Origin of the sequence: Agrobacterium sp. NPDC090283, assembly GCF_044769685.1 — a bacterium.
Taxonomy (GTDB): Bacteria; Pseudomonadota; Alphaproteobacteria; order Rhizobiales; family Rhizobiaceae; genus Agrobacterium.
This window is the reverse complement of the sequence record NZ_JBIVYG010000029.1, coordinates 1-46738: the sequence shown is the minus strand read 5'-3', so window position 1 is coordinate 46738 and position 46738 is coordinate 1. Positions and strand designations below refer to the sequence as shown.

General features: G+C 59.9%; 35 protein-coding genes. 21 read left to right on the top strand and 14 right to left on the bottom strand.

Annotated elements, in window-relative coordinates:
• Positions 1-289: 289 nt before the first annotated feature.
• The 9 genes from ACIQUH_RS26495 to ACIQUH_RS26455 all read left to right on the top strand — a co-directional run bounded on the left by ACIQUH_RS26495 (position 290) and on the right by ACIQUH_RS26455 (position 9534).
• Positions 290-1318 carry a LacI family DNA-binding transcriptional regulator gene (locus ACIQUH_RS26495; protein WP_400820877.1) on the top strand — a complete coding sequence of 343 codons (1029 nt, stop codon included), beginning with the start codon at positions 290-292 and terminating at the stop codon, positions 1316-1318.
• A gap of 280 nt (positions 1319-1598) precedes the next feature.
• Positions 1599-2540: a sugar ABC transporter substrate-binding protein gene (locus ACIQUH_RS26490; protein WP_400820875.1), complete on the top strand. Its 942-nt coding sequence runs from the start codon at positions 1599-1601 to the stop codon at positions 2538-2540.
• Between the two features lie 151 nt (positions 2541-2691).
• Complete coding sequence (locus ACIQUH_RS26485; protein WP_400820885.1) at positions 2692-3600, top strand: substrate-binding domain-containing protein; 909 nt, start codon at positions 2692-2694, stop codon at positions 3598-3600.
• A 46-nt stretch (positions 3601-3646) separates the two neighbouring features.
• Positions 3647-4543, top strand: coding sequence for a sugar phosphate isomerase/epimerase family protein (locus tag ACIQUH_RS26480; RefSeq protein WP_400820872.1), 897 nt, complete (start codon positions 3647-3649; stop codon positions 4541-4543).
• Positions 4544-4553: 10 nt separating this feature from the next.
• A complete protein-coding gene (locus ACIQUH_RS26475; protein ID WP_400820870.1) occupies positions 4554-5564 on the top strand; it encodes a Gfo/Idh/MocA family protein in 1011 nt (336 codons plus the stop codon).
• 8 nt (positions 5565-5572) lie between these two features.
• Positions 5573-6358, top strand: coding sequence for a TIM barrel protein (locus tag ACIQUH_RS26470; protein ID WP_400820868.1), 786 nt, complete (start codon positions 5573-5575; stop codon positions 6356-6358).
• A 720-nt stretch (positions 6359-7078) separates the two neighbouring features.
• On the top strand, positions 7079-7732 hold the full coding sequence (locus ACIQUH_RS26465; RefSeq protein WP_400820866.1) for a DUF1629 domain-containing protein: 654 nt from the start codon (positions 7079-7081) through the stop codon (positions 7730-7732).
• A 264-nt stretch (positions 7733-7996) separates the two neighbouring features.
• Complete coding sequence (locus ACIQUH_RS26460) at positions 7997-8293, top strand: hypothetical protein (RefSeq protein WP_400820864.1); 297 nt, start codon at positions 7997-7999, stop codon at positions 8291-8293.
• Positions 8294-8487: 194 nt separating this feature from the next.
• The gene (locus ACIQUH_RS26455) at positions 8488-9534 is read left to right on the top strand and encodes a LacI family DNA-binding transcriptional regulator (protein WP_400820861.1); all 1047 of its coding nucleotides are present in this window, start codon (positions 8488-8490) and stop codon (positions 9532-9534) included.
• A 238-nt stretch (positions 9535-9772) separates the two neighbouring features.
• Here ACIQUH_RS26455 and ACIQUH_RS26450 read toward each other — a convergent pair whose 3' ends face one another.
• The 6 genes from ACIQUH_RS26450 to ACIQUH_RS26425 are packed head-to-tail and all read right to left on the bottom strand — an operon-like array spanning position 9773 to position 17907.
• A complete protein-coding gene (locus tag ACIQUH_RS26450; RefSeq protein ID WP_400820858.1) occupies positions 9773-10822 on the bottom strand; it encodes a carbohydrate ABC transporter permease in 1050 nt (349 codons plus the stop codon).
• A 2-nt stretch (positions 10823-10824) separates the two neighbouring features.
• Complete coding sequence (locus ACIQUH_RS26445; protein ID WP_034498130.1) at positions 10825-11820, bottom strand: carbohydrate ABC transporter permease; 996 nt, start codon at positions 11818-11820, stop codon at positions 10825-10827.
• Between the two features lies 1 nt (position 11821).
• Positions 11822-12928, bottom strand: coding sequence for an ABC transporter ATP-binding protein (locus tag ACIQUH_RS26440; protein ID WP_400820856.1), 1107 nt, complete (start codon positions 12926-12928; stop codon positions 11822-11824).
• A complete protein-coding gene (locus tag ACIQUH_RS26435; RefSeq protein ID WP_400820853.1) occupies positions 12928-14280 on the bottom strand; it encodes a glycoside hydrolase family 28 protein in 1353 nt (450 codons plus the stop codon). Before ACIQUH_RS26435 ends, ACIQUH_RS26440 begins: the two co-directional genes overlap by 1 nt.
• Positions 14277-15371 (bottom strand): glycoside hydrolase family 88 protein, encoded by a 1095-nt coding sequence (locus ACIQUH_RS26430; protein WP_400820851.1) that lies wholly within the window; start codon positions 15369-15371, stop codon positions 14277-14279. The genes ACIQUH_RS26435 and ACIQUH_RS26430 overlap by 4 nt, the downstream gene beginning before the upstream one ends.
• Before the next feature lie 13 nt (positions 15372-15384).
• A complete protein-coding gene (locus tag ACIQUH_RS26425; protein ID WP_400820848.1) occupies positions 15385-17907 on the bottom strand; it encodes a hypothetical protein in 2523 nt (840 codons plus the stop codon).
• A gap of 194 nt (positions 17908-18101) precedes the next feature.
• Between ACIQUH_RS26425 and ACIQUH_RS26420 the strand changes: the two genes are divergently transcribed.
• The gene (locus ACIQUH_RS26420; RefSeq protein ID WP_400820846.1) at positions 18102-19382 is read left to right on the top strand and encodes an ABC transporter substrate-binding protein; all 1281 of its coding nucleotides are present in this window, start codon (positions 18102-18104) and stop codon (positions 19380-19382) included.
• A gap of 252 nt (positions 19383-19634) precedes the next feature.
• A complete protein-coding gene (locus tag ACIQUH_RS26415; protein WP_400820844.1) occupies positions 19635-21617 on the top strand; it encodes a phosphatase PAP2 family protein in 1983 nt (660 codons plus the stop codon).
• Between the two features lie 57 nt (positions 21618-21674).
• Here ACIQUH_RS26415 and ACIQUH_RS26410 read toward each other — a convergent pair whose 3' ends face one another.
• The 5 genes from ACIQUH_RS26410 to ACIQUH_RS26390 all read right to left on the bottom strand — a co-directional run bounded on the left by ACIQUH_RS26410 (position 21675) and on the right by ACIQUH_RS26390 (position 28342).
• On the bottom strand, positions 21675-22898 hold the full coding sequence (locus ACIQUH_RS26410) for an MFS transporter (RefSeq protein WP_400820841.1): 1224 nt from the start codon (positions 22896-22898) through the stop codon (positions 21675-21677).
• A complete protein-coding gene (locus tag ACIQUH_RS26405; protein WP_400820839.1) occupies positions 22898-25327 on the bottom strand; it encodes a TonB-dependent siderophore receptor in 2430 nt (809 codons plus the stop codon). Before ACIQUH_RS26405 ends, ACIQUH_RS26410 begins: the two co-directional genes overlap by 1 nt.
• 110 nt (positions 25328-25437) lie before the next feature.
• Positions 25438-26406, bottom strand: a complete 969-nt coding sequence (locus tag ACIQUH_RS26400; RefSeq protein ID WP_400820837.1) for a FecR family protein — start codon at positions 26404-26406, stop codon at positions 25438-25440.
• Positions 26407-26489: 83 nt separating this feature from the next.
• Positions 26490-26996: an RNA polymerase sigma factor gene (locus tag ACIQUH_RS26395; protein WP_269343182.1), complete on the bottom strand. Its 507-nt coding sequence runs from the start codon at positions 26994-26996 to the stop codon at positions 26490-26492.
• A 197-nt stretch (positions 26997-27193) separates the two neighbouring features.
• Positions 27194-28342, bottom strand: coding sequence for an ROK family protein (locus ACIQUH_RS26390; protein ID WP_400820834.1), 1149 nt, complete (start codon positions 28340-28342; stop codon positions 27194-27196).
• Between the two features lie 145 nt (positions 28343-28487).
• Between ACIQUH_RS26390 and ACIQUH_RS26385 the strand changes: the two genes are divergently transcribed.
• The 6 genes from ACIQUH_RS26385 to ACIQUH_RS26360 all read left to right on the top strand — a co-directional run bounded on the left by ACIQUH_RS26385 (position 28488) and on the right by ACIQUH_RS26360 (position 34284).
• A complete protein-coding gene (locus ACIQUH_RS26385; protein WP_400820832.1) occupies positions 28488-29717 on the top strand; it encodes an extracellular solute-binding protein in 1230 nt (409 codons plus the stop codon).
• Positions 29718-29801: 84 nt separating this feature from the next.
• Positions 29802-30842 (top strand): ABC transporter ATP-binding protein, encoded by a 1041-nt coding sequence (locus tag ACIQUH_RS26380; RefSeq protein ID WP_400820829.1) that lies wholly within the window; start codon positions 29802-29804, stop codon positions 30840-30842.
• Entirely contained in the window at positions 30842-31696 is an 855-nt protein-coding gene (locus ACIQUH_RS26375) for an ABC transporter permease (protein WP_400820883.1), read from the top strand. Before ACIQUH_RS26380 ends, ACIQUH_RS26375 begins: the two co-directional genes overlap by 1 nt.
• Positions 31693-32559: an ABC transporter permease gene (locus ACIQUH_RS26370; protein ID WP_400820826.1), complete on the top strand. Its 867-nt coding sequence runs from the start codon at positions 31693-31695 to the stop codon at positions 32557-32559. Before ACIQUH_RS26375 ends, ACIQUH_RS26370 begins: the two co-directional genes overlap by 4 nt.
• A 46-nt stretch (positions 32560-32605) precedes the next feature.
• On the top strand, positions 32606-33502 hold the full coding sequence (locus ACIQUH_RS26365) for a glycerophosphodiester phosphodiesterase family protein (RefSeq protein ID WP_400820823.1): 897 nt from the start codon (positions 32606-32608) through the stop codon (positions 33500-33502).
• On the top strand, positions 33499-34284 hold the full coding sequence (locus tag ACIQUH_RS26360; RefSeq protein WP_400820880.1) for an inositol monophosphatase family protein: 786 nt from the start codon (positions 33499-33501) through the stop codon (positions 34282-34284). Before ACIQUH_RS26365 ends, ACIQUH_RS26360 begins: the two co-directional genes overlap by 4 nt.
• A 76-nt stretch (positions 34285-34360) precedes the next feature.
• On the opposite strand, the gene ACIQUH_RS26355 is transcribed toward ACIQUH_RS26360, so the two are convergent.
• From ACIQUH_RS26355 to ACIQUH_RS26345, 3 genes are all read right to left on the bottom strand, one after another.
• Entirely contained in the window at positions 34361-34936 is a 576-nt protein-coding gene (locus ACIQUH_RS26355) for a flavin reductase family protein (RefSeq protein ID WP_400820820.1), read from the bottom strand.
• Positions 34937-34947: 11 nt separating this feature from the next.
• Entirely contained in the window at positions 34948-35283 is a 336-nt protein-coding gene (fdxA, locus tag ACIQUH_RS26350; protein ID WP_400820817.1) for a ferredoxin FdxA, read from the bottom strand.
• 105 nt (positions 35284-35388) lie between these two features.
• Complete coding sequence (locus tag ACIQUH_RS26345) at positions 35389-35988, bottom strand: superoxide dismutase (protein ID WP_400820814.1); 600 nt, start codon at positions 35986-35988, stop codon at positions 35389-35391.
• A gap of 655 nt (positions 35989-36643) precedes the next feature.
• On the opposite strand from ACIQUH_RS26345, the gene ACIQUH_RS26340 reads away from it, so the two are divergent.
• From ACIQUH_RS26340 to ACIQUH_RS26325, 4 genes are read left to right on the top strand one after another with little or no spacing between them, the layout of a single operon-like run.
• Positions 36644-38554: a ShlB/FhaC/HecB family hemolysin secretion/activation protein gene (locus ACIQUH_RS26340; protein ID WP_400820812.1), complete on the top strand. Its 1911-nt coding sequence runs from the start codon at positions 36644-36646 to the stop codon at positions 38552-38554.
• Between the two features lie 18 nt (positions 38555-38572).
• Positions 38573-39025, top strand: coding sequence for a hypothetical protein (locus ACIQUH_RS26335; RefSeq protein WP_400820809.1), 453 nt, complete (start codon positions 38573-38575; stop codon positions 39023-39025).
• 36 nt (positions 39026-39061) lie between these two features.
• Entirely contained in the window at positions 39062-46204 is a 7143-nt protein-coding gene (locus tag ACIQUH_RS26330; protein ID WP_400820807.1) for a hemagglutinin repeat-containing protein, read from the top strand.
• Positions 46201-46614: a hypothetical protein gene (locus ACIQUH_RS26325; protein ID WP_400820805.1), complete on the top strand. Its 414-nt coding sequence runs from the start codon at positions 46201-46203 to the stop codon at positions 46612-46614. Before ACIQUH_RS26330 ends, ACIQUH_RS26325 begins: the two co-directional genes overlap by 4 nt.
• The last annotated feature ends 124 nt before the right edge of the window (positions 46615-46738 follow it).

Here is a 46738-nt window from a genome sequence, read left to right as displayed (position 1 = left end):
GGCGGAGGCCAAAGCCAGCAAACGGTCTCAATCGACCAGGACCCCGACGGCCTTCCGCCCGCAACTCTTATAACACAAGTGCAATACACAGGATCTCTGTGACAAGCACAGAGATGAGGGGAGGAGGCGTGGCGGACTAGTCGTAGCGGCTAGTCGTGGTGGATGGTAAGGCGGGTGCCACATAGAGGGCGCTCCCCCACCATATCCCTTCACCCATGTTGGATTCCATCATCATCCGTGACATGTTTTGCGAGATATGACAGGAATCTTTCCGCCTGCGGGAGCCAACATGAAGCGTCCGACCATCACCGATGTCGCAAAAGCCGCCGGCGTCAGCGTCGCCACCGTCGACCGGGTGCTGAACGGCCGCCTGCCGGTGCGGGAGGAGACCGCGCGGCGGGTGTTCGAGGCGGCGGAGAAGATCGGTTTCCATGCCACCAACGTCATTCGTCAGCGCATGCTGGCCGATCTGCCGTCCTATAATCTCGGCATCATCCTGCGCAAGGAACGGCACGCCTTTTACCAGACCTTTGCCGACGAGCTGGAGCTTGCGGCGCGCAACGTCAGGGATCGTCATCTCAATCTGCGCATCGAATTCGCCCAGTCGGGCGAGCCGAGCGAGCTTGCGGCGCTCCTGACGGGCATGAAGGGCCGTGTCCAGGCCGTGGCGGCCACCGGTCCGGACCATCATGATGTCACCGCCGCGGTGGAGGCGCTGAAGGCCAGGGGCATTCCCACATTTTCACTGCTTTCGGATTTCGCGCAGGGGGTGCGGGAAGCCTATCTCGGCGCCAACAACATGAAAGTGGGGCGCACGGCGGCCTGGATGATTTCGCGGCTGGCGCGCGGCAGGGGCAAGGTGCTTCTGCTGCTCGGTGGCCACCGTTTTCACGGTCATTCGCTGCGCGAAACCGGCTTTCGCAGCTATATGCGGGAATATGCGCCGGAATTCGAGGTGATGGACGCGCTGATCACGCTCGAAACGCGGCGGCTGACCTATGAGCTTGTCATGGACACCATCGCCAAGCACAGGGATCTGGTCGGGATCTATTGCATCGGCGGCGGCATGGAAGGCGTGATCGAGGCCCTGCAACAGGAAAACCGGCAGGAGACCATCGTCTGCCTTGTTAATGAACTGACGCCCGAATCCCGCCAGGCGCTGCTGGAAAAGCGTATCAGCGGCATATTCCAGACGCCGCTCCGTGAATTATGCACCGATCTCATTACAACAATGGTTCACACCATCGAACACGGCATGGCGGAAACGCCGGGACAACGATTTGTGCCCGCCCATCTGTGGGTTCCTGAAAGCCTTTGATGGTTTGATAGATTCTATCACAAATTCCGCGTCTCTTTCTATCAGCCTTGATGGTTTCGGTTGCCACTGACCCGTTGACGCCGGGTGCGGACTGGGAAATCTTGCCTGCGTGTGGAGCGGGCAGGAGGCCGGTCCACGACAATAACGATGTTTCAGGATTGCCGCACGCCGCAGATCTTCATCTTCGGCGACAGCCATTCTTTTGCCGGTACGCGACTGCGGCATGATGTGTCGAGGGTTGCGAGACCGGTTCTTTTCAAGGGTTTTGGAGGAGAACGACATGAAAAGACATTTTGCAATTGCAGCGCTCGCTACCATGCTGGCAACGAGCGCGTCGGCTGAGACCGTCGGGGTTTCGATGGCGCTGTTCGACGATAATTTCCTGACGGTGCTGCGCAACGGCATGATCGATTATTCCAAGGGCATGAGCGGCGTTTCGCTGCAGATCGAGGATGCGCAGAACGATGTCGGCAAGCAGCTGAGCCAGGTACAGAATTTCGTCGCTGCCGGTGTCGACGCCATCATCGTCAATCCGGTGGATACGGACGCGACCGTGGCGCTTTCGCAGGCCGCTGCCGCCGCCGGCATTCCGCTTGTCTATGTCAACCGCCAGCCGGTCAATCTCGACAGCCTGCCGGAAAAACAGGCCTTTGTCGCCTCCGATGAAAAACAGTCCGGCACCCTGCAGACGCAGGAAGTCTGCCGGCTGTTGAAGGCGGCGGGCAAGACGGATGCCAAGGCGGTGGTGATGATGGGCGAGCTTTCCAACCAGGCGGCCCGCATGCGCACGCAGGATATCAAGGATGTGGTCGCCACGCCGGACTGCAGCTTCATCAAGCTTGTCGAGGAACAATCCGCCAACTGGTCGCGCACACAAGGCTCGGACCTGATGACCAACTGGCTTTCGGCCGGGGTGCAGTTCGACGCCGTCATTTCCAACAATGACGAGATGGCCATCGGCGCCATCCAGTCGTTGAAGGCGGCAGGCCGGTCGATGGACAGCGTCATCATCGCCGGCATCGACGCCACGCAGGACGCGCTGGCCGCCATGGCGGCGGGCGATCTGGATGTGAGCGTTTTCCAGAACGCCGCAGGCCAGGGCAAGGGTGCGCTGGATGCGGCGCTGAAACTCGCCAAGGGCGATGCGGTGGACAAGAAGGTCTTCGTGCCATTCGAACTGGTGACGCCTGACAACCTCAAGAACTATCAGGCCAGGAACTGAGCCATGGCCATGCCAAGGCGGCTTTTCCGCTCCCGGGGAGTGCCGCCGGGCAGGCCGAACGCGCCGGAGCCGGCAGGATGGCCGGCTCCGGCGACACGGAATGATGAACCAGCGGCGATTTCCGCGGGAGGAAACCTTGAAAAAACTATTGATGGCAACGGCACTCTGCATTTTCGCGACACCGGCCCTTGCCGAGACGCGCATCGCGGTCTCGATGACGTCTTTCGACAATCCGTTTCTGACGATCCTGCTCAACGGCATCAGGGCCGAGGCCGGGCGCGATAAAAACATCGAGCTTCTGGTTGAGGATGCCCAGCTTGATCCGTCGAAGCAGCTCAATCAGGTGCAGAATTTCATCGCCAATGGTGTCGATGCGATCATCGTCAATGCCGTGGATGGCGACGCCACTGCCGCAATCACCAAGGCCGCATCAGCCGCCAAAATTCCGCTGGTTTATGTCAATCATCCGCCGGCGGAACTGGAATCCGGCCTGCCTGACGGAACGGCCTTTGTCGGTTCCAACGAACTCGATTCCGGCACCATGGAAGCTGAAGCCGCCTGCAAGCTGATGGGCGGCAAGGGCAAGGCCGTCATCCTGATGGGGCCATTGGAAAACCACGCGGCGCTGGTGCGCACCAAGGATGTCGAAACGGTGTTTTCCAAACCGGACTGCAAGATCGACATCCTCGAAAAGCAGACGGCGAACTGGAGCCGGACGCAGGCGCAGGACCTCGTTTCATCCTGGCTGACGGCGGGCATCCAGTTCGATGCCGTCATCGCCAATAATGATGAAATGGCGATCGGCGCCGCGCAGGCGCTCAAGGCAGCGGGCGTTTCCATGAAGGATGTCGTCATCGCCGGCATCGACGCCACGCCTGATGGGCTTGCCGCCATGCAGGCCGGCGATCTCGATATCACCGTCTACCAGAACGCGACGAAGCAGGGCGAAGTCTCCGTGCAGACGGCGGTGAAGGCCGCTGCCGGGCAGAGTGCTGAAAAGACGCTCTGGGTGCCTTTCGAACTCGTTACCCCCGAAAACATGTCCGCCTACGCGAAATAGAAGGGGCTTCGGCCCCGGCCCGTTTATCACTCCACTGGAAACAGCCATGAAACATACGCTCGATCCCCACATGTTCCGGCACCTATCCCTCGCCGAAACCTGCCGCAAGGTCGCAGACCTTGGTTATGACTATGTCGAACTTTCGCCGCGCCCGGATTTCCTTTCCTGGTGGACACGGCCGAAGGTCTATCCCGAACGGGTCGCCGAATTCAAAAAGGCGCTGAAGGACCATGGTGTCGGCCTTGCCACGCTGCAGCCCATGTATCGCTGGGCAAGCCCCTATCCGGACGAATGGGAGGTGGCGATCGACAACTGGAAACGCGCCATCGAGATTGCCGTCGAGATGGAATGCCCGATGTTCGTTTCGGAATTCGGCCGCGGCGGCTCGCCGGATCGTAGCCTTAACGACCGCTCCGGCCTGCATCGCCCGGAAACCTGCGAGGCGCAGTTCTTCCGCGCCATGGATATTCTGGTGCCGATCCTCGAGCGGGAAGGGCTGGTGCTGTCGCTGGAGGCGCATCCCGAAGACTGGATCGAGGAGATCGCGCCGGCCATCGACATCATCAAAACCATCAATTCCAAGGCGGTGAAGGCCTCCTTCATCGCACCGCATACGTTCTTTTACGGGCCGGACATGGTGGCGAACCTGCGTGCGACCGAGGGCCATCTGGTGCATGTGCGCCTTGCCGATACCTATGACCACAACAAGTCGTCGCAGCTGCGTTACATCGTCAATCCGCCCGGCTCGAAGGTCAGGGTGCATCAGCACACCGATTTCGGCCAGGGCGAGATCGACTGGGAGATTTTCTTTGCGACGCTTGCCGACATGAAATTCGATGGCGTGCTGTCGAACTGCGTCTTTGCCTGGGAGGATCGCGTCGATGAAAGCGCGCGGTTCATGCTCAGCGAAACCCGGCGATACGTCGCCAAATACTGGAAATGAGGTATTTCAGATGACTGTGAGAATTGGTGTCGTCGGCACCGGCGCAATCGGGCGTGATCACGCCCGCCGTATCAACAAGGTTCTGGGCGGCGCCAAGATCGTTGCGCTGAGCGACGTCAACCGCGCCTCGGCCGAGGCGGTCAAAAACGACATCGCCCCGGATGCCGTCGTGTTCGCCACCGGCGAAGAGCTGATCGCATCGCCTGACGTGGATGCCGTGCTTGTCACCTCATGGGGCGCGACGCATGAGCAATATGTGCTGGCGGCCATTGCCGCCGGCAAACCGTGTTTTTGCGAAAAACCGCTGGCGACAACGGCCGAAGGCGCAAGACGCATCGTCGACGCCGAAGTGGCGCATGGCAAACGGCTGGTTCAGGTGGGCTTCATGCGCCGTTATGATGCCGGTTACGTGGCGCTGAAACAGGCCGTGGATAACAGGATCGGCGCGCCGATCATGGTGCATGCCGCCCACCGCAACCCTGCGGTTCCCGAGCAATATGTCACCCCGATGGCGATCCATGACACGATGATCCATGAGATCGACGTGCTGCGCTGGCTGCTTGATGATGACTATGTTTCGGCCCGCGTCCTCTTTCCCCGCTCCGCCGCCCGCAGCCATGGCAAGCTGAAGGACCCGCAGATCGTCATTCTGGAAACCGCCAAGGGCACGATCATCGACGTCGAAATCTTCGTCAATTGCCATTATGGCTACGATATCCAGTGCCAGGTGGTGGGGGAAGACGGCATTGCCAGCCTGCCGGAGCCGATGTCGGTGCAGACGCGCCTTGGCGCCAAGCTGCAGAACGACATTCTGACCGACTGGAAAGACCGCTTCATCGCCAGCTACGATGTGGAATTGCAGGATTTCATCCATGCGGCGGCGAAGGGCACGGCGTCCGGACCGAATTCCTGGGACGGCTACATGGCCGCCATCACCTCCGACGCCTGCGTCGCCGCGCAGGAAACGCAAGGAGCTGCGGTCGCCATCGAACTGCCGGCCCGTCCCGCCCTTTATCAGTGAGGTCTTTCATGCGTTTTGCCATCAACCACATCACCGCGCCGAAGCTTTCCCTTGAGGCGTTCTTCGCAACCGCCCGTGAACTCGGCCTCACCGAAGTCGAAATCCGCAATGATCTGCCTGATATCGTCGGCACGGTGGATCCGGCCGCGGTAAAGGCGGCAGCCGAAAAGGCCGGCGTGACGATCATCTCGATCAATGCGCTTTACCCCTTCAACGTCTGGTCGGGCGACCTGCCTTTGCGGGCTGTCGCCATGGCCGATTATGCCGCGGCAAGCGGTGCCAAGGCGTTGGTCATGTGCCCGCTCAATGACGGCACTTCGGTGTCTTTTGACGATCTCGTCACGGCGCTGAAGGCCATGAAACCGATCCTCGAGGAACGCGGCCTGACAGGCCTCGTCGAGCCGCTCGGCTTCCCGGTCTCCTCGCTGCGCACCAAGGCCGAGGCCGTGAGGGCAATCGATGCCGCCGGCGGCGGTGATGTCTATAAGCTGGTGCATGACACCTTCCACCATCACCTCGCGGGCGAGACCGAATTCTTCCCCGAGCGCACCGGCCTCGTGCATATTTCCGGCGTCACCGACCCCGCCGTCTCCGTAGCCGACATGCTGGACGCCCACCGCGTTCTCGTGGATGGCGGCGACCGGCTGGAAAATATCGCCCAGATCAGGGCGCTGGAGGCGGCAGGTTACAAGGGGCCTTACAGCTTCGAGCCCTTTGCAACCGAGGTGCACGAATTGAAGGACCCGGCCGCTGCCGTGAAGAGCAGCATCGACCATATCTCCCAGGCGCTCTGACCGCCTTGCCGCCCGTGGTTCGCCGCGGGCGGCGTTTCATTATGCAGTTTAAACCGATGCCGATAGAGACCACTCAGAACGGTGAAGCTCTTCTTTTTCACTCCTTCGGGGACCGTTGCAAAATTATTGTGTTCGCGAATGTTGCCGCACCGTCTCAGATTCATCTACGGAACACTACAGAACCGAAGCGCAAACGACTCGGCAAAACTAGAATTATGTCACTCCCCCCCAGATAGTGGAGAGAAGCTTAGTTGCCGAAAAACGGCTATCGAGCATCTCGCTGCGGCAATTGTTTTTATAGCAGCGGCGATGCCGTTTGCCCTTTTCATACCATTATTGCTAGGAAGTTCTCCGATATTTTCGATGAATAGAATTAAAATTTTTGTTTTACATTTTCATAATGCTTACTATTAATTCCATTTTTATATTATAATAATTAGAGAATTATATTAATTTTATTATTTGTTTTGCTATTTGTTATTGACAGGCTGAGTGAATTCATATTGATGTTCGGTGCAACTTAAAAAAAATGATTTTTACGGAATTACCGCGCGACTACGAATAGTCTGATAATTGCCAAACTGAAGACTATCGTCAGCGAAGGCCGATGGGGCGCGTCGGCTCATGCGCCATGTGGTGTTGTCCATCGAGTGATTTTGTTGGACCAAGTCAAGTCGGGCGACGTAGAATATTTTGTGAAATTTAATTTCGGAGTTGACTGTGGACGACGTTAAAGCCGCTCCCGTTCCCCACCGCCATGGTGGCGACAGAAAGTTCTACGTATTTGGCCCCGACATCACAGGCGGTGGTCCAGGCCATGGTCTCGTTTTTGTCAACGAAGAGAAACTGTTGACTCCGCCTCGTATGATCGTTCGCCCTGAAGGGGGCGGCTTTCCTGAATTGAAAGAAAAACCGCACATTGCCTATAATAAAAAGCAGGGTAAGCCACCCCGCGATCTGGAGGGGACGCTGAGCGGTTATTGGTTCATTTCCGAGCGGCTGAAGCAAATATTTGAAACTGTTGATCCAGAGGGATTTGCCTTCGCTGAATGCGATTACACACTAGATGATGGATCAGCAGGGCCGACACATTTTCTATGCGATGTTATCAGATGCATTGATGCGCTGGACGAAGAAGCCTCCGATGTTCGCGTTAAATATTATCCGGATCATCAGACCGGCGAAGATGTGAAGCTTTACAGCGTCGCAGGCGGCGCTAGCCTGCGCTTTAATGAAGAAATTATTGGTAACGCGCATGTTTTTGTTCAGCCCAAGCTTGCGACAAAGCCTATTTGTGATGCGGTACTCTATAGTGCGTGCAAGTCCTCTAATGTTTTGAAAGGGCTCTGGTTTAGAGACGCCTTGAAGCTCTAGAATATAAATTCTCATTTCAGAAATCTGATTTAAGTTGGAGCAAGAGCACGTCCACTTTACTCGGGATCATATCCGCGTGATATGAAGTAGTTGGCGCATTCTTGCGGTTCGAACATCGTGAGGACTTGGCCTACCGCATCCCTGCTCTGATCCACGAAAACTGAATCGTTTTTTATTGGAGTTTTTCGCGCTAGATTCCCGGCTGGGAACAGGAGCGGAAGCAATGAAACATCGAACTTTTCCGACGCGCAGAAGGCGTTCATTTTGAAGCATATCTCCGCGGATGCCATTTCGGAACCCGATGCTCAGAATCTCGAGTCAACGATTGCTCAAACTACCCAATCCATTGTCCCTACGGGTAATGCACAAAGAGTACAAAATCTTGTTTTTCCTATTACCGTCGCTCTCCGGGATAGTGCGATGCAAATCAATGGCCGACTTGTGCCGGTTACGCCTGGCATGAGCGTAACTGTAGAAATCAAGACAGGACAACGGCGAATTCTGGAGTATCTGTTCTCGCCGCTAGCGGAGGTGATATCCGAAGCGATGAGAGAAAGATGATTTCGAAATCTGCTTAATCCAATATGTGGCCGGTCACAAAAAACCAAGAGAAATCAATTCCGCATTTACGGATGATGCTGTAGTCTTCCGCAGACTAGAGAACAGCAAACAGGCACGGGTATTCTTCAGATCGACTGCGTGAGGCAGGCTTTCTGCCCGCACCGTCCGAAGAAGAGTGGTTGAATTTCCCCTTTATGAAAATAGACAGGAAAACGACGCTTAAGGACGTGGCGCGGGAGGCGAATGTTTCGCTGAGCACGGCTTCGCACGCCATCAACGGCACCGCGCCCTTGACCACGCAGGTTCGCGAACGGGTGCTGGAGGCGGCCCGCACGCTCGGTTATCTCGAGAACCGCCGGCAGAAGGCGACCATCGCCACGCTGCGCGTCGTGCTTCTGGCCATGACCAACGATGCGGCACCGCAGAGCGACCTCAACATGGTCAGCTGGACGATGCTGAACGGTTTTCGACGCGAATGCGAGCGGCGCGGCATTCGCATCGTTCCTTATGTCAGCGCCACGAGCCGGCTCGATCCTGCCGCGGTGGCGGCGGCGGCGGACGCCGACAATGTCGATGGGATCGTGGTTCTCAATGATGACAGGCCGCAACTGGTTGCGGCGCTGTCTGCGCTTGGCCGGCCGGTGGTGCTGATCAACGGCGAAGACCCGGCCATGATCGTCGATACGGTGACGGCGGAAAACCGTTTTGGCGCGCGGCTCGGCATCGAGCATCTGCTGTCGCTCGGGCATCGCAATATCCTGCATGTTACCTGGAAGGGGCGCACGACGATCCGCCGCCGTTACGATGGTTATAGCGATGCGTATCTCGCGGCAGGCCTCAGTGTTCCCGCCGATATGGTCATCGAGGTGGAAAGTTACGAGCCCGAATGGGGCGAGGCCGCGATCCGCAGCCTGCTGGCCGAAGAAAAGCCTCTCCGAAACGCCACCGCCATTTTCTGCGCCGCCGACAATCTGGCGCTTGGCTGTCTGAAGGCCCTGACGGAGGCCGGTATCCGGGTGCCGGACGATGTTTCGGTGCTGGGGTTTGACGATATCATGCCGGCGGCCTTCAGTGCACCGCCGCTCAGCACCATCCAGTTGCCCGCCGACAGGCTGGGTGCTGCGGCGCTTGCGCTGCTGGAGCAGCGGCTTGTGGCGGCTGATCCGACTCGCCCCGCCCATCGGCTGGAACTCGGCTGTCGGCTGGTGTTAAGGGGCAGCATCGCGCAGCCGCCGAGGTAGGGTCCTCGGCCGCCTCTGCTGGTAGCCATATGTCTTTGGGGCGGTCGTTTTTCTTTCCGTCATTCCGGCCTTGAGCCGGAATCCAGCCAGCCCAAGTCTTGGGCTGAAGGGACTCTTCTCGACGCGCAGACGCGCGTCGGCTGGATACCGGCTCAAGGCCGGTATGACGGAGGGATGGGCCCGCGCCATCCGAATTGCCAACGGGGCTGCGGTTTCATCGCAAACCGCAATGCTCCCCTCACTTCATCCCCGTCCCCGCAATCCCTGTCGTGATGTAACGCTGCAGGAACAGGAACACGACGGTGACGGGCGCCAGGCTGAGGAAGGTCATGGCAAGGATATAGTGCCATTGCACCGAGAACTCGCCCTGGAAGGCGTTCAGGCCCACCTGCAGCGTGAAGTTTTCGCGGCTGCTGAGAACGATCAGCGGCCAGAGGAAGTCGTTCCAGCGCCAGAGCACCGAGAAGATGGCGAGAACCGCGAGCGCCGGCGCCGTCAGCGGCAGGATGATGCGCCAGAAGATGCGGAATTCGCTGGCCGCATCCACACGGGCCGCCTCGATCAGCTCGTCGGGGATGGTCAGCATATATTGCCTGAGTAGGAACACGCCGGTTGGCGTGGCCACGGTGGGGATGATGACGCCCCAGAGATTGTCGACGAGGCCGACGCCGACGATGACCAGATAGGCCGGTACCATGACGACGGTGAGCGGGATCATCAGGGTGGAGATGATCAGCACGAAGATCGCCTTTTCGCCGCGGAAGCGGTATTTGGAGAGGGCAAAGGCGGCCATGGCATTGACGATCAGCGTCAGGACCGTCGCGACGAAGGTGACGAAGACCGAATTCTTGAGGAAGGTCAGGAAGCTGAAGCGGGTCAGCGGATCGGTAAAATTCTCCGTCGCGATGGTCAGTTTCTGGACAGGTGTTATTTCCCGCGTGTCGACGCTGACGGGTGGGCCGGGATTGGCCGGATCGACCATCTGGGCTTTCAGGCCGATGCGGCGGACCATGGCCATTTCGCGCTCCGTGCCGTCGATGGGGGCTTTCCACAGGCTGAGCGGTTTGTCGTAACCCTGCACTTCCACCTGCACGGCGGCGCGCGGCAGAAGGCTCGGCGGAAAGCGGGTGATTTCGGCTTCCGGTTTCAGCGATGACATGGCGGCCCAGACGACCGGGATGAGGACGGCGAGCGTGCCGCCGATGAGCCAGACCCAGGAGAGGATATCGGTGAGGCCGATCCGGCCGGGGCGGCGGGTGCGCGTGAGGAAGGAGACGGCGTTGGACATGGTCAGGACTCCATCTTTTTGCCGAGGCGCAGCTGCACGAGGGTGAGTGCGAGAAGCACAAGGCCCATGAGAACCGATGCGGCGGATGCAAGGCCGAACAGCCTCAGATCGCTGCCGAAGGCCATCTGGTAGATATATTGCACGACGAATGTATTGGCCGTGCCCGGTCCGCCGCCATTGGTCAGAACCCATGCTTCATCAAAGATCTGTACCGAGCGGATCATCAGGAGGATGAGCACGACAAGCAGGTTGGGGCCGAGAAGCGGCAGGGTGATGCGCAATAGCGTGCGCCGGGGTGAGGCGGCATCGATAGCGGCGGCTTCATAAAGGTCCTTCGGGATGGCCTGAAGGCCGGCCAGCAGGATCAGCGTATAAAAGCCCATATGGAACCAGACTGAGACCACCACCACGAAGAATCGCGACCAGCCGACATCCAGCAGGAAGATTTCCGGCGGTACGCCCAGCATCTGGAAAAAGGCGTTGAGCAGGCCATTGCGGTCCAGAAACCATTTCCAGATGAGGCCGATGACGACGGGCGACAGCAGCACCGGATAAAAAAACATGGCGCGGAAAAAACCGCGCGCGGCAATCGCCCGGTTGAGGATGAGGGCGGTGATGAGCGCGACCAGCAGCGTGGCGATGACGTTGAAACCGACGAACCACAGCGTGTTCCAGATCGCCGTCCAGAACAGCGATTCCCGGCAGCTTCCGGGGTCCATGTAGCTCTGGCAATCCAGCAGCTTGCCGAAATTTTCCAGCCCGACGAAGGGGCGATCGGTGATCAGGAGTTCGGTGCCGCCGGTGAAGGCGTAACCGACGGCAATGGCAATCGGCAGGAAGGTGAAGATGCCGAAAAGAACGAGGTTCGGCATCAGGAAAATATAGGGCATGCGCCTTTTGCCGATCAGCCGCTCGATGAAGTTGAGCGGCACTTCGGCAATCGCCATCACGGCATCGAGCGCACGGTCGGACAGTCTCGCAAGCGTCGGATTGGCCATGCTAACCTCTCCCTTCGCTCTCAAGGCGCGGCAGCGCCAGTTCGGTTACGGGATCGAAGACATGCACCTTTTCCCGCGCCGGCATGATCTTCAGCACCGAGCCGGAGGCGGGCGCGAAGTGGCCCGCCTGATGCACGATGATCTGCTCCTTCTCGCCCTCAAGATTGCCATAGAGATAGGTCTCGGTGCCGAGGCTTTCGTGATATTGCACCTCGAAGGGCAGGCCGGCATTGTCGGTGATGGTGAAATGCGAAGGGCGGATGCCCGCCAGAACCGCCTGTCCGGGGCTGACGGTTGCCGGATCGACGAGGCAGGGCAGGGACACGCCATAACCGGCGTCGATGGCGATGCTGCCGTCGCTGCCCTTGGTGATGGTGCCTTTCAACATGTTCATGCGCGGCGAACCGAGGAAACCGGCAACGAAGAGGTTGCGCGGATTGTCAAAAAGCTGGAGCGGGGTGCCCACCTGCTCGATGCATCCGGCCCGCAGCACCACGATCTTGTCGGCCATGGTCATGGCCTCCACCTGATCGTGGGTGACATAGATCATCGTCGTCTTGATATCGCGATGCAGGCGGGTGATTTCGGCGCGGGTCTGCACGCGCAGCGCCGCATCGAGGTTGGAGAGCGGCTCGTCGAACAGGAAGATGTCAGGCTCGCGCACGATGGCGCGGCCGATGGCGACGCGCTGGCGCTGACCGCCGGAAAGCTGCTTCGGCTTGCGGTCGAGATAGGGCTCGATGGCCAGCATGCGCGCCGCCTCGTTGATGCGGCTTTCGATTTCCGCCCGCTTGAAACGGAGATTTTCGAGGCCGAAGGCAAGGTTCTTGCGCACGCTCATATGCGGATAAAGCGCATAGGACTGGAACACCATGGCGATCTTGCGCTCGGCCGGCGACAGCGCGCTGACATCGCGCCCTCCGATGGCAATGGTGCCTGAGGTGACATCCTCAAGGCCGGCGATGATGCGCAGCAGCGTCGATTTTCCGCAGCCCGAGGGGCCGACGAAAACGACGAATTCGCCGTCTTCAATATCGAGGTCGATGTCATGCAGCACATGAACGGCGCCGAATGCCTTGTTGAGGTTTTCGAGTTTCAGACTTCCCATTACCTGCTCCCTTCGGGCAAGTTCGTCGTCGCGACGATCTCTTGGCTGTTCCAGCCCCCGGGCAAGGGCATCATTCTTTTAATGGCGACATCGCGCGCCGAAAATCCCTCTACGCCGGCAAGATAGACGGCGGGCATTCCGCCGGGATAGTCCTCCATTCCGACGATCCTGCCCTGCGCATCCTGCGTCCAGGCATTGGCGCGGCCGGCGGCGTGGGGGCTTGGCGCAATATCGGCATTGGTTGGGCGCAGATCATATTGCAGGCCGGTGCCGAGCTTGCCGGGCTGCTGCGACAGCGTGATACGCTCCAGCCGGACATTATGAATACCGGCCTTCGAGGTGGCGACGAGGTTGATCGCCCCTTCCATCGAACCGCTTAAGTCTTCCACGACCAGATTGTCGACGCTGCCGGCCCGGCGTTCGGGGCGACGATCGACGACGGTGACGGTGACAGCCTCACCCGAGCCCCAGAAGCCGCCCGGCGTTTCGTGGCATTCGGTCTCTATCCTCGAAAACCGGATGTTGCGCATCGCGCCGCCATCACGGGAGAACAGGCCGACGCCGCGATTGGACTGGACGATTTTGCAATCCTCGAACACGACATTGGTGAAATCGCCGAAGGATTCCGTGCCGAGCTTCAGGGCGCAGCTCATGCTGGAAACGGTGCAGCGGCGAACGGTGATATCGGCGCAGGCGCCGACCGCCTTGCCGTCCGGCCCGGCGCTGGTCTTCAGGCAGATGCCGTCATCGGCGGTCGAGATGGAGCAATCCTCGATCAAGGCGCGCCGGCAGGCATCCAGCACGATGCCATCGGTATTGGGCAGGCGGCGGTCGTTTTCGATGCGGAGATTGCGGAAGTGAAGGTCTTCGCAATCGACCATATGCAGCGTCCACATGGGTGAGCCGCTGACGTGGAGGTTTTCGAGGCGCACCCTGCGGCAGGCCTCCAGCACCATGACGCGCGGGCGTTTTTTCGCCGGGACATAGGTGCCCATGGCCTTGTCGTCGCCGACGATGAAGTTTTCACCGCCGGCCTCGATGCGGCCGGGGCCGGTGACGGCGATGTCACGCGCGCCCCTGGCGATGATCATGCCACGGTTGGAATCTTCGGCGATGACCGAAACCGTCGTATCGGCATAGGCTCCGTAATCGGAAACGGGCGCAAGCACCGCATTTTCGGCAAGGTGCAGTTCCACGCCGCTTTTAAGATGAAGCCCACCGCTGACATGGCGTCCGGCTGCGAGTGATACACATCCGCCGCCTGCGTCCGATACCGTATCGATTGCCTGCTGGATATCGGCAGTGGCATCGCGCCCCACGGCGGCAATGGTGATATTGGTTTGAGCACTCATGATACCTGCGGCCTTTTCAGAAATACGTCGATCAGGAGCAGCATCGTCAGCGCCTGCCCGTAAGGCGTGGGCAGATTGGGAATGCGGCGGTAAAATTCGAGATCATGGCCCATCGGCGTGCCGTCGGAGACGCCGTGGACAACACCTTCGTCATCGATATTGCCGAGCACCGCTTTCAGCGCACGCTCCGCATGCGGCCTGTTCTCTTCTCCGAGAATACCGGCTTCGATGCCGCGCAGAATGCCATAGGCGATGCCTGCCGTTGCCGATGTTTCCACCGGCGAGGTCGGGTCGTCGAGAAGCGTGTGGAACATGCCGTCCTCGCGCTGATATTGCCTCAGCGACCGCACCTGGCTTGAAAGCACATTGGCGAGGAAACGTTTGTCCTTTTCGCCAAGCGTCGGCACCAGTTCGAAGAGTTCGGGAATGGCAACCGTGATCCAGGAATTGCCGCGCGCCCAGAAGGCATCCGCGAAATTGTGGCGGCCCTTGAAGGTCCAGCCGTGATACCAGAGCCCGGTGACGGGATCCGACAGATAACGCGTATGCACCATGAACTGGTAGACCGCTTCATCGATCCAGTCCTGACGTTTGCAGACGACACCGGCGCGGGCAAGGAACAGACATGCCATGAACAGCGTGTCGTCCCATAATTCGCCTTCGTTCAGCCGCTCCTTGACGACGTGCTGGAAGCCGCCATCTTCGGTTTTCGGCAATTGATGCACCAGCCAGTCGGCCCAGTCTTCCACCAGGGCCCGGAAATCCGGCCGGTCGACATGTTCGGTGAGGATGACGAGCGGCAGCATCGGGGCGGAACTGTTGATCTGGCGCGGCGGCAGGCCACGCTCGATCTGCCAGCCATACCATGTCACGAGGTCGTCCAATGCCTTCCGGTCATTGGCGGCGAGAGCCCGGCGCAGGAAGCCGTAGAGGCCCACACCCACTTCCCAGTCCCATTCGTCGAACTGGATCTTGCCGTCGGAACTGCCGCTAACCAGACCTTCCTGAATGCCCTTGAGGCGGCTGAAGGCGGCGGCGACATTGTCGATCGTCGTCCTGAGAGTGTCTTTTTCCATGCTTGGCTGGTTCATCTGTCAATTCCGCTTAGGAGTAGAATGGTTGTGCCGCGCCGCCCGATGCGGGGTCGGCACTGTCGTAGGTGATTTCCGGCTGGGGCTGGTCATGGTCGAAGGCCATGGCCTGCACGCCGATGGCGAATGCGCCGTCCCAGGTGAGGGTAACGTCCGGGCCGCAGGGCGGCGTGACCGAGAGCCGCCGGCTTTCGGCATCGAAGGTTACCTGCGTGGCGAGGATTTTTTCCCGAAAACGGGCAAACTCCGCGACATCCCCGCAGCCGATGACTCCGACCCAGCCGGCGCGGCGGCCGGGCGATCTGATCTCGCGGTTGGCGGTGGCACCGGAGGTGATGGGTTCAAGTCCGTTGGTCGCATAAAGCGCGGCAAAACCCCGGCCCGAGCGGGTGATGAGCCAGTTGCCCTCCACCAGCACCTCGTCCAGCCCGTCGCGGCCGAGATAGGCATGGGTCCAGTCGTTGCGGTGATCCTGCGTATCGAAGATCAGCATCGCCAGATCGCGATGTTGCGCCACGCGCGGCAGGATGCCGCTTCCCGCCCAATAGGAGGGGCGCTGTGTACCCCACGGATCGTCCTCGCCGGGATGGTTGACCCAGAGCCGCGCCATCGGATGGCCGGCGAGTTTGATATCCATGACGTGCTGCTGATGGCCCTTGCGGCCGGTCTTGTGGTCGACAACGGTGGAAAGCTGGGCGGCCTCGTTCTTGAACAGCACGAGCTTGCCGGGCTCCAGCCCCTGCGCATACCGCGCCTCGACCATACGGCCGCTTTCCAGCCGCGAAAGGGCGGCAAGATGCGCCGGCGGCAGGTAGTCGCCGCAGCAGAACATCGGCAGCGAGGCGACGCCATTGTTGAGCCAGCCCCGACCGAAGGCCACCTGCGCAAACGGCGCCAACTCCGTCAGCGGTCCGGCGCGCAACTCCTTGTCATAGGCTCTGCCCTGGGAGCCGGAGGGAACGCCGCCGAGCGTGTGCAGTGCGATCATCTCGAAGATGAGATCGAGCTGGTGGCGGGCGCGGGCGGCAAGTTCCGGCCCGGCCCAATGTTCGATGGCGAGAAGGCCGATGAAATCCACGGGGTAATAGGCGGCCGAATTCCATTCGGCCAGCCCATGCGCCTCGACGCTGTCGAACCAGCGCTCCAGCCGGTCGGCGGCCAGCGCCACCTGTTCCCTGCCGGTGCGGCCGGAGGCGGTGAAGACGGCATCCGGCAGATACGCGCCGGCCAATAACTGGCTGGCGTGGAAGCAGAGAACATGGTTCTCGCTCCAGAACCACATGACGTCATTGCCGGGTTCGTCCACCCAGTAACGATAACCGAGGATCGAGGCATCGATCCGCGCCCGCATTTCGGCCGGCAGGCGGTCGCCATAGGCGCGCACCAGCCACAGAAGCGGGATCATGACGAAATCGGAGCAATCTTCCCGCCGATCAATGGAATACAGCGTCGCATCGACAATGCCGCCGATGGTCTCGATGTCATCGCTGCCGGTGGCGACCATCGCCAGCGCCCGGCCGATGCGCCATGCGCCGAAGCGGGCGCTGAAGGAGAGGGCGGCCTTCTTGCGCCCGGTAATATCGGCACTGGATGCTTCCGGCGCGATGTTGCGCATGAAAGCGGCGTCGATGACGCGGGTTACCGTTCCCGCTCCCGAACCCATGGTGATCTTTACACCATGATATCCGTCGGAAATGCCTGCCGTCCCGGGGATCGCCAGCGAGGATTGCCCGGCCTTCAGCACGGTGTCCACTTCCGCCAGCGCAGCGCGCTCATGCCCATGGCTTTTGATCGCGATATGCACGGGCAGGTCGCTGACAGGGGCTGCCCCGAAGACCAGTTCGAGGGCCGTGCCGGAAAATACGTCCCACGCCGGGCGAACATCGCGTACCAGCGCGGCGAGACGTTTCGTCTCCTCCCGGTCGAGCGGCACGGGCAGCACGACGGTGAGCGGCACGGCATCGGTGACCTCAAGCTCGAAGAACCAGATGATGTCGCGTTCCGCCAGATCCTCGCAGAGCAGCAGCACCTCATTGTCGCCGGCCGAAAGATCGAGCGTGATGTCACGGCTGCTTTCGACATTGCGGATGAAGGGTTCGAAACGGACCTGTTCGACGCCGCCCACCCAGATGCGCACGCCGCCGCAGGTGCGCAGCCGAAAATGCGCCTGTCTTGCAGCCTCGCTGCGGAATGTGCCCTTCAGCCAGCGCTGCACATGGGTGGGAACATGCCAGAAGCCGGTGAATTCGACACGGCGGTTGGAGCCCGGCAGGTTGAGGTGCGACACCGGCCAGCCGGCATCGGGCGCGATGTCGCGGCCGATCATGGTCTGCTGGAAGGCCTTGCGGCAGGGCAGGTCGCCCACATCCACGAAACCATTGATGAAACGATAGTTCACGCGGTCTTCGGCGGGGGCCGCGATGCCGGGAAAAGACGTCTCCACCAGATCGGAGACGATCCAGGCCGTCACCGTTTCGCCGTTAGCGACGGTATATGTCGGCTGCGACGCGTTTGCCGCAAATGGTCCATCCGTCATAATGGATCGCCTCCCGTCGATCTTTATGAAATTATTTTCACAAACCAATTTTCGCTTTTCCGCGTCGATTTGTGAGATTTGCGTAAAACAAACAGCTTGACGTTTATTCTGTCAAGCCGCAAAACATTATAAATCGAATTAAGCAGAGGAGCTTCCGTTCGGTTTATGAAAATGTTTTCATTGGGAGGATGAGCATGATGAAATTGTTTTCGGGCGTCAGCGCCCTCGTGGTGGCCTCTGTCGCAGGTCTTGCGGCGGCCCAGGCCGAGACCCGCACGATTACTTTCCTTTTTACGGATGACGACCAGGGTTACGTGCAGCGCATGTCGGAACTCAGCAAGGAGTTCGAGACGGCCAATCCGGGCGTGAAGATCAACTTCGTGTCTTCGGGTTATGACGCGGTTTCCAAGCAGCTGCCGGTGCAGCTTGCGGTCGGCGAAGGTCCTGACATCGCCAAGATCACCGACTGGCAGCTTGCGCCCTATTATCTCGACATGCGCCCTTATATGAAAGACGCGGAAGCCTTCGCGAAGCTGCATGGTTCCAGCCTCAACCAGCTTCGCCTGCCGAATGTCAACGATCCGCAGTCGATCAACGGTTACATGGCGTCGCAGACGCTGAACCTGCCCTTCGTCAACAAGACCCTGTTCGAGCAGGCGGGTGAACCCTTGCCCGGCCCGACCGCGAAATTCAGCGAGATCGTCGAGGCTTCCGCCCGTGTCGCCAAGGCGACCGGCGTGCAGATCCCCTTCACCATGGACCGTTCCGGCCACCGCTTCTCCGGCGGCGCTTTCGCTTATGGTTCGAGCTATGTGAAGGACGGCAAGTTCAGCTTCCCTGATGATGCGGCGAAAAAATACATCGCCGATATCTATTCATGGACGCAGAATGGCAGCTTCCCCAAGGAAATGTGGGGTGCGGCCGGCGGTTCGCAGTACAAGAACATGGGTGACGAGTTCGTCAACGGCAATGTCGTGACCTATCTCGCCGGCAACTGGATGGTCAATCCGTTCCAGAACAAGATCGGCGACAGTTTCGAATGGACGGCGATCAACGCGCCCTGCGGCGATGCCGGATGCTACGCCATGCCCGGCGGCACCGCCATTGTCGGCTTCAAGCGCACCAAATACCCTGAGGATGTCGCCCATTTCATCGAATTCCTCGGCTCGGAAAAAGTGCAGCGGGAAATCGCCGAGAACTACGTCATCCTGACGGGCGCCGAGATCGTCGATCCGCAATACAAGCTGAAGAGCGAAAACGCCAGGGCGGCGATGAAGGTCTTCCTCGACAACAAGAAGAACGTGCCGCAGGCCGCCCGTGAGTTCGAGCGCGCCAAGGGCGGCAGCGCCATGTATCAGCAGATCGTGCAGCGCATGAGCCAGCTCATCGTCGGCGAGTTGACGCTCGACCAGACCTACAAGGTTCTGGAAGATGACGTCGCCAAGATCAACGAGGCTGTTGCGGTCAAGAAATAACGGCCCGACCGTCCGCCTCCGGCGGAATGATGAAGCTTTCGAACGATATGCCCGGAGGTGTGCTCCGGGCATATCGCGCCGTTTCTCTTCGAAGCGGCGCATTTTCGCTGGAGGAACTGCCGCAGGAGGCCGTTCCCGGCGGCCTATCGAAAAACTGAAATAAGCTCCGTTTAAACCTGACGATGAGGCGCGCGGAACGCCGCGCCGCCTGTTTTCGTCACGCGTCACTCGCTGAAAATCATAGGATTCGTCATGGCCAGACTGAAGATGTCGTCTTTTCTTTCCGCACGCTCGAGCCTGCTCGCCTCCGTCGCATTGCTGGTTCTGGTTCCGGGCGCGCAGGCGCTCGATAGCACCGGGCCGACAGGGCAGGGTTATGCCATCACGGTGCCGGAACCGGCGGCAACATTTCCGCTGCCGCTTGCCGACAATTATCGCAACCAGACCGGCAAGAATGAGAAGGGCGAGGCGGTTCGCGCCTATGATGACCGGGATAATCCGATCATCGAAATCCTCTCCGGTTTCAACCGCATCTGGACGCTCGGCGATGAAAAATGGGCGGATGGCGGCGCCAATGGCGATGGCCCGGCGGATTTCAGCCATGTGAAGATCGTCGATCCCGCCGTGTGGCAGGAAAACATGCGTTACGTGCTGTCCGTGACCGGTGAAAACCGCACGCGCGCTGCGGCTTTCGAAGCCTATATGAACGACCGGCGTTCGCAGGGTTACAGCGTCATCGACGGCATGGGCCCGCTTGCCGACTGGTATCGCGAAGGCGCGGGCGCGACGACGTCGATCAATCATACGCTTGCCGATTTCGATCCGAACGAGGTCATCACCCGCAAGGAGGACGACAAGGGCACCGAAGCGGGTGCAGCCGATAGCGAACTGAAGGATTTCGTCGCCTTCATGAAGGTGATACGCGGCCCGGAAGGCACGACGTCGCCGGCGAAATATTTCTATTCCTCACCGCGGCCCTGGCGCATGAACGCCAAGGGTGAGGTGATCGAGACCGGCAAGGAAACGATTGGCGACCGCAGCTTCGAAAGCCATGACAGCGATCCGGGCGTTATCGTGCCCGCGCTGAAATATGCGCGGGAAAATCGCGGCCGCGGCAAGGATGGCGGTTTTCCGAGCGGGCACACCAATGCCGCCTATCTTGCCGCCATCGCCTATGCCTATGCGGTGCCGGAGCGCTTTTCCGAATTGCTGACGGCGGCTTCCGAACTCGGCGAAAGCCGCATCGTCGCCGGCATGCATTCGCCGCTCGACGTGATCGGCGGCCGCATCACCGCAACCGCCATGGCCGCCGCCATGTTGCAGGACCCGAAAAACGCCGAGGTGAAAAAGGCGGCGCATGCGGCCCTGCAGGCCTATTTTGCCAAACGTCTGCCGCAGGGCCAGTCGCTCGTCGATTTCGCCCATGGTGCAAAGCCTGACGTCGACCAATTTGCCGATGCGGCGAAGAACGGGGCGGATTATCGTCGGCGCATGACCTTCTCCTTCAGCCGTGACAAGGCAGCGGGTGACGCGGCGATGGCGGTGCCGAAGGGGGCCGAGGTTCTGCTGGAAACGCGTCTGCCCTATCTCGATGCCTCCCAGCGCCGCGCCGTGCTGTTTTCCACCGGCATCGAGGCCGGTTATCCGCTGCTGGATGACAGCAATGGCTGGGGCCGCATCAATCTCGTTGCCGCCGCCGGTGGTTATGGCGCGTTTAACGGCGATGTCGAGGTGACCATGGATGCCGCAGCCGGCGGCTTTAATGCGGCGGACAGCTGGACGAACGATATTGCCGGGGCAGGGCGTCTCGTCAAATCCGGCAGTGGTGTGCTGACGCTCAGCGGCAATAACAGCTACAGCGGCGGTACGATCGTCAGGGACGGAACGCTGGTGGCGTCCTCCGCCGATGCCCTTGGAACCGGCGGCGTGCTGGTGAGCGGCGGCACGCTTTCGCTCGGCGGCGGGAAGGACGTTGTTATTGGTGGTGATTATCAGCAGTCGGGCGGCACGCTGGCGCTTGATCCGCAAAAGGCGCCGCTGCACGTCAAGGGCAATGCGGTGCTGGAGGGCGCAACGCTGAAGCTCACCTTTGATGGCGGCGCGCCGGCCGCGGGCACACGGTTCGACGTCATTTCCGCCAACGGCCTGACCGGAACCTTCACCGCGATAGATGCGGGCAATGTGAAGGTGCGGCCGGTCTATACCGGCTCGGCACTGTCGGTGGTGGTCGAATAGGCCGATGCAAGAGGCTTGCCGGGCGTGGCTTGAGCCGCCGCGCCTGGAGACTTCGTTTCAGGAGTTCTGCCGTCGCATCAGCAGGAAGATGACCGGTGCGGCAAGCACCGAAACGATGGCGGCGATGATGAAGGAGGCCTGATAGCCGAATTTTTCGGCAATCGCGCCGGCGCCCAGCCCGCCGATCATGCCGACAACGCCGTCCATGCACTGGAACAGGGTGAAATCGACGCCTGCCTGCCGCGGGTCGGACCAGCCCATGAAGCAGGCGTAAAGCGCGACGAAGCCGATGGACATGATGCCCGACGAGCTTGCCACCGCAACCGCCATGACGACCCATTGCGAAATATCGCGGTGAACGCTGAAATAGGCGAAAAGGCACAACAGCGCCGTCTGTACGAAGATGGCGATGAGCAGGATTCGTGATGCGCCGTAGAGGCGCACCAGCGTGCCGCCGAGCAGCGCGCCGGCGAAACCGACGATCATGCTGCCCACGCCATTCAGCGCGCCGATGGTGGCGAGATCGAAGCCATAGTCGACCAGAAACGGGCCGAGCATGGCGAGACCCCATTTCTGCGCGGCGACATAAACCGCCGCGACCAGAAGACCGGTGCGGACTTCCCGTCGCTTGAGCGCGTTCTTGATCGATGGCAGGTGATCCCGTGTTTGCGTGACCGTTCTTGCCGCCGGGCCGAACAGGAAGGGGAGCGCGAGCAGGATGACCAGTCCGGCCATGACCAGCGTGGCGCTCATCCAGCCGGCGCGTTCCACCAGCACCAGAAACAGGCCGGCGCCGATGGCGGAGCCGAGATAGGAGCCGCCCACCTGTGCGGCATTGCCCCAGCCATGATGCTCTTCCGCCAGCGTTTCGACCGCGTAGCCGTCACAGGCGATGTCGACGGTCGCCGTCACCAGCGCGATCACCGACAAGATGGCGATTGCGACGGAAACCGGCGACGGGCCGGTGAAGGCAAGAACAGCGAGGCCGCAGGCGCAGGCGGCGATGCCCGTGCCGACGATCACCCGCGACCGGTTCCTGCCGACGGGCGGCAGCCGGTAACGCTCCACATGCGGCGACCAGAGGAATTTCAGCGCCCAGGGCAGAACGACGAGATAAAGCAGGCCGATCTGGTCCAGCGGCAGTCCGGCGGTTCTGAGCACCGCCGGCAGGCCGAGAAAGGTCAGCCCGCCAATCACGCTCTGGCCGACATAAAGCCCGCCGACCGCCACGAAGACGGCGGCCGGCGAGGGCTTGGTTGTGGCAGGGTTCTGCTGCAGCATCAGAAGCGATACCGGATGCTGCCGACGACCTTGCGGCCTTCGTCATAATAGCAGAAGCCCGTGGTGCAGACCTGTTTCACCTCATCGAGAAGGTTGGTGGCATTGATCTGCAGTTTCACGCCTTCCAGCGAGGGCAGGGCCTTGCCGAGATCGTAGCGCAACGATGCATCCACGAAGGTGCGGGCCTCATTGTCGAGAATGGGTGTGTGCTGGTTGTCGCCGAAGCTCGATCCGACATAACGCAGGCCCGCGCCGATGCCGAGGCCTTCCAGCGCGCCTTCCTGGAACTCGTAATCGGCCCACAGCGAGAAGGTGTGATAGGGCGAGGAATTGAGCTGCTTGCCCACCGTTTCCGACGTCAGCCTGGTGATTTCAACGTCGTTATAGGAATAGGAGCCGATGAGGCTCCAGCCATTGTCGAGCGAGGCCGTGGCTTCGAGTTCCACGCCGCGCGAGCGCAGGTCGAGCTGGCGCAGCAGGTTGATGCCGGAGGAGGTCTCGTAGACCGTCGCATTGTCCTGATCGAGATTGAAGAAGGCGGCGCTCAGCAGGGCGTTATATTGCGGCAGGGCATATTTGACGCCGAGTTCATATTGCTTGCCGACCGTCGGCTGCGCCTGGCCCGTCACCGTTCCCGTGGTGATGATGACGCCCGGATTGGCAACGAAGGAGGTGCCGTAGCTGACATAGGGCATCACGCCGCTGTCAAAGACATAACCGAGGCTGGCGCGGCCGGTCGTCTTGGTTTCATCGCCGTCATAGGTGGGAGCCGTTGCCGCGCCGACCGTCTGGGCCTGATATTCGGTGTCCAGCCAGTCGTGGCGGATGCCGGCTGTCAGACGCCAGCGGTCGATCTCGATCTGGTCCTGCGCATAGATGCCGAGCGTGTTCATCCGCTGAGTCAGGATCAGCGATACGTCGGGCACATAGGTGAAAGTGTCGGTGAAGGCACTGGCGCCGCTGCCCTGTTTCGATGTGTAGGACATATGGCTGAAGTCGATACCGGTCAGCAGCGTATGTTTCGCCGGGCCGGTGTCGAATTCGGTCTTGAGGTAATTATCTGCGGAAACGCCTTCATTATCCTCGATGGTGATGCCGGGATAATTGGCGAAGACCCATTGCTGGTCGGCCGAAAGGGCCGAATAACGCGCCTTGCTGTAGAAGGTGACGTTGTCGTTGATTTCGTGCTCGAACTCATAGCCGATACGCCATTGTTTCTGCTCGAAATCATTAAACCGGGAATCGCCGCCATAGACCGATGTCGCACCGATGGAGGTGCCGCTGGCTCCATATTTGTTGATGTATCCCCAGGTGCCGCCGGTGGTGCTGTCCATATATTCGCCGAGCAGCGTCAGCTTGGTGCCGGCATCCGGCTGGAAGGTGAAGGCCGGCGCGATGAACAGCCTGTCGTCCTTGATGGCGCTGATTTCGTTGCGCCCGTCGCGGGCCACCCCGGTCAGGCGGTAAAGCATGGTCTTCTCGTCATCGACGGCGCCGGAAAGATCGAAAGCGCCCTGCACGCGGCCGAAGGAACCATATTGCAGTTCCACCTCGCGTAGCGTCTCTTCGGTCGGGCGTTTCGAGATGATATCGACGATGCCGCCGGAGCTGCTGGCACCATAGATGGAGGCGGCGGGACCGCGCAGGATGGAAACCGCTTCCACGCCATAGGGCTCAAGCCGGGCGCTGCCGTTCTGGCTGCTCACCTGCCGCAGCCCGTCGCGGAAAATGCCTGTCGTGCTGAGATCGGTGCCGCGCACCTTGAAGGCGTCGAAGCGTGGCTCCGCGCCATATTGGCCGATGCGCGCACCGGGCGTGTAGTTCAGTGCTTCAGAGAGGTTCTGCGGTTTCAGGTCATCGAGCTGCTTGCGGCTGACGGTGGTGATGGACTGGGCGGTTTCGGCAATCGGCGTATCGGTCTTGGTAGCGGTGCGTCCGGATTTGCCGACATAGCCATTGCTCTCGATGATGCCCCTGGCGCCTTCAAGGCCGGTGCCCTGCACGGTGACCGGCGCAAGCAGGGTGCTGCCGGCGGCAGCCGCTCCGCTGCTGTCACCTGTCTGGCTGGCCGGATCGAAAATGCGGACGGTGTTGCCGCCGGCCAAGGCATAGTTCAGCCCCGATCCGGCCAGAAGCCCGCTGACGGCCGCCGATACGCTGAGCGTGCCCTTGACGCCGGCCGTGCTGCGGCCCCTGGTGATCGCGGACGGGTAGACCATGCGCAGATTGGCCTGGCGGCCGAAGGTGAGGAGGGCGTTTTCCAGCGGGCCGGCGGGAATGGAGACGGTGACGGTGGCGGGCGCACCGCTTGCGGCAGGCGGTGTCTGCGCTCTGGCGGTCGTGGCGCCCGGACCTGCCGCGACGATGCCCCCGATGATCGCCGTCGTCGTCAGCCAGAACCAGCCGCGTGCCTGCTTGCCCAAATTCATGTCATTCCCTCTCACTCGTGATCTCATGCCGCCCGCAGAAACGGGTCCTGATTGCCTAGAGTGAAAAGGCGGGCCGACTCCTGACGTCGGATTCGCGAAAAAAAGCTATTTTATCGCGAGCGGACGAAAACCAGCATTCCGGAAAGCCGCGATACCGAAACGGGAAGGCTCTCTTCGAGAATGGTGAGCGCCTGATCCGTGTCCTTCAGGTCGAAGATGCCGGAGACGTGCTGCCTTGCCGCCGCCTCATCGAGGATGACGATGCGGCCCCGGCGATATTGCGAGAGAATATCGAGAACCTCGCGCAGCGGCTGGCCGGAAAAGACGAGCTTGCCCTCGCGCCAGGCCATGCTGTTGGCGACATCCTTGCGGGCGCGCACCAGCCTGCCATCGCCGCCAAGGGTCACGGCCTCTCCGGGCGTGAGCACGGCGATCTCGGCGCCTGTCGTCACCTCGACGCGGCCTTCCTCCACCTGCACCTCCTGCGGCAGCGCGCCATTGCCGGTGCGCACCGAATAATGGGTACCGAGCGCCTTTGCCGTCAGCGCTCCATCTTCGACGATGAAGGGCCGCTCCGGGTTTTTCGCGACATCGAAATAAGCCTCGCCGCGAAGAAGGGTGATGCGCCGTTCCTTTTGCGAATAATGAACCGCAATTGCCGTGTCGGTGTTCAGGCTGATGCGGCTGCCGTCTTCCAGCGAAAGCATGCGTGTTTCGCCGATTTCGGTGTAATAATCCGCCTGCCAGCGGTCCTGCAATCCGCTTTTCTCTGCAAACAGCGCCGCAAGCCCGATGAGGCAGAGACCGGCAACACCCGCCAGCATTGCCCGGCGAGGTCCGCGCCTTTTTCGCTGTTCGGCCGGCGCAAGCTCGATATCGCCAAGCTCGCCCCAGAGGCTCCGCATCTCCTCATAGGCGCCAGCATGGGCGGCATCGGCCCGCAGCCAGACATGAAAAGCCTCGCGCTCCGCTTCCGTCGCATCTCTCGATTGCATGCGCGCCACCCACAGCGCGGCCTCTTCGGCCAGACCGTCATCGGTCAAACCGTTATCCTTCAGGCCGTCCGGGCGCTTGTTCATGTCCTGATCTGCCGTTGTTGCGTGCTGATGTGTATTCCTTTTCCCTTATAGAGTGAAAAAGGATGCGAACACCTGATGCCGGTTTACATTTTTATTTGCGCGCGGACCTGACGGCAGTGCAGCAGCGCCTTGATGATGTGTTTTTCCACCATGTTGCGGGAAATGCCGAGACGGACGGCGATTTCGCCATTGGAATGGCCATGCAGACGGCTGAGCACGAAGACCTGCTGGCAACGTTTGGGCAGGGCCTCGATGGCCCGCGCCATCAGGATGAGATGCTGTCGGCCGGCGACGATCCGTTCCTGTCCGGGGTCCTCGCAGGCGACGGCAAAACCCGCCTCGTAAGGGGCGAACAACGGCCGCTCGCGCGACTGGCGGATGACCGTCAGGCGGGCGACGGACCGGGCGATCTGGAAGAGATAGGCCTGCGGATTGTCGATCAGCGTCGCATGCGAGACTTCCAGCGCCCGCAACAGGGTTTCCTGCATGGCGTCGGCGGCGTCTTCGCGGTTCTGCAGCTGCCGGCGGAAAAACCGCATCAGGCGGTTTTCTTCCTTGGCGTCAAGAACCTCAAACAGGGCTTTGCTCATCAATCGACCCGGTGGCGTATTGGTCTGGCGCATGAGGCGGGCGGAGAAGCCGCTTCATGTCAGAATAAACATGATAGTTGTAATCATATTTATCGCTTCCGGATGCAAGCTGCCAACCAGTAAAAAACGGGGGGCGAAATCAGGCTCACGTTTCCGTGATGATTGTTGCGGGATTACATCAGGCCGCTTGGGCTGACCTAGAGGAAATAGCGCACCCTGAGCGGCAGCAGCGCAGCGCCGATGGCGGAGGGATCGCCGACCGTCTCGCTGAGAACCAGCTTCGCTTCCTTTGGCCCGACACCATAACGATGTTCACGCTCTGAGGGCATGTGCGTGCGTTCGATCATCATCTGGCCAAGCGCGCGCGGCAATTGCCCGCCGAAGACGATGGCCTGTGGATCGAGCACCGCGATCAGGCTCGCCACCAGCCTGTCCACCTGCGGCATGGTCTCGGTCAGCCATTCCTCGACGCCCGGCCATGCGGGGTCGAACTGCTGATAGAGCGGTTCGATGGAATGGATGTCGACGCCGTTTCTCTGCAGGGTGGCGATCAGATATTGCAGGGCAGGGCGTTTCGGCGATTCATCCGGGTTGTATATGCCGCTGAATTCGCCGGCATTGCCATGAAAGCCGTGAAACGGCTGCCCGCCGAGGATCAGCCCGCCGCCGAAACCATAGTTGAAGGACAGATAGGCGAAGGTCTGGCACCAGGAGCCGACACCGCGAAGGCTCTCACCAATTGCACCCGTGGTGGCGTTGTTCTCCAGCCAGACCGGCAGGTGGAACCGTTTCTCAAGGATCGGCTTCAGGTCCATCAGCGACCAGTCACGCAGCGGCTCCGGCGCATTGAAGGCCCGGTCTTCCGACACAAAGAAGCCGGACATGGAAAAACCGAGGCCAAGCAGGCGTTCGCGCGGAATGCCGTGTTCCGAGAGCAGCCGTTCGAGGGCCAGCGACAAGGCCGCGAGCGTCTCCTCCCGGTTTTCCGGAAGCATGTCAAGTTTTTCCTCGACAATCACCTCACAGCGGAAATCGGCGATGCAGATGACGACGGAGTCGGTGTTGATGGAAATGCCGAGCGAATAGGCTGCCTCCGGCACCAGCTCGATGGTGGGGCTCGGCTGGCCGCGCGTGCCCTTGAGCGGCGCGCCGGTCTGCAGAAGCCCGCGCTCCAGCAGGCCTTCGATCAGCCGGTGCACGGATTGCTGCGTGAGGTTGGTGTGGCCGGTGATCGATGCACGGGCAATGGGGCCGTGACGGCGCACGATATCCAGAATGAGACGCTCGTTTTCGCTGGCAAGCGGCTGGCGGTCGAAGGTCCGGTGCGGCGTCTGATCTGTTGTCATGGCCTTGGATAACGGCTGCGCGGGGCGGCGGCAACACGGGGCATTGGTTTGCGACAGCATTTTTCACTGGACTGTCACAAATATTACACTTAGAGTGTATTAATAAGGGGCCGGTCAACAACGGGTCCTCAGGAGGAACCATTCAATGCGCATGAAATTTTTTGCGATCGCCGCGCTTGCGCTGGCGACGATGGCAGCGCCGTGCCTTTCGGCTGACAGCAATATGAAAAACCTCGACTTCGATCTGTCGAAGGTCACGCGCGACAATTTCTACGACATCGTCGTTCCCGCTGCCAAAGCCGAGGGCACGGTGACGATGTATAATTTCGCCGGCAGCTTCGCCGATACGTGGAAGGAGCTGATCAGCCGTTTCGAAGCCAAATATGGCATCAAGGTCGCCTATAGCGACGTGAAGGGCGACCAGGCGAACCAGCAGCTGATCGCTGTACAGGCGGCGGGGCAGGATTCGCCGGTCGATGCCTATTTCGCCGGTGGCGGCAGCTATCCGCTTCTCTCCGCCAAGGGCGTTGTCGGCAATATTGCACTGACGAAAATCCTGCCCAACATGGCCAATTACAATCCGGAACTGGCCGAGACCGTTTTCGGCAAGGCGCATGGCGGCAGCTTCCCGCTGGTGCATCTCAACCAGACGGCTATCGGTTATGACTCTGCCTTCGTGAAGGCCGAGGATGTGCCGAAGAGCTTCGAGGACCTTCTCGTCTGGGCGGAAAAGAACCCCAAGCGGCTTGGCGTTACCCTGCCGGCCAAGGGCGGCTCGGGCGGCGGTTTCATCTATTCGGTGGCGCTCAATTATCTCACCGGCGACTGCCGTGCAAAGCTCACCGACTATAACCAGACGCTGCAGCAGGCCGAAGACTGGGCGATGAAGTCCGAGTGCCTCACGCCCGTCTGGGATTATTACCGCCGTCTTCTGGCCGTGGCTGAACTGACCAACGGCAATGCCGATACGCTCAATCTCATCAATAACCAGCAGCTTCACATGGGCACCGTCTGGGAAGATCAGGTCATGAGTTTCCTCGGCACCAAGCAATTGCCCGACAGTTTCCGCGTCACGCTTCTCGAAAAAGGTCAGGTCGGCTCTGGCGACGCCATGTTCGTGCCGGCTAACGCCAAGAACGTCGCCTCCGCACTGCTGCTGATCGATATGGCGATGAGCAAGGAGTTCCAGCTCTGGAAGCTGGAAAACAAGGCCTCCCGTTCCCCCCGCGCCGATGTCACCAATGATCTGATGCCGAAGGCCGTGCAGGAGCATGTGCTGCCGCAGAGTGTCTATCCGCGCCTGTCGCTGCCGGCTTTCTGGGACATGTCGACAGCGCTTGCCGAAGCGCTCGATGAAAAAGTCCTCAACCAGTAACGCCATCAGGATGACCGGATCGTGCGGCCGCAAGTGGCTGCACGGTCCGGAAGCCTTGGTCAAAAAATATGAGGGAGGCTCGTCATGAGTGAACTCGAGATCAGCAATATCAGCAAGGATTATGGCGCCAGCCGGGCGCTTCATCCCGTGTCGATCACCGTGGAGCGGGGCGAATTCGTCACCATTCTCGGGCCCTCCGGTTGCGGCAAGTCGACGCTTTTGCGCATCCTCACCGGCATCAGCCAGCCATCGGGCGGTGAAATCCGGCTCGGAGGCAAGCGCATTGATCAAGCGCCGCCGGAAGCGCGTGATATCGCCATGGTTTTTCAGTCCTATGCGCTTTTCCCGCATATGTCGGTCGCCAAAAATCTCGGCTTCGGCCTGAAGATGAAGAAGGTTGCGAAGGACGAGCGGGCCCGCCGCATCGCCCATGCGCTGGAAATTTGCAATCTCACCGGTCTGGTGGATCGCATGCCCCGGCAATTATCCGGCGGCCAGCAGCAGCGCGTGGCGCTGGCGCGCGCCATCGTCATGCAGCCGAGCCTGCTGCTGTTCGACGAGCCGCTCTCCAACCTCGATGCCAAACTCCGCGACACGCTGCGCCATGAGCTGACCGAGCTTCACCGCCGCATCGGCGCCACAAGCCTTTATGTGACGCATGATCAGGCCGAGGCCATGGCGATGTCGGACCGGATCGTCGTCATGAATGCCGGGCGGGTGGTCGAGATCGGCACGCCGCTTGAGCTTTACCGCGCGCCGAAGCATGCTTTTACCGCCGGCTTTCTCGGCCAGACCAATCTTCTGCCCGTCTCCGCCGAGGGTGAGCAGGCGCAATTGCCCTGGGGCCAGCCGGTGATGCTGGATCGGGCGGCGGCCGGCAATGTGCAGATTTCCGTTCGCCCGGAAAACATCCAGATTTGCGCCGATCAGGCCGGTGCTGGCACGGTTTCCGCCGTTTCCTTCATGGGCGCCAATGCGCTCTATACGGTTGAGATCGGCGGCCGCCAGATAAGGGTCAGCCAGTCCGGCGCGGAAACCCTGATCGACGCCGGGCAAAGGGTGGCCCTGCAGTTTCCCGGTTCGGTCCATCTTCTCGACGACAGGATGGCGGGGGAGGCGACATGATGGCCGGGATCCTTCGCGACAGGCGCGCCCAGCTTTTCCTGCTGCTTTTGCCGGGGGTAGGTTATCTTCTGGTCTTCTTCGGCGGGCCGCTGCTGTCGGCACTGATCGGCAGCTTCCGGCAGGAGGATGGCAGCTTCACGCTGATGTTCTACCAGCGGATTTTCACGCGCCCCTCAATGCTCCGCGGTCTGACGACCTCCATCTATTACGGCGTCATGCCGGTCATCGTCTCGCTTGCGGCCTCGGTGCCCCTTGCGCTTCTGATCCGCAAGAGCTTTCTCGGGCGAAAACTGTTCAGCGGCCTTTACAAGCTGCCGATGGCGGTGCCCGGCATCATCGTCGGCCTGATGGTGATCGTCGTTTTCGAAAGGGGCGGTTTTCTCGACCGGCTGGTCGCGCCGCTGGGGCTCGAACTACCCAAACTGGTGCGCGACGACTGGGGCATTGGCGTCATTCTCGCCAGTGTCTGGAAGCAGATACCCTTCATGACGCTGATCATCACCAGCGCCTTTGCAGCCATTCCCGAGGATATCCGCCATGCCTCGCGCACGCTTGGCGCGTCGCGGCTGAAGACCTTCTTCTTCGTGGAAGTGCCGCTCGCCATGCCGGGCATCACCGCCGCCATTCTTCTCACCTTCATCGGTTCCATGGGCTCTTACGCCATTCCCGATATCGTCGGCCCGCCGACGGCCCGGCCGCTTTCGGTGCTGATGATCCAGGAATTCAACCAGGGCCGTTTTAATCAGGTCTATGCCATGGGCATGGTTCTGAGCCTCTTCGCCGTCACCGTGCTCATTCTTTATTATTCCCTGACATCCCGCATCGGCCCCGGCCAAAACCGAGGAGACGCATGATGAGTGTTATCACCATTGAACCTGCCATCACTCCCCGCCGCCGCGCATTCACGCCGGAGGACCGGATTTTCGTTTCCATCGGGCTTTATGGCGCGCTAACGCTTGCCATCGCCGTGCCGCTGGCGTTGATGTTCCTCTGGAGCATTGCCGACGGGTGGTCGCCGCCGCTTGTCGTGCCGGAGCATTACACCACGGCGCGCTGGGCGGGCATTCTGGGCGATGCAAGCCTCATCCGCGCCGCGATCAACAGCATCGTCATCGCCATCGTCGTCACCTTCCTGACGGCGGCCATCGCGCTGCCCACCGCCTGGGCCATGGCGCGTTTTCCCTTCCGGCTGAAACGGCTGGTGGAAATCTTTATTCTGGCGCCGATCATCATTCCGGGGCTGGTCGTCGCCGTCGGCATCGGGCAGGTGTTTCTGCTTTTTGGCCTTGCTTATTCGGTAACCGGGGTCATCCTCGTGCAGATCGTCGGCACCCTGCCGCTGATGATCCGGCTGATGACGGCGGCGCTGGAGACCATTCCAGACGATCTCATCCATGCCGCCCGGTCGCTGGGTGCGGGCACGGTCGGCATCGTCCTCCACATCATCTTGCCGCTTGCGGTGCCCGGTCTTCTGGCGGGCGGGCTGATGTCCTTCATCGGCAGCTTCGAGGAATTCGACAAGTCCTTCATCGTCGGCGCGCCTGTCGTGGAGACCCTGCCGATCAAGCTTTACATGTATCTCGATCCCTATTCGATGCAGCTGCCGCTCGCCTCCATCGTCTCCTTCATCCTGCTTCTTCCCGCACTCGTCGTCTTCATCATCGCCGGCCGCATCCTGCGCGACGACCTGATGGCGGCGGGCATGGGGAAAATCTGATCCGGGCGCTCAAACCCGGTAATTGCAACGTCCGAAAGTGAAAACCATGCACCAGACCCTTGCCACCTCCCCAAAGACCTCCAATCCCTGCGAAGTGCTCGCACTCTGCTCGCGCGACAATCCGGCCATCCTGACCGTCGCCCATCGCGGTTTCTGGACGGCCACCGCCGAAAACTCGCTCGCCTCCGTCCGCGCTGCGGTTGCGGCCGGTGTCGAGATGATCGAGATCGACACGCAGGCGACGGCCGATGGCCGGCTGGTCGTCATTCACGACGAAACGCTTGACCGCACTACGACGGGCAAGGGAACCGTGAGCGCGCTGCCCTTTGAAGTGGTTCGCGGAGCGAAGCTGAAGGCCGGTGCTGGTGGTGACGGCGCTGGTGTGACCGATGAATGTGTGCCGACGCTGGAAGAATTGCTGGAAGAGGCGCGCGGCAGGATCACCGTCAATATCGACACCAAATTCACCCGCGATCTGCCGCAGGTCATGGAAACCGTGCTGCGGCTCGGCGTCGAGGATCAGGTGCTGGTGAAAACCGATATCGATCCTGAAGCTGCCCGTTTCGAGGTGCTGGAGACCGACTGGTTCGGCAAGATCCCGCATATGCCGATGTTCCCGGTGAGAAAGGGCAGATTCGCCGAGGATCTGCGCCGCATCGAGACGCTGAAGGCGCCCATGATCGAGGTGAAATTTGCCGATATTGCCGATTTGGCCGAAGGCCGGGCCGAGATGGAGCGTCAGAACATCCGCCTGTGGATCAACTCGCTCGATGTGTCCCATTGCCTCGATTTCAACGATACGCGGGCGCTTTCAAACCCCGAAGCCGTCTGGGGTGCTCTTGCCGAGGCGGGCGTGGGCGCGATCCAGACCGATGAAGTCGAAGCCTTCACCGGCTGGCTGAAGACGGGCGCCGGCAAGACGGGCAGGGCGTGGACACGATGAGCGAGCGTCTCGACCGCGCCGTCGCCATCGTCGAGGAAGCGATGGGCCTTGCCCTTCGCTTTTTCGAGGCGCGCGACGCCATTGCCACCCGAACGAAGGGTTTTCAGGATTTCGTCTCGGAAGCCGACACCACGGTCGAGAGGTTCGTCCGTGACCGTCTGGCGGAAGCCTTTCCCGGTGAGACGGTGCTGGGCGAAGAAATGGGCGGCGTGGCCGATGACGCCTACTGGATCATCGATCCCATCGACGGCACCGCCAATTTTCTGCGGGGTTCGCCGCTCTGGGGGATTTCACTCGGTTTCGTGCGGAACGGGCGTCCGGAGCTCGGCGTCGTCGCCATGCCGGTGTTCGGCGATATCTATGCGGCGGCTGACGGGACCGGGCTGATGCTGAACGGCAAACCGCTTGCCCGCCATGTGCCCTTCGAGGCTGTGCAGGCCATGTCGCTCGGCGACAGCGCCGCCGCCGATGCGGAAGAAGTGGCGGCTCTGAACGTCGGGCTCAGACATGCGGGCTGGGTGGTGGAATCCATCCGCTCGACATCGATCGGCCTTGCCTTCGCGGCACGCGGCATCTTCGACGGCCATCTGCAGAAGCTGACGACGATGTGGGATATCGCCGGCGGGGTTGTTCTGGCAAGGGAGGCCGGTCTGGACGTTCGCATCGGAACTCGCCCCGGCAGCGGCATTCCGTGGGTTGCTGTGGCAACGCCGGCGCTGATGGCGGTGACGGAAGGGCTCTGGCCGGAGGTCATGGAAAAGGTGCCGGCGGAACCCGCGTGAACTTCTCCACTGTTGCCGGGTGTTGTCGAGGCACCCGGCGATCCTTGCCTATTTCTCGGGATGGCTGGGCACGGCCTCACGAAATAACGGAGTTGCTTTCCTCCGCGCCGGTATAGGCGCGTTCGCGCCAGAGCAGGGCCCTACGCCGCGGATCGGACGTCGCTTCGACGATGGCGCCGACGAAGAGGATGTGGTCGGCGGCATCGATGGATCCGACGAGTTCGCAATCCAAGGATAACAGCGCATCGGCAAGCCTTGGGCTTCCCGAAGGCCAGACATCCCAGCCGCCGACGGAAAACCGGTCCGGCAGGTTTCCTTTTCCGGCAAACACGTCGGCAATCTCCTCCTGCCCTCTGGCCAGTGCGGAAACCGAGAAGCGCCGGCTTGCGGCGATGAGATCGACCATGCGGCTGCTGGCGTCGATGGAGACGATCAGAAGCGGCGGTTCCGCGCTGAGCGGCATGAAGGAGGTGATCGTGCGCCCGATCCGCTCACCCGCATGGGCGGCGGCGGCCACCGCGACGGTGAAGGTGAGGCCGGCCATCGCATCCTTGAATTCACGCGGTGAGATCGTCGGGGAGGTGGAGGTCTTCAGCGGAATATGCGCGTGATTGACGACACCGCCATCGATCAGCCTGAGATTATGAGACATGCAGTGCCGGGCTAACCGCCCGCTCCCGGGTTCTTCGAAAAAATGGAAAACTTGGCCGCGGCGCCATTCATGATGTCGGCATTGTCGGGCGGCGTCCTTTTCTGGTGCACGCGCGGCCAGATGTCGGAATAATGGCGGTTGAGGTCGAGCCAGACATGCAGCCCCGCCTCGGTATCCGGCCGGATCGCCGCGGCGGGACATTCGCGCTCGCAGATGCCGCAATCGATACATTGCTCGGGATGGATGACGAGCATGTTCTCGCCCTCGTAGAAACATTCGACCGGGCAGACCTCCACACAGTCCATGTATTTGCAGGCGATGCAGTTTTCGGTGACGACATAGGGCATGGGAATGCTCGAATGGAGTTGCAGCCGGACGGCGGCTGTCCGGCTGCGCCTGACCCGGCGGGCCGCTCAAGGGCAGCGGGACCGGCCGGATCGGTGGGGCTCAGATCAGAGACGGGCGGCCACTGCCTGCCAGTTCACCAGATTGTCGAGGAAGTTCTCGACATAGGCCGGACGCTTGTTGCGGAAATCGATGTAATAGCTGTGTTCCCACACATCGCAGCCGAGAAGCGCCTTCTGGCCGAAGCACAGCGGGTTGACGCCGTTTTCCGTGCGGGTGGTCTTCAGCGTGCCATCGGCATCCACCACCAGCCACGCCCAGCCCGAACCGAATTGCGAGGCGCCGGCAAGCGCGAAATTCTGCTTGAACAGCGCCACCGAACCGAAAGACTGCGTCAGCGCATCTTCCAGCACCTTCGGGATCGCATGATTTTCCGGCCCCATGATTTCCCAGAAGAGATTGTGGTTCCAGTGCTGGGAGGCATTGTTGAAGATGCCGGACTGCGCCACCGCGCCCTTCTCATAGGTGCCCCGCACGATGTCCTCGAGGCTGCTTTTCTCCCATTCGGTGCCTGATATCGCCTTGTTGAGATTATCGACATAGGCCTTGTGATGGAGATCATGATGAAACTTCAGCGTCTCCTCGGACATGCCCGAGGGGGCGAGGGCATCATGGGCATAGGGGAGGTCGGGAAGCTGGAAAGCCATGGGGTATTCCTTTGTCACTGTTTGCTCAAGAGCATGGAAAAAGCCTTGCGAAAACAAGGTGACAATATGTCTAGGACCTCAATCACGGTTGAGGTCAAGCGGTTTTTTCGCGCTGTGTCATGCGGAAGGCAATCCCGTGGAATTGCGGGAGCCCGCCCGAACCTGAAGACGTTTGCGCTCCGCAAGGCTCGGACCGGGGTGAGTGAGGCTGAAACAGCCCCTTTGTTAGTCCGCAACCGCAATGGTTGACCACTGGACGAACTGCCAATTCGGCGATCGAGATCGAGCCGTCTCATTGCCCGAATATGTCGCCGGCTACGAAGCAATTTTAGTTTTCCTTAACTTTGGTACCTGTGAGGGGCTTGCAGGGTGACACGTATTGCAATAACTTCTGGTTGTTATTTGAATCAAAGGATCCGCAGCGGGGAAATTCGGCGGATTGTCGTAAAAAATCACGGATGAAAAGTGACATTCTTGCCATAACATTGGTAGGATTGATTATTACGTGAATTTTCAACGTGCGCGGTTCTTTGAGAAAATGACTTGCGACTATCGTTTCGCAAAGAAAGTTACTACTTTAACGCTTCTTGGATCAGATGAACTGATCTATGCACCCGGTAGGGGGTCGACAGCAAGGACAGCTGCAGAGTGAAGCATGGGCGGCATTGCCGCGACAAACTTCATTTCAAATGCAGGCCTCCCAAATATGCTACTTGCTGCTTTCATTCCGGGTTTCCGATGGCTACTCCCTCCTGATTTTTGTCTCGCAATTGCGCCGGCCGCTCGAATCTTCGCAAAATCCCCGGTTGCCGTGCGGGCAGAGCGGAACGCCTCCGGTAAGTCGACAAACGGTTTCAAGCGGACCTTTGCCATTTCGCTTTTCGCAGGCCTGCTCGCGTCAGAGCCGGCAACGGCACAGTCGCCCGCCGATGATTTTTCCCGCTGGCAGGATCAGCAACAGCAGTTGCAGCGGCTTGAAAACCTGAAACAGGTAACTCCTGATGGCGTCACTGGTCGTGAGAGCCGGGCGTCAGGAGGCGACGCGAAGTCCGCTGGTCCCTGCTTCCATGTTTCGCGTGTGGAGATCGAGGGAGCGACGAGGCTCGCCGCCAATGCGCTTGGAAAACTCACGCAGCGTTACGACAATCGCTGTATCGGCGTTGCGGACATCACCGCTTTGCTCAAGGCTATCACCGACCTCTATCTGGACAAGGGGCTGGTGACTTCACGCGCCTATGTGCCGCCACAGGATATTGCCGGAACAGGGCTGCTGCGGCTGGTCGTCGTCGAAGGCACGATCTCGGATATCTACCTAAACGGTCAACCGGCCAAGAGAAACGGTTCATTCGCCACGGCCTTTCCCGGCATGAAAGGAGAGGTCGCCAACATCCGCGATGTGGAGCAGGGGCTGGACCAGATCAATCGTCTGTCATCGAACGATGCGAAGACCTCGATGTTGCCCGGCAAGGAGGATGGAACGTCCATCCTGAATGTCGAGAACAAGCCGGCCAAGCGCTGGTACGCGAGCATTTCCAACAACAATCTGGGTCAGAAGAGCACCGGTTACTCCCAGACCAACGTTGCGTTCGGCCTCGACGGCCTTTTGGGTATCAATGACCAGTTGGGGTTTTCCTATGGGCGCAGCGGCCCGGACTACCCATGGGACGATGATGGTCGCGGCCACAGCAACAGCTATTCGGTCAATACAAGTGTGCCCTATGGCTATTGGACGTTTTCGGCGAATGGTTCCTGGTACGAATATGACAGCGCCATCCCCGGCAATTTCGGGTCGATCGAAACCTCCGGTAATTCCGGTCAGGTTGGATTTGGCATCGACCGTGTCATTCTGCGCGACAAGGACTCCATCACGACCCTCAGAGGCGGTCTCACCTATAAGCAGACCGACAACTTCCTTCTCGGTAACCGGATTGAGGTCGGAAGCCGCCGATACACCATAGGCACTCTGGGCTTGTCGCGTTCACAAAGAATACTGGGTGGCGTCATCGCCCTCGATTTTGCCCTTGATAAGGGTCTCGATCTCTTTGACGCCGTGGAGGCCGGAGAGCCCGGAGCCGGCACGGCCGATCCCCGGTTTTTGAAATTCAACACGACCGTCAGCGCGACGCGGCCGTTCGAAGCGGCTGGCCAGCGGTTCGAGTTAACGACGCTCCTCAATGCCCAATATTCGCCCGATAACATGTTTGGCGCGGAACAGATCGGGCTTGGTGGCTTCAGCAATGTACGCGGCCTGAGGGAAAGCCTCATATTCGGCAATAACGGGTTTTTCAGCCACAACGAATTGGTATGGCGGACAATGCCATGGGAGGGCACAAGTCTGGCGCCCGTTCTGGGTGAATTACGCCCCTATCTTGGTCTCGATTACGGCCGCGTGTTCTCGCAGGACCGCTTCGACATTCCCGGCGGCTATCTCGCGAGTTGGACCGTTGGTGCGAAACTCGTGGGGGGAAACATCAGCGCCGATTTTGGCTACTCCCAGGCATTTTCCAGCAGCGTGAGTGGCGGACGCGGAAATCTCATTTTCGCCAGCGTAACGGCACGCTGGTAGGCTTCAAAAGAGAATATTATGATCAGATCTTCTTTTCACACCTCCAAATTATCTTTCGTATCCGCACTGGTGGCGACGGCTATCGTCGTTTCCGGTTGCGGTGGCCGGGCGGCAAATCCGGTGTCTTCGACCAACCCGGCCGACAGTGCTTTCGACTGCGCCGGCATAAAGCGCGAATTCGAGGCCAATGAGCGCCAGGTGCTGGCGACGGTGAAAGAACGATCCGACGCGCAGGGTAAAAACGTGGTCCTTGGCGCGACCGGTGTTCTTCTGTTTTGGCCCGCCCTTTTCTTCATGGATCCGAAATCGCCGGAAAAACTGGAAATCGACGCATTGCGTAACCGCAATCAGGTTCTTGGCGAGATTGCCAGAAGCAAAAAATGCCCGGCCCCACAGTCGAAGCTGGCAGATGTCTACAAGAAACTCGACAGCAAGCCATCACCGGCCGACACGAGCAGAAAAGACCGCTAAGCCCAAACTTCCGTCTGCCACGAGAGGCGAACAACAATGACATCCCAGTTCAAGCGTCTTCCACGCAAAGCAACCGACCTCGCGTTGTTCGCCAATGCCGGAGCGCTGGCTCGAAAAATCATTGCAACGGTCGTCAGTTGTACGCTCGTGCTTCAGCCGGTGCTGCTCCATGCACAGGACATAACGCCCGAAGCTGGAGGCTCTTCCGTAAATCGCCCCGGGATAGGGGCTGCCCCGAACGGCGTGCCGCTCATCGATATTGTCGGACCCAACGGTCAGGGCCTGTCGCACAATAAATACAACAATTTCAACGTCGGCACGCCCGGCGTCATCCTCAACAACTTCAACGGTGAGATCGGCACGTCGAAACTGGGTGGCGTGACGCCTGGCAACCCAAATCTGCAAGGCAAAAGCCCAGCTTCGGTCATCCTCAATGAGGTAACCTCGCAGAACCGCAGTTCTCTTCTCGGGCCGACCGAGGTGTTCGGTGGCCGGGCCGACGTCATCATCGCCAATCCGAACGGGATCACCTGCGATGGTTGCGGGTTCATCAACACGCCACGCGCTACGCTGACGACGGGCGTGCCCGACATCGGCACTGATGGACGTCTCAATGGCTTCACGGTCAATGGTGGAGACGTCACATTTGGTCCGAACGGTGCGAATTTTGCGATGGGAGACGGGAGAGTCGATCTGTTCGATATCGTATCCCGCACCATCCAGATTGACGGCACGATTTATGGCGAGGACCTGCGCCTGACAGCCGGGCAGAGCAAGTTCGATTATGCCACCGGCGAAGCGATGCCGCTCGATGCGACCTCCGGAACGCCCGAATATGCAATCGATGGTTCCGCACTCGGGGCCATGCAGGCTGGCCGCATCAAGATGGTCGTCACGGAGAAGGGCGCCGGCGTTCGCATGCGCGGCGACATGGCCGCCAATACCGGAGAGCTTTCGCTATCGGCAGACGGCAAGATTTCGATCGGCAATGTGTCGGGCAACAAAGGTGTCAGCGTCTCCTCGAAGGGAAGCGTTTCGACCGGTCGTCTGACCTCGAAGAAATCGGTTTCGGTCAAGGCGGGGAAAGACGTCAAGATCGCTTCGGTCGGCGCAGAAGAGGATATCCTTGTCAATGGCGGGGCCGGCTTCGTCGATGTCGTCGGCACTCTTGGCGCGGGCGGCGCGATCACTGTTCTGGCAGATGGACGTGTTGCGGTGGCCGACGTCTCCGCTGCAGGAGCTGTTTCTTTATGGTCGGGGGCGGGGTCCATCGGCATCAGCGGCACGGCCCAGTCCGGCGCGGCGATGTCGATTACGGCTGCTTCAGGCGCGATTGCAGGGGGCGCGCTCCTTTCGAAAGGCGACCTGGCATTGCTTTCCGGTCTTGATCTCGGGATTTCAGGGCTTGTGCTTGCTGAAGGGAATCTGCAGGCCTCGGCCGGTGGCGACATCCTTTATGACAGCCTGGAGGCAAACGGAGACGTTTTGCTGTCTTCGACAAATGGTGTCATCAGTTTCGACAAGCGCACGGCCGCGGGGGGCGACATCAGGATCAGGCAGCAAAATGCCGATCTTTCCAATAACAGGAGCGGACTTGCTACATCGGGCACGCTCTACATCGATGCCAACCACATCAACCTTGCCAACAGCACGCTGACATCAGGCGGCATCGATCTCACGTCATCTGGAACGACAGATCTGACGGGCGCGCGGCTCAATGCGGTCACTGCAAGCGGAACAACTCGTTCCGCTCAGGGGCCAGGTGATATCGCGATCAAAGCGGGTAGCCTCACTGCTAATGGCGCTACCAACATTCTGGCTGCCCATAATCTGACGCTCTCCCTTTCGCAATTTGTCAACGCCGGTCAGCTGGCTGCCGGTAATGATCTTACCGTCAATGTTACCGGCAACCTGACCAACGCCGCCACGGGCCTGATCTATGCTGGCAATGATGCGGCACTCTTTGTCGGCGGCGTGCTTGCCAATGATCAGGGGGCGATTGTCGCCGGACGTGATCTCACGATTGCCGGCAGCGCTTCCGGCGCGCGCAATGCTGCCGTTATCAACCGTTCCGGCCTGATTTCGGCAGACCGCGACATATCGATCGTCACCGCAAACCTGGTCAATGAAAGGACCATCGCTCCCACCTACACAAGCCGGCAAACCTCCAGCACGCTTGTTCCGGAATACGATCTCTATTACGCCAGAGAGTGCGGAGATTGCCAGTCGAGCGAAGCAGTCGAATTTGATAATCGGCTCTTCACCATCGGGAGCCCCATTCACCGTGTTTACCGGGATGGCACGGAGGACCAGCTGACGTCTTCGGGAAGTGCTGCAGCGCTGATCAAGGCGGGTAGCACACTTTCCGTCGATACCATCGATCTCACCAATGCGTATAGCGCCATCGAAGCCGGCTCCAGCATGATGCTTGTTGGTTCCGGCACGCTGACCAATCTCGGTCTGCAATTGCAGCGCACCACGTCACTCAACTGCAACCAGCAAGCCGGCTGCCAGTATTATCCTGATGTTATTTACGAATGGCAGGAAACGAAGACGTCCGGCGACACAGGTGGCTGGGAAGGTTCATGGCAGGTCGCTGTGCCTGGCCCCAGCCCCTTTGGGACACGCGATGCGTCGAAGGATATCGGTCCTGGCCGCACGGTAGAAAGCGTCGAGGCGACTGGCGGTGTTCCAACAGCGATCCGTTCAGGCGGAGCGCTCGGCATTACCGGCTTTGCCGCCGTCAATAATACTGCCGTGGCCGGATCGATCGCCGACCATGTCGCTGTGGCAGCGCCTCAGCCTTCGAGCGATCCGACCGCATTGCTGGCCGGCGTAACCCCCAGCGGAGCGCTGTTTACGCTTGGCGGCGTTGCCACGCCGCAGTCCGGCGGCTTTGGTGGCACCGTTCCCGGCCAGACGTTCCTCTATGAAACGCGTGCCGCCTTCCTCGATGTCTCCAAATTCTACGGATCGAGCTATTTCCTTGGCCGCATCGGCTACCAGCCGGACCGGCAGATCCAGTTCCTTGGCGATGCCTATTTCGAGAACCAATATATTGAGCAGCAATTCAGGCTCGCAACGGGCTCCGGTTTTACCGGGCAGGATTCGATCGCTCAGATAAAGCAGCTGCTTGATAACGGCGCTGCCTATCTGGGAGCGAACCAGCGCCCGCTCGGCCAACCGCTGACGGCTGAAGAGATCGCCAGTCTCACCGAATCCGTCGTGGTCTATGAATGGCAGACGGTGAACGGCTTGGATGTTCTTGCACCGGTGCTGCATCTCGCCGCCAATGACCGGGAGAGATTGAATTCCGCTGGCGCGCTGATCGCCGGCAATCAGGTGACGATTGATACTGGTCTGCTTGCAACGTCAGGGATGATTGCATCCGCTGGTGATCTGACGGTCTCCGGCTCTTCGATTGCAGCAATCGGCGGCACGTTGAATGCCGGCGGCAATGCGTCAATCAAAGGTGACGAGGGCATTCTGCTCGCCAATGCCAAGGTGAATGCCGGCGGCAATCTCGGCCTGACGTCGAATGGAGACATCAACATCTCCGTTACCGAAAGGTCGACAACCAGCACCTTGCGCGACAAGCGGAGTTCGACGACGGTTGTGAGAACCACAAGCCAGGGTTCCGAGATCACCGCGGGCGGATCGATCTCCGCCAATGCAGGCGGCAACCTCAACGTCATCGGCAGCACGATTGCCGCCGATGGAACCGTTGGTCTGAAAGCGGCCGGCGATGTGACGATTGCCGAGGCTGTCGACACCACCACGATCGATTACGCCTACAGGAAAAAGGGCGGTCTGTTCGGTGGAAGCAAACAGACGACGAGCCACACGGAAACGCAGACCGTCGTCGGATCATCGGTCAGCGGCGGGAAGGGCGTGGCCATTACTTCGGGTGGTGATACCGTCGTCTCCGCCTCGAAGGTGATGGCTGGCGATGAAACCGGCAAGGCCGATATCAACGTCAGCGCCGGCGGCGATCTGCTGATCGCGTCGGGCAAGAATACGGCAGAGTTCGAGCAGAGTTCTTCAGCCAAGGGCTTCCTCTCCAAAAAAAGCTCGACGCAGTATAACTACGACGAAGCGACAGTCGGCTCCGAGCTTTCCGCCTCCGGCAATATCAAGCTGGATGCCGGCGGCAACGCTGTCATCGCCGGCTCGAACATAACGGCAGGCGATGCGATCAGCGTCGCGGGCGATAACGTCGCCATCATCGGGGCCGAGGAGCAGCATGCGCTGGAAAGCTCGAGCAAGAAGTCCGGCCTGTTCGCCGGCTCCGGCGGCGGCTTCCTCTCCCTCTGGGGCAAGGAACAGAAAGAAAAGAGCCAGTCGTCTACCCTTAACGTCGGCTCCGCGCTGACTGCCGGGACCGACGTCACTCTCACGGCGCGCGAAAACGACGTCAATGTCATCGGCTCTTCCATCATGGCGGGCCGTGACATCGCGCTGGAGGCGGCCCGTGATATCAATATCACGCCAGGCGCTGAAAGTGCTGCGTCGACCGAGAAGGAGCAGCGCTCCGGTTTTGGTCTTTCCTTCAGTTCAGGCAATGGTGGTGCATCTGTTGGCATCGGCTATGGAAAGTCGGTTGATCAAACGAGCCAGTCTTCCGAGACCAATGCCAAATCTGCCCTTTCTGCCGGCCGTGATCTGATAATCTCGGCGGGCCGCGATGCCAATCTTCAAGCGGCTGAGGTGTCCGCTGAGCGCGATGTTGCTATCCTCGCAGAGCGCAACGTCAATCTGCTCTCGGCGCAGGACAAGTCCAACTACGAACACATGCATGAGGAGATGTTTGCCGGCGTCAGCCTGTCGGTGTCCTCCGGGCTTGCGAGTGCTGCGGGTAGTCTCGCTAACGCTGCCGGAAAGCTCGGCGGTCCGAACGGTGCTTATGCTCTCGCACCGGCTGCGCTCGCGGCGTATCGAGTAAAAGACATTCTCAAGCAGATCGACGGCGGTTCTCAGCCGCTGGCCTCTGCAAGCCTGTCTGTCGGGTTTAGCTACCAAAAGAGTAGCGCAACGCTTTCGACATTCACGCCGGTTGTCACAACGATTGAGGCAGGGGATTCGGTCAGCATAGTCGCAAATTCCGGTGATTTGACCGGTCGTGGTGTTCAGATTGCAGCAGGCTCCCCAACCGATCCGGTATCCGGGAACGTGCTTCTCATGGCTGGCGGCTCCATTCTATTGGAAAGTGCCCAGTCTGCTTCATCGTCCTCTAGCCGTAGCCAGTCGGCAAACGCATCAATTGGAGTCAATCTCACCAATGGCGGTCTGAGCGGCGGTTTTGCAGCGGGCAGCGGCAAGCAGGACGCTAACAGCACCACTCACCTCAACACCCACATCATCGGCACGGGTAATGTCACGCTGGCTTCTGGCAACGACACCACGCTTGCGGGAGCTGTTGTGTCCGGGGACCGGGTTACTGCTGCTGTCGGTGGTGATCTCAACATCGTCAGCCGCCAGGACACGATGGTTTACAACGAAAAAACGGCTGGTGGTGGCCTCAATCTGTCACCAGTGGGCAAGGTCGGTGGTGGAGTTCAGAAGACCGATGTTGAAGGTAATTACGCCAACGTTTCCGAACAGAGCGGACTAATCGCGGGCTCCGGCGGATACAATGTCAAGGTCGGCGGCAATGTCGACCTCGCCGGTGGCGTCATAGGTTCGACAGCCGATCCCACCAAAAACACGCTTTCCGCCGATTCGTTAACCTGGTCAGACATAGCTAACCGCTCCGAGGCGTCGAGTTCCAGCCTTGGGGTATCTCTGACACCTGGCGGCATTCCCGTTCCTGTAGTCGGACAGCCAGCCAAGGAGGAGGATCAGGGTGTTGCCCGTGCCACACTCACGCCGGGTCAGCTGACGCTCACCAATCAGACACAGGATCTGGCTGCACTCAACACGGACCTCTCTAAAGCCAACACAACAGCCGACCCATTTGACATTGAGCGCCTGAAGGCGAAACAGGAGAGTGCGGCTGCCCTCTCGGCGCTTGCTAATATTGCGATCGGTGATCTTTCTGCCAAGCTCGGCTTTGCCGAGGGCAGTCCGGCGAAGATTGCCCTTCATGCTGCAGTGGGGGGGCTGGTCGCACAGCTTGCTGGTGGTAATGCCGGATCGGGAGCGTTGGCAGGTGGATTGAGCGAAGTTGTCAATGGCGTCTTACAACAGGTGTTGAGCGCCAATCCTAACCTGACAGATGATCAGAAAAGCGCCATCACGCAGTGGGTAGCGGCAATCGTCGGCGCGGCGGCCGGAGGCGAAACAGGCGCGGCTGCCGGGCTAGACAACGTCAATTATAATTACCTCAATCATTCAGATAATGAAAAATTGAATGAGGCCAAGGCTTCTTGTGCGAGAGGGGATCAATCAGCGTGCGCGGAGAAAGAACGACTTGAGGCAAAAGACGAACAGCAGCAGAGGGAATACGTCGATTGCCGAAGTAGTGGATACAGTGGCTCAGGTTGCTCCGCTGTTCTAGCGGATGCGGTAGCTGCACTCTCCAGTTACGCTGGCATTGTGTCTTATTGGTCCTCATCAAGTGAGCAACAGGCGAATTTCGATCGTCTCGATGCTTCGGGCGGACTGAGTCAAATTCTAAAGATTCTGGCGCCGAACAGCACGAGTGGCCTTAGCAATGAACAAGCGGAACAACTTGCAGGGACGATCAATCTCTTAGTAACCGATCCCCTCATGATCCTTGGATTACCGGAGATAATTCAGAAAGCTAGCGGCGGTGACCCGGCGGCGATGTTGCAAGTGGTCACGCTCGCAACCCGCTTGAAGTTATTCGGATCAGGTGCTGAAAAAATCACCGAGGGCGGAGTTGGTGGCAAGACGGGAACTGTCTGGGATGATATTACCACAACCGCAGGAAACTTGCCGAACACAAACATACCTGCAACCTTCAAGCTAAAAACGGGCGATATGGAATTTTATGTAAACTCAAATGCGACAAAACACATGGCTGAATACCTTCAGAAATCTTCGAATCCGATAAATGATCAGACTCTTTTGCGTAGCTTCTCGGAAGCCGTAAAAGAGATTTCCTCCGCTAGCATCGAATTTGGTAAAGTTTACAATGTAAACGGATGGGAAATAATTTTCAGTAAAAGATCTGGGGATATATTTCCCGTAATCAAACATGCGTTGTATATCCCATGAGTGACATAAGCTTCGCTGCTGAAGGCGTTTCCTTAGAGATGAACTATTTAGAGTGTGACTCAAATGATCAAGGTTCATCGCGTTGGAGCGTTAAGCTGACTCTGTCACATTTTACGGGATGCTTTACGTATGAAGCGACGGATATCTGGTTCGAAGCGTCAATGTGGGACTTGTTTGTTGCTGGTCTCTCTTCGTCACGAGCCCAAAATCTCAAGTTTTTTGATATGAGTCAGTATTTTATTTTTTCCATTGAGCGAACTGCAACCTGCTTTGAGATTGAAATTCAGGCATACGAACCGCTGAACTCAAACGGGTTGATGCGCCTTGGAGCACAGTTGAAAAGTGGCCTCGACGGGACATTTGTTAGCAAACTAGGCGACGCATTTATGGAGTTCCCAAGGTTCTGGTAGATTCTCTCGCGCTCGGGTACTAAGCGATCTGTGAATAGCCCCGAGTTTCGTAGACACCCTCGGGTTAGATTTTCTGCTGCTTCTCGAACTCGACGGGCGACAGCATCCCGTTCCTGACGTGTTT

What these genes read in the sequence shown, in the direction of transcription:
- ACIQUH_RS26470 (WP_400820868.1), top strand. Translation starts at nt 5,573, where the DNA reads ATGCGTTTTGCCATCAACCACATCACCGCGCCGAAGCTTTCCCTTGAG.
- ACIQUH_RS26450 (WP_400820858.1), bottom strand. Translation starts at nt 10,822, where the DNA reads ATGTCCAACGCCGTCTCCTTCCTCACGCGCACCCGCCGCCCCGGCCGG.
- ACIQUH_RS26355 (WP_400820820.1), bottom strand. Translation starts at nt 34,936, where the DNA reads ATGTCTCATAATCTCAGGCTGATCGATGGCGGTGTCGTCAATCACGCG.
- ACIQUH_RS26375 (WP_400820883.1), top strand. Translation starts at nt 30,842, where the DNA reads ATGGCCGGGATCCTTCGCGACAGGCGCGCCCAGCTTTTCCTGCTGCTT.
- ACIQUH_RS26425 (WP_400820848.1), bottom strand. Translation starts at nt 17,907, where the DNA reads ATGACGGATGGACCATTTGCGGCAAACGCGTCGCAGCCGACATATACC.
- ACIQUH_RS26405 (WP_400820839.1), bottom strand. Translation starts at nt 25,327, where the DNA reads ATGAATTTGGGCAAGCAGGCACGCGGCTGGTTCTGGCTGACGACGACG.
- ACIQUH_RS26360 (WP_400820880.1), top strand. Translation starts at nt 33,499, where the DNA reads ATGAGCGAGCGTCTCGACCGCGCCGTCGCCATCGTCGAGGAAGCGATG.
- ACIQUH_RS26430 (WP_400820851.1), bottom strand. Translation starts at nt 15,371, where the DNA reads ATGAACCAGCCAAGCATGGAAAAAGACACTCTCAGGACGACGATCGAC.
- ACIQUH_RS26410 (WP_400820841.1), bottom strand. Translation starts at nt 22,898, where the DNA reads ATGCTGCAGCAGAACCCTGCCACAACCAAGCCCTCGCCGGCCGCCGTC.
- ACIQUH_RS26380 (WP_400820829.1), top strand. Translation starts at nt 29,802, where the DNA reads ATGAGTGAACTCGAGATCAGCAATATCAGCAAGGATTATGGCGCCAGC.
- ACIQUH_RS26345 (WP_400820814.1), bottom strand. Translation starts at nt 35,988, where the DNA reads ATGGCTTTCCAGCTTCCCGACCTCCCCTATGCCCATGATGCCCTCGCC.
- ACIQUH_RS26490 (WP_400820875.1), top strand. Translation starts at nt 1,599, where the DNA reads ATGAAAAGACATTTTGCAATTGCAGCGCTCGCTACCATGCTGGCAACG.
- ACIQUH_RS26395 (WP_269343182.1), bottom strand. Translation starts at nt 26,996, where the DNA reads ATGAGCAAAGCCCTGTTTGAGGTTCTTGACGCCAAGGAAGAAAACCGC.
- ACIQUH_RS26335 (WP_400820809.1), top strand. Translation starts at nt 38,573, where the DNA reads ATGATCAGATCTTCTTTTCACACCTCCAAATTATCTTTCGTATCCGCA.
- ACIQUH_RS26400 (WP_400820837.1), bottom strand. Translation starts at nt 26,406, where the DNA reads ATGAACAAGCGCCCGGACGGCCTGAAGGATAACGGTTTGACCGATGAC.
- ACIQUH_RS26340 (WP_400820812.1), top strand. Translation starts at nt 36,644, where the DNA reads ATGGGCGGCATTGCCGCGACAAACTTCATTTCAAATGCAGGCCTCCCA.
- ACIQUH_RS26420 (WP_400820846.1), top strand. Translation starts at nt 18,102, where the DNA reads ATGATGAAATTGTTTTCGGGCGTCAGCGCCCTCGTGGTGGCCTCTGTC.
- ACIQUH_RS26370 (WP_400820826.1), top strand. Translation starts at nt 31,693, where the DNA reads ATGATGAGTGTTATCACCATTGAACCTGCCATCACTCCCCGCCGCCGC.
- ACIQUH_RS26365 (WP_400820823.1), top strand. Translation starts at nt 32,606, where the DNA reads ATGCACCAGACCCTTGCCACCTCCCCAAAGACCTCCAATCCCTGCGAA.
- fdxA (WP_400820817.1), bottom strand. Translation starts at nt 35,283, where the DNA reads ATGCCCTATGTCGTCACCGAAAACTGCATCGCCTGCAAATACATGGAC.
- ACIQUH_RS26455 (WP_400820861.1), top strand. Translation starts at nt 8,488, where the DNA reads ATGAAAATAGACAGGAAAACGACGCTTAAGGACGTGGCGCGGGAGGCG.
- ACIQUH_RS26440 (WP_400820856.1), bottom strand. Translation starts at nt 12,928, where the DNA reads ATGGGAAGTCTGAAACTCGAAAACCTCAACAAGGCATTCGGCGCCGTT.
- ACIQUH_RS26475 (WP_400820870.1), top strand. Translation starts at nt 4,554, where the DNA reads ATGACTGTGAGAATTGGTGTCGTCGGCACCGGCGCAATCGGGCGTGAT.
- ACIQUH_RS26485 (WP_400820885.1), top strand. Translation starts at nt 2,692, where the DNA reads ATGGCAACGGCACTCTGCATTTTCGCGACACCGGCCCTTGCCGAGACG.
- ACIQUH_RS26390 (WP_400820834.1), bottom strand. Translation starts at nt 28,342, where the DNA reads ATGACAACAGATCAGACGCCGCACCGGACCTTCGACCGCCAGCCGCTT.
- ACIQUH_RS26435 (WP_400820853.1), bottom strand. Translation starts at nt 14,280, where the DNA reads ATGAGTGCTCAAACCAATATCACCATTGCCGCCGTGGGGCGCGATGCC.
- ACIQUH_RS26330 (WP_400820807.1), top strand. Translation starts at nt 39,062, where the DNA reads ATGACATCCCAGTTCAAGCGTCTTCCACGCAAAGCAACCGACCTCGCG.
- ACIQUH_RS26480 (WP_400820872.1), top strand. Translation starts at nt 3,647, where the DNA reads ATGAAACATACGCTCGATCCCCACATGTTCCGGCACCTATCCCTCGCC.
- ACIQUH_RS26445 (WP_034498130.1), bottom strand. Translation starts at nt 11,820, where the DNA reads ATGGCCAATCCGACGCTTGCGAGACTGTCCGACCGTGCGCTCGATGCC.
- ACIQUH_RS26415 (WP_400820844.1), top strand. Translation starts at nt 19,635, where the DNA reads ATGGCCAGACTGAAGATGTCGTCTTTTCTTTCCGCACGCTCGAGCCTG.
- ACIQUH_RS26495 (WP_400820877.1), top strand. Translation starts at nt 290, where the DNA reads ATGAAGCGTCCGACCATCACCGATGTCGCAAAAGCCGCCGGCGTCAGC.
- ACIQUH_RS26325 (WP_400820805.1), top strand. Translation starts at nt 46,201, where the DNA reads ATGAGTGACATAAGCTTCGCTGCTGAAGGCGTTTCCTTAGAGATGAAC.
- ACIQUH_RS26385 (WP_400820832.1), top strand. Translation starts at nt 28,488, where the DNA reads ATGCGCATGAAATTTTTTGCGATCGCCGCGCTTGCGCTGGCGACGATG.